A 56,995-nucleotide genomic window follows, 5' to 3' on the forward strand; every position below is an offset into this window, starting at 1 on the left:
CGGCAACCGCATCGGCGGTAACGCGGTGGCGGATATTATTGTCTTTGGTACCCTGGCGGGCCATCAGGCGGCAAGCTGGGCAAAACGCTAAGCCCAACTGCGCTCCGGCCCTCGCCGGGGCGCAACCTTTTCAGCAAAAGGAGCCCGCTATGTCGCAACCCGAAGGTGTTTATGGCTACTCCGCCGTTTTAATGGGCTCGCCCATTCTCCTCAAGCTGTTCGAACCCAACGAAACTCTCGCCTCTCAGGTGTTCCGCCTGATCAAACAATACGAAGATCTGCTCACCGTGAACCGGGCCGAATCCCAGGTGATGAGCATTAATCACGCGGCGGGCAAACATCCGGTTGCCGTCAGCCGTCCGGTGTTCGAGCTTATCAAATGCGCCAAAGCCGCCAGCCTGTTCCCCGACAGTATTTTTAATCTCGCCATTGGCCCGCTGGTGAAGCGGTGGAAGATTGGTTTCAAGGGCGATAGCGTTCCGCCGGCAGAAGACATCGCCGCGCTGCTGCCGCGCACGCAGCCGCATCAGGTGGTGCTGGACGAAGCCGAAGGCAGCGTTTATCTGGCACATAGCGGGATGGAAATAGACCTGGGCGCGATAGCCAAGGGCTATATTGCCGACCGGGTACGCGACTTCCTGCAGCGGCAGGGCGTGGCGCAGGGGCTGATTAACCTCGGCGGTAACGTGCAGACGCTGGGCTCGCCGGAAGGCGGCTGGTCCATCGGGCTGAAAAAGCCGTTTAGCGGCCCGGAAGAGATGCTGGGCGTGATTGAGGTGGCGAACAAATCGGTGGTGACATCCGGCGTTTACGAGCGCTATTTCGAGCTGGACGGCAAACGCTATCACCATATTCTCGACCCGCGCACGGGCTACCCGCTGGATAACGACCTGGATAGCGTGACGATCGTCTCGACTGACTCGCTGGATGGGGACATCTGGACGACGTTGATTTACGGCATGGGATTAGAAAAGGGCGGCGCAGTGCTGGCGAATCGCCCCGATATCGAGGCGATTTTTGTCACCAAACAGCGAGAGATTATTCTCTCTTCCGCCAGCCAGTTCCGCTTTACGTTACTGGATGACAGCTACCGGCTGATTACTGGCAGTACTGCTTGAGCAGGCCAAGCTGTTCGACCTGCAGGCGATAGCGGTACACCGGGCGGCCGGTCATGCCGTAATGAATGCTGGTGAACAGGATATTGATCTGCGCCAGCCAGATCAGATACTTACGGCATGACACGCGAGAGATATTCACCGCCGCTGCCAGTTCGTCGGTGGAGAACTCTTCCGTCGGATGGGTGTCGATCCACTGGCAAATGGTGCGCAGCGTTTGCGGCGTCAGCCCTTTCGGCAGGCGCTTGGCGTCCGCCACCACCGGGGAGCCACCGTGCAGCAGTCGGTCAACGTCCGCCTGCTCGTAATATTTGTGGGTGCCCATCAGGTTTTTCTTTTCGCGCCAGTTGGTTAACGCTTCTTCAAAGCGCGGGAACTGGAACGGTTTGATCAGGTAATCCACCACGCCGTAGTGCATCGACTTCTGGATAGTCGCCGCGTCCGCCGCCGAGGAGATAACGATCACATCGATGGTTTTTCCCGCTTCACGCAGCGTCGGCAGCAGATCCAGGCCGTTATCCTGCTGCATATACACATCCAGCAGGATCAGATCTATTTTTAGCTCCGGGTTGCTGACCATCTCCCGCGCCTGTTTCAGCGTGGAGGCGGAACCGCAGCAGCTAAAGCCCGGGATTTGGCTGACGTAGGCGCGGTTAAGCTCCGCAACCATCGCATCATCATCAACAATTAAGACATTAATCACGCATTGTTCCTTTCACTATCCCAGGGTAACTGCACAAAGAATTGGGTGAAGACGCCGGGTTCTGACTCCACCTGAATACTGCCGCCAAGGCGCTCAAGCTGCTGCCTGGCAAGGAACAGCCCCACGCCACGCTGCTCGCCTTTGGTGGAGTAGCCTTTGTCAAAAATAGACTGAATATGGTCCGGCTCTATACCCGGTCCGTCGTCGCTGACTTCCACGCTTAGCACGCCGTTCTGGTAGTGCAGCAGCACGCCTACTTCGCCATCAGGCTGGTCGCCCATCGCGTCCAGCGCGTTTTCAATCAGGTTGCCCAGCGCGGTAATCAGCGCCATCACCTGAAGTTCGTTCGGGTTCTCCGGCAGCTGGCATTCGTCGGCAAGCGCCAGATGGTGGCCCGCTTCCCGCGCGCGGTTAATCTTGCCAATCAGGAACCCGGCAATCACCGGCGACTTAATTTTGCTCTGCAGCGTGCCAATTTCCGTCTGGTAATTGCTGGCGGTTTGCAGAATGTACTCTTCAAGCTTGTCGTAATGCTTAAGCTGCAGCAGGCCAAGAATGACGTGCAGCTTATTCATAAATTCGTGCGAGCGCTCGCGCAGCGCGTCGACATAATTCACCATGCCGTCTACACGCTGGGTCAACAAATTGATTTCAGTCTTGTCTCGGAAGGTACTGATGGCGCCGATCACCTGATTATTTATACGAATTGGCACCGCATTACACAAGACCAGGCGGCCATAGCTGATGATTTGCCGATCCTGAATCGGCGTGCCGGTGTGCAGCACTTCGCACAGCGTGGCCACCAGCGGCCCCGGCGGCACGGTTTTACCGAGGCGGAAATCGTCCGGGGAGAGCAGCATTTTGCGCGCCGCGTGGTTGATAAGCGTCACGCGGCCTTCGCGGTCAACGGCGATAATGCCCTCTTTAACGGACTGCAGCATAGCCTGGCGCTGCTCGAACAGCGCGGAGATTTCATACGGCTCAAAGCCGAACAGAATGCGTTTCAGCACACGCACCAGCACCCAGGTGCCAAGCGAGCCGAACAGGGCGCTGAACAACACCGTCCAGAGCACGCTCCAGCGGCTCTTGCTGATCTGCTCGTCCACTTTGCTCAGCGAGATGCCGATGGCGACCACGCCTATCTGCTTATGCTGTTCGTTATAGACCGGCGTAAAGACGCGCAGGGCTTCCGCCAGCACGCCGTGGTTGATCGACACATTCTCTTTGCCTTCCAGCGCCGGGAAAATGTCGTCGCCAATAAAATGCGAGCCAATATTGCCGGGTTGGGGGTGCGAATAGCGAATGCCGTTCATGTCGGTCACCACCACGAACAGCAGGTCGTTACGCTCCTGCACGCGGGTGGCTACCGGCGGAATAATGTCTTTGCTGTGGGGCTGCGTCAGGCCGTATTTGATCGTCGGATCGTCGGCCAGGGTTCTCGCCACCGCCAGCGCGGTGTCTTTCAGGCCGCTGCGGGTGGCGTTGCTGATCTGGATAAAGTACAGGGCGTAAACCACAAGCAGCACCGAGCCGATAACGGCGCACAGCATCAGCGTCACCGAGGTGCTGAGTTTCATCGGGCGCTTGGCCGTCGTTTGCGGGGGCTTCGTGTCGCTCATGGTTGTTCCGGTCCGGGGCGCAAACGGTGATTATCGCCGATGGAACCGGATTGTAAAAGCCGTGTCAGAGATAGCGGCCAATATACCTCTGCGGGGAAACGCCCAGCTTTTTCCTGAACATAGCGATAAACGCGCTGCTGCTGGCGTAGCCGAGCGTGCTGGAAAGATTGCTGATGGTGGTACCGCGCGCAAGGTGGCAGACGGCTTCCACCAGGTGCATTTGCTGCCGCCATTCGGTAAAGCTGAGCTGCGTCTCTTCCCGGAACAGCCTCGCCAGGGTTCTTTCGCTTGCGCCGACCCGTTTTCCCCACCAGGCCAGGGTTTCCCGCTGGGAAAGGTCGCTGCACAGCGCATCGCAAAGCTGGCGAATACGCCTGTCGTGGGGGAGGGTGATATGGCACAGGGCAATATCCTGCAGGCGCAGCAGCTCGTTGTGCAGCAGGTCGTGCAATAGCTGGCTTCGCTGCGGGTCGGCGGGTTTTTCCAGGCCAGCGACGGTCAGGGACTGAAACAGCGGCGTGACGGCCAGGCTGCGGCTGTGGCGGCTGAACGCGGCAGAAGCCGCTGGCGTCATGTAGAGATTGTGGGTGACCACGTTGCCGATGGCTTCCAGGCCGTGAGGCAGTCGCCCCGGCAGCCAAAGCGCGTGGCCAGGGGCGACGACCCAGACGTTTTGCTCGCTGCGGATTTTTGCCACGCCGCTAACCGGGTAAATCAGCTGGCCCTGCTCGTGGGCGTGAAACGGCTCCTGGCTTCCTGCGCTATAATGGAGTTCTCGTACTTCCAGAAACGCTTCCTGCGGACTCTGCTGTGTGAATTGCTTTATCATTTGTTGCCTGCCGTTCGTCCGATTCTCGCCATTTCATGATGCAGTAGCGCGTTAAGACAATCTCTGTCTGCTTTGCGATATCCCGTCAACCGATCGCGCTATTCTGCCACGGGTGCTCTTCTCTTTTAAAGGTGAATAATTATCATTTCGATCCTCTTCTTATAACATGATACGGTCGATATGAAACAGGGCGGATGGGTAAACGGGAACATGCCTTTAAAGGCGTTAAGTTGTGCGGTCTTTGCGGCGTGCGCGGGCTTTGCCCATGCAGCGGACAAACCGGCGGCACAGGACAGCACGATGGTTGTTACGGCCACGGCACCTTCTTCTTCCGGGCAGGAAGATGAAACCAATGTGGTGGCACATGAGGCGGTGGCTGGCACCAAATCCAGCTCTCTGATTAGCCGCACGCCGCAGAGTATTTCGGTGGTGACACAGGCGCAAATCGCGGCCATGGCGGCAAAAAACATTCCCCAGACGCTGCGCTACGTCGCGGGCGTCTCCTCGGAAGATGCCGGCCCGGATACCCGCTTTGACACCATCATGGTGCGTGGTTTTGAAGCCGACGAATATCTGGACGGCCTGCGCCTGCCGCGCGAAGCCTGGTGGAGCCGCCCGGCGTGGGATCCGTTCCTGCTCTCCCGCATTGAAGTGGTCAAAGGTCCGGCTTCGGTGCTCTACGGCCAGGCCAACCCCGGCGGCGTAGTGAATCTTGTCAGCAAAACGCCGCAGGCCCAGCCGGGCGGCCAGGTTTACGTCAGCGCCGGGAATAACAGCCAGTTTGGCACCGGCTTTGACGTCACCGGCCCGCTAACCGACAGCCAAGAGTGGCTTGGCCGCGTGGCGGGCACCTTCTTCGACACCAAAACGCAGGTCGATCATACCCGCTACCAGCACTACGACATTGCGCCGTCCGTGACCTGGCAGCCAAACGATCGCACCAGCCTGACGCTGCTGGCCCAGCTGCGCCAGGATCCTGACACCGGTTTCTACAACATGCTGCCGGTCAAAGGCACGCTGGTGAACAACCCGAACGGTAATATTGGCACCCACTTCTACGGCGGCCAGCCGGGCTTTGATACCTACACCCGCAGGCAGGGCAGCATCGGCTATCAGTTCCGTACCGAATTGAACGATAACATTACGCTGCGCCAGAACGTGCGTTACATCAGCAGCAGCGCCGATTACCGCATGGTGTACCCGTTCGGGACGTACCCAACCCAGCCGCTGGTTGACCGCTACTCCATGAACCTTACCGAAACGATGAGTAACTTTGCGGCGGATAACCAGGGCGAGTTCCGTTTTGATACCGGGCCAGTGTCGCACACCGCGCTGCTCGGCGTGGATGTGATGCACTCCTCGGTGCGCAGCCAGGCGGGCTACGGCGACGCTGTGCCGCTGAATTACCTCAACCCGGACTACAGCACGCCGGTCGAGATCCCGGCGTTTACCAGCAACAGCCATTCGACGATGGATCAAACGGGGCTTTACCTGCAGGATCAGCTGACGCTGGACAACTGGGTGATGAGCCTCGCCGGGCGGTATGACAGCGCGCAAACCAAAGCGACCAACCTGCTGGACGGTTCTCACCAGACGCGCAATGACTACGCCACCACCGGCCGCGCGGGGCTGTTGTACCACTTTGATAACGGCATTGCGCCGTACATCAGCTATTCCACCTCGTTTGTGCCAAGCGCGGGTACCGGGTTTAACGGCAATGCGTTTAAGCCAACCAAAGGCAAGCAGACCGAAGTTGGGCTGAAGTACGATCCGGTCGGAATGGACGCGCTGTTTACTCTGGCGCTGTTCGATCTGCGTCAAACCAACGTCGCCACGCCGGATCCCGATCATGTGAATTACAGCGTGCAGACCGGAGAGATCCGCTCCCGTGGGATCGAACTGGAAGGTAAAGTGAACGTCACGCCAGTCTGGCAGATCCTCGCATCCTACTCGCTGACCGACCCGGAAGTGCTGCAGGCGAACGACGGCAGCGAAGGCAAACACCCGATGGGCATTTCCCGCAACCTGGCCAAGCTCTGGAGCCAGTACGCGTTCAGCGGCCCGCTGGATGGTTTCTCCCTCGGCGGCGGCGTGCGCTATGTCGGCCCAAGCTATGCGACAACGGATAACTCACTACAGGTGCCGGGCGCCACGGTGTATGACGCCCGCATCGGCTGGCAGTACCGCCAGTGGCAGGTTGCCCTTAACGCCGCTAACCTGACGAACAAAACCTACCTTGCAGCCTGCCAAAACAACGGCTGTGAGTACGCGGTTAAGCGTCAGTACGTGGCCACGTTAAGCTACCAGTGGTAAGCGAATGCTCTCCCGCAGACGTTTACTGACCTTTGCGCTGGCCGCCCCGTTTATCGGGGCGGCTGGTGCCGTTTCCGGGCCTCCGCAGCGCCTGGCGGTGCTGGACTGGGGGCTGACTGAGCTGATTCTGGCGCTTGGCGTGACGCCGCAGTCGGTATCGGCCCCCGACTGGTATCGCAAGCTGATAGGCACGCCGGAACTGCCCGCCAGCGTGGTGGATATCGGCCTGCTGTTTCAGCCAAACCTCGAAACCCTGTATGCGCTAAAACCCGATCTGATCGTTATCACGCCGGGTCACGCGCTTCTTAAGCCTCAGTTGGATCGTATTGCGCCCACGCTGACGCTGCCAACCGGCAGTCTCGCCGAATGGCAAATTTCCCTCGATAAGCTGGCTGTTGTACTCCAGCGCCAGGCGCAGGCTCGTGCGGTCACGGCGGCTTTTGAGCAGGCTGCGATTCGTGCCAGAGAATCCGCTTCTGCTTATCAACGTCCGCTGTTTATCGCCACGCCGGTAGACGCGCTGCATATGCGGCTTTACGGCACGGGCAGCCTCGCCGGAGATGTGCTGTCGCGCTGCGGTTTCAGCAATGCCTGGCGCGGCGGCGTTAACGCGCAGGGCGAGGCTATGGTCGAGCTGACGCGCATTGGGGCAGACAATGCCGGGCTGATTCTTTTGCCGGAGGACGGGCAATGGCCGCAGATCCAACGCTGGCAGAGTTCACTGCTCTGGCAGCGCCTGCCGCTCACCTCTCAGACTCAGCTGGCGTTCCCGGCGCAAAAATTCAATTCCGGTGGTGCGCTTGTGACGGCCACGCGCATTGCCGAAGCATTGGGGCAAATCGTGGCGGGGTGGCAGCATGGCTGAGACGGGAAAAACGACGGCTTCCTGGCTGCTGATCGCCGGGCTTTGGCTGGCGAGCATCGTCATGGCGCTGCAAAACGTCGCGCAGCACGGCGGGCTTCTTCATGGCCTTAACGTGCTGTTTAGCTCGAAAATGGCCGACGCGCAGGCGGTGATCCTGCACTCCATGTGGTTCCCGCGCCAGGTGATGGCCTTACTCGGCGGCGCCGTACTGGCCCTTTGCGGCTGGCTGATGCAGCGGGCGCTGCGCAATCCGCTGGCGGAACCGATTACCCTCGGCATGACTTCCGGCGCAACGCTGGCTTTGGGTGTGGCGTCGATGTGGTTCCCGGCGACGCTGCTCTCTGCACGAACCGGCATAGTGATTACCGGGGAAGTTGTCGCTTTGCTGCTGGTGTTGCTGCTTTCCTGGCGGCAGCGTCTGTCGCCGCTGGTGATGATTCAGGCGGGGATGTTGGTCAACCTGTGGTGCGGCTCGCTGACGATGATCATGGCGGTGATCAACGACCGTTTTCTGCTGTCGGTGCTGATGTGGGGCGGCGGTTCGCTGGCGCAGCAGGACTGGAGCGGCGTGACGGCGATTCTGCCCTGGCTCGGGCTGTGCGGCCTGGCTTTGCTGTTGTTGCTGCGCCCGCTGGCCCTGCTCAGGCTCCCGGAGGCGATGGTGAGCAGCCTGGGGGCTTCTCCGCTGCTGATCCGTTCGGTAGCGATGGCGCTGGCGCTGGTGATGAGCGCCTTAATCATTAACAGCGTCGGGGTGATTGGTTTTATCGGCCTGGCCGCCCCGCACCTGGCGCGCTTAGGTGGGGCGCGTACCACCCGGCAAATGCTCAGCCACTCGCTGCTTATTGGGGCCGGTTTGCTGTGGTTCACCGACCTGTGCGTCAGCCGTATCACGCTGCTGGACGGGCAGCTGCTGCCGGTGGGGATGTTAACTGCCCTGACCGGCGGCCCGCTGCTGATCCTGCTGGCGGGCAAGGCCCGGCACCAGGTACTGGATACCACGCCTTCAGCTTACGAAGGCGAAGCGGGCGGCGTGCGCTTCCCGGCGGGCATGGCTTCTGCGCTGCTGCTGGTGGCTGTTGTGCTGTCGCTGTTTGTCGGCCAGGGGCTGCACGGCTGGCACTGGACGACCCTTGCGGAGCAACCCGCTTTGCTGCCGATGCGCCTGCCGCGCCTGCTGGCGGCATTGAGCGCCGGGGCTTTGCTGGCGGCGGCGGGCGTGTTGATGCAGCGCGTCAGCGGTAACCCGCTGGCAAGCCCGGAGATCCTCGGCATTGGCGGCGGGGCGGCGATGGGCGTGACGGCATTTCTGCTGCTGTTCCCGACGAGCGGAACGGGGCTGATGATTCTCAGCAGCGCCGCCGGGGCGCTGATCAGCCTGCTGGTAACGCTGTGGAGCAGCCGCCAGAGCGCCTTTAACCCGCAGCGGGTGCTGCTGAACGGTCTGGCGCTGAACGCGCTGTTCCAGGCCATCGCCAGCATTGTGATGCTGAATAACCGCCAGGCCAGTTCGATGCTGCTGCAGCTGATGACCGGCAGCACCTACTACGTCAATAACGGCATCGCCATCGGCGTGTTCTTCGCCATGTTGCTGCTGTTGGCGGTTTCTCCGCTGTGCAAACGCTGGCTACTGCTGCTGCCGCTCGGGCAGGTGAGCGGTTCGCTGGGCGTGAATGTCGCCAGGGCGAGGATTAGCGTGCTGGCGCTGGCCGCATTGATGACCGGGCTGGCCACGCTGATCGTCGGGCCGGTGTCGTTTGTCGGGCTGCTGGGGCCGCATCTGGCGAGAAAAGCCGGCGCGAAACGCCCGATGGCGCAGCTGTTCACCGCCGCGCTGCTGTCCGCGCTGATTATGGTGCTGGCGGACTGGATGGGCCGCAATTTTCTCTATCCGCGTCAGCTGCCCGTGGGGCTGGTGGCGTCGCTGGTCGGCGTACCGCTGCTGGTATGGCCGCTGATCCGTAGCCGGGCGCATACACATCAACAATAGCGCCGGCAGAGTAATGTCGAAAAGGAAGTAACAATGTCTCTGTTAATGATGCTGTTCCGCCTGGTGGGCGGCTGGCTGGTGCTGGCGGCGTTTGCCAGCGTGGTCAGCGGGTTAAGCAACGCCTCGCTGCTGGCGGTGATCAACCATAGCCTGACGCTGCCGCCCGGCGGGCTGGCCGACGTGGCGCTGAAGTTTGTGTTGCTGGCCGCGTTAATGCTGGGCACCCGCGTGCTGGCTGAAACGCTGTTTATGTGGCTCGGGCAAAAAGTGAAGGCCACGCTGCGCAAAGACGTGGTGGATCACGTCAGCGAAACCGCCTGGGCGCAGCTGGAGAAAACCGGCATGGCAAAAGCGGTGTCCATTCTGACTCAGGATCTCGACACGCTGGTGGTCTTTTTCGTCAGCCTGCCGGGGCTGCTTATCTATGGGGCGGCGATTGTCGGCTGCCTGATTTACCTCGGCACGCTGTCGTGGCAGGTCCTGCTGCTGGCGCTGCTGGTGCTTGGCCTGGGGGCGATGGGCTACCGCGCCGCCCACGGTAAAGCGTTGGGGCTGTTGCGTAGCTCGCGGCAGCGGGAAGATACGCTGATTGCCCAGTGTAAAAAACTGTTCGATGGCGGGCGCGAGTTTCGCCTGAACCCGTCGCGCAGGCGACATTTTGTCGACGGACCACTGAGCGAGAATATCGAGGCGGTGCGCATCGAACGCACTCGTGGGTATGTGTTTTACGGCCTGGCGAAGAGCTGGGGTAGCGTGCTGTTCTTCGCGTTTATCGGCGTGGTGCTTTACTGGCTGCGGGAGTCGCTGGCGCTGAGTTCGGCGGTGATGACCGGCTACACGATGATTTTTCTGTACATGATTGTGCCGGTGGAAGGCGTTTTGTCGGCGCTGCCGACGGTGACCAGCGCCCGCATCGCGCTCCAGCGAATCGCCCAGCTTAAAACCGATCTGCCGCAGGAAAAGCTGCTGCCGCTGAAAAGCCCGCCGCGTTTTGACGGCCTTGAGCTGGCCGATATTCGTTACGAATATCAGGGCGAAGAGGGGGAACGTTTTACTCTCGGGCCGCTTAATCTTCGTTTCACTCAGGGCGAGCTGGTCTTTCTGGTGGGCGGCAACGGCAGCGGGAAAACCACGCTGGCCAATCTGCTGGTGGGCCTTTACCCGCCGGACAGCGGCGACCTCCGACTAAACGGCAGGCTGATAACGCCCGAGCAGCGTGAGATCTACCGCCAGCATTTTGCCGTGGTATTCAATGATTTCTTCCTGTTCGATGACGTGGATAACGTCCACGAGCGCACGGCGGACCAGGTGAATAAGCTGCTGCACCTGCTGAAGCTCGACCACAAAGTGGCCTTCCGGGGCGGGCGTTTCTCGACCACCGCGCTTTCTCAGGGGCAGCGTAAACGTCTCGCGCTGCTGCAGGCATGGCTGGAGAACCGGCCTTTTTATCTGTTTGACGAATGGGCGGCAGATCAGGATCCCGGTTTTAAAGAGGTGTTCTACAAAGTGCTGCTGCCGATGCTGAAAGCGGAAGGCAAAACGGTGCTCGCCATTACCCACGACGACCGCTATTTCCCGCTGGCGGACAGGCTGATCAAGCTTGAGTCAGGGCAGGTGGTGGCAGACAGCGTACTCAGGCCGCTGTCTGCCTGAATCACAGAGTTACACCAAATGACACGCGACGCGATGAGCATCGCCCACTTCCCGCAGCGCCGGGACCTCCTGGCGGCAGCGGTCGGTGACCAGCGGGCAGCGCGAGGAGAAGCGGCAGCCGGAAGGCGGGCGAGAAGGATCGGGGATTTCGCCCTGAATGGCGGCCACCGGCTCGCTGTCCGGATCCAGCGTCGGAACCGCGGCTAACAGCGCCTGCGTATACGGGTGCAGTGGTCGGCTGAACAGCGTGTCGCGGCTGGCGGTTTCCACCAGTTGGCCGAGATACATCACCGCGACGTCGTCGCAGAGGTGCTCCACCACGCCGAGATCGTGCGAGATAAACAGAAACGTCACGCCGCGTTCGTCGCGCAGATCGGAAAACAGGTTGATGATCTGCGCCTGAATGGAGACGTCGAGCGCCGAGATCGGTTCGTCCGCAATAATAAAATCGGGGTTAAGGATCAGCGCGCGGGCAATACCGATGCGCTGGCGCTGGCCGCCGGAAAACTCATGCGGGAAACGGGTGTAATGCTGCGGTGCCAGCCCGCAAATCTTCATCACTTCCAGCACCTTGTCCCGCAGTTCGGCGCGGGTGCACAGCTTGTGCTCCAGCATCGCTTCCCCGATGGCATCGCCCACGCGGATGCGCGGGTTTAAAGAGCTGTAAGGATCCTGAAATACCAGCTGGATTTTGGGGCGCAGCGCCCGCGATTCTTTGGCGCTCAACTCACTCAATTCTTTGCCGCGATACTTCACGCTACCGGCGGTTTTGTCATACAGGCCAAGCAGGGTGCGGCCAACGGTGGTTTTTCCGCTGCCGGACTCGCCCACGAGGCCGAAAATCGTGCCCTGGCGAATGTTGAAGCTGACGCCGTCGACCGCGCGCAGCTCACCAGTTTGTTGGCCAAAAAGCCCGTCGCGCAGCGGGAAGTGTTTTTTGAGCCCTTCGACTTCAATCACGTACTGAGTGTTCACGATGCGGACTCCGCTAACTCACTGTAAAAACAGGCGGCCTGGCGCTGCTGGCCGAGCAGCGCCGGAATGCCCTGGCGGCAGCGATCGGTGGCGCGTTCACAGCGATCGGTAAAGGCGCAGTAGGGCGGCAGGGCGGCTAAATCGGGCACCTGGCCGGGGATCGAATAGAGCCTGCGGCGGCGTTCGCCGGGAACAGGCCGGGAAGAAATCAGCCCTTTGGTATAAGGGTGCAGCGGATTGCGGAGCACCTCCGCCGTTGGCCCCTGCTCAACGATGCGCCCGGCATACATCACCACGACGTGTTCGGCCATCTGGGCGATAACGCCGAGATCGTGGGTGATCAGCATCAGCGCCATACGGTGCTGGCGAGCCTGATCCCGCAATAGACGTAGGATCTGCGCCTGAACGGTGACGTCCAGCGCCGTCGTTGGCTCATCGGCGATCAGCAGCTTTGGCCGACAGCTCAGTGCCATGGCGATCATCACGCGCTGTAACATCCCGCCGGAAAGCTGGTGCGGGTAGCTGGCCATCAGGCTTTCCGCTCGCGCCAGCCCGACGTCGGTCAGCATTTGTGTCGCCAGCTGCCAGGCGGCCTTGGGCGTTTCGCCCCGGTGGCGGATCAGCGGCTCGCAAAGCTGGTCGCCGATAGTCAGCACTGGGTTCAGGGCGGTCATCGGCTCCTGGAAAATCATCGCCAGTTCGTTGCCGCGCAAATCTGCCATCTGCGCGGGCTTCAGGCCCAGCAGATTTTTCCCCTGAAACAGGATTTCGCCGCCGTCGATACGTGCCGCCTGCGGAGGCAGCAGCCCCATCAGCGACATGGCGGTCACGCTTTTGCCGCAGCCTGACTCGCCGACGACGCCGACGGTTTGCCCGGCGCGAACGGTAAACGATACGTCCTGCACGGCACGCACGCGCCCATGCTCTCCGGCGAAGGAGAGGGAAAGGTTATTGAACTCAATCAGCGCTTCGTTCATTTCGCGCCTCGCTTCATTTTCGGATCCAGCGCATCGCGCAGGCCGTCGCCCAGCACGTTAATGGCGATCACGGTGATAAAAATGGCGATACCCGGCGGCATCCACAGCCACGGGCGGCGCTGGAAGTCGATCAGGCTGTTGGCGCTGTCCATCATGTTGCCCCACGAAGGCGTGGGCGGCACGACGCCGAGGCCGAGGTAGCTCAGCGCGGACTCCATCAGAATGGCGTTGGCCACCGCCATCGTCGCCATCACCACCAGAATTGGAATGGTGTTCGGCAGCAAGTGCCCGAACAGGCGGCGGCGGGCGGAAAGGCCTAATACGCGGGCCGCCAGCATAAAGTCGCGCTCACGCAGGGAGAGAATTTGCCCGCGCACCAGGCGCGCCAGCTTCGGCCACTCCAGCAGGCTCAGCATGATAACCACCATGTAAATGCGCGAGTCCGGCGAGAAGTCGAGCTCCGACAGCATCGCGCCCGCGACGATCAGCAGCGGCAGGCTGGGAATGGTCATCACAAGGTCTGCCAGGCGCATAATCAGTTTGTCGGTCCAGCCGCCGAGATAGCCGGAAACCGCGCCGAGCAGGTAGCCGAGGGTAACCGAGAGCAGCATGGTCAGCAGGCCGATAATTAATGAGATGCGCCCGGCCAGCAGCAGGCGGGTGTAGACATCGCGCCCGAGGAAGTCGGTGCCCAGCCAGTGGATTTCGCCCGGCGGCTTGTTGATCATCAGGGCGTCGGTGGCGTCGTCCTTCCACGGCGACCAGAGCGGCCCCAGGGCGCACCAGATTGCCATCACTATCAGCAGAATCAGGCAGAACATCGCCAGGTGGTTGCGCCTCAGCGCCTGCCAGGCCTGATGCCACGGGGAAGGCGTCACCTGTGCCAGCGCCGGAATTTCGGCTTTGCGCAGGCGGCGATTGGTAGAAAACAGAGAGCTGAGCATCACGACCTCACCCGAATGCGCGGGTCGGCCCACGCGTAAAGCACGTCGGCAATCAGGTTGCCGAGGATGGTAAGTACCGCCAGAAACAGCGTGAAGCCCATCAGAACCGGGTAGTCACGGGCGGCGAGGGAATCAATATGAATGTGGCCGGCGCCCGGCCAGTTAAAGACCTTTTCGGTAATGATTGCCCCGGAGAACAGCCCCGGCAGCTCAAAGCCCAGCAGGGTGATGATCGGCAGCAGCGCATTGCGCAGGGCGTGTTTAAGAATAACGGTACGCTCGCGCAGCCCCTTGGCGCGGGCGGTGCGGATAAAGTCCATTTTCACCACGTCGAGCATACTGGCGCGGAAGTAGCGCGTCAGGCTGCCCGCCTGCAGCATCACCAGCGCGAGTACGGGCAGCACAAGGTGGGCGGCAACCTGCACGACGTAGGCCCAGCCGGTGGCGTCGCTGCCGGTGTTGGTCATGCCGCCGACGGGCAGCCAGTGCAGGTCTACCGCGAACCACTTGATCAGCAGCAGGCAGAGGAAAAAGGTCGGGAAAGACATGGCGGCGAACACCAGCACGCTGACCAGATGATCAAACAGCGAATTGGGTCTCATGGCCGAAACAATCCCCACCGCCAGACCAATCCCCCAGTAAAACACCAGCGCAATGGCGGCCAGCAGGAAAGAGTTCCAGATGTACTGGTTCAGCAATTGGCTAACGGGGATTTGATATTGCAGAGAGAAGCCCAGGTCTCCCGTCAGCAGTTGCCCAAGCCAGTGAAGGTAGCGGGTGAACAGCGGCTGGTCGAGGCCGTAAATTGCTTTGAGCTCGGCAGCGCGGGCGGCGGTCAGCGTAATATTGCCGTCGATAAAATCCCCGGGCGTTTTTGCAAACAGCATAAAGATAATAAACGAGGCGAGCAGCAGCATCGGCAGGGTTTGCAGCAGGCGGCGCAGAATAAAATTTTTCATCACGTTCTCACTGCCGCCGCCCCGGTGAAAGGGTGGCGGCAAGGGTTACTGCGTTACTTAACGATTTTCACATCCGGCAGGCTGCCGGTCAGGCCGTTGTAGATGTCTGGCTTAAAGCCGGTGACGCGGGCGCTGCTGGCGGACAGGATTTTGCGGTTGCCGAGCAGAATCGCCGGGGGATCTGCCGCCAGTACTTTATACAGCTCGTGGTAGATTGCCTTGCGCTTTTCTTCGTCGAGGGTGGCGTTGCCTTCGTTAATCAGCTTGTCCACCTGCGGATTGTTATAGCCGGATTCTTTGGCTTCGGTGCTGTAGTAATCCCACACGCCGTCGTGCGGATCGTTCAGCGTGCTGGTGCTAAAGGAGGCCAGATCGTAGTTGCCCGCTTTACGCTGCGCCATCAGGGCATTGAAGTCGACAACCTGCGGCTTCAGCAGCACGCCGATCTGCTGCCAGTTCTCTTTGGCGATAGGGATCAGCGCGTCGTTCAGCACTTTTTTGCTGACCAGCAGCGTCAGCTCCAGGCGCTTGCCGTCCTTCACGCGGATGCCGTCCGGGCCAGGCTTCCAGCCTGCTTCATCCAGTAGTTTTTTCGCCTGCGCCTGATCGAATTTATACGGGTTCACGCCCTCCGGGTTATAAGCCCAGGAGATCGGCGAGATCGGCTCGTTGGCGACCGTGCCGTAGCCCTGGTAGACCACGTCGATCAGTTTTTGGCGATCCAGACCGTAGATCAGCGCCTGGCGAACTTTTACGTCCTGCAGCGCCGGGCGGCGAACGTTGAATTCGACCTTGCTGTAGTCGCTGGAGCCGTAAAGGTTGATATTGGCGAAGCCCAGTAGTTTTAGCTGCTCAATATCATCCGGGCGGGAAGTAAAGGCGTCGTAATCCGTCTCGCCGGTCTGGAACAGCTGGAAGTTGGTGGACGGGTTAGTCACGCGGTAAATAAAGCGCGGCGTTGGCGGGGTGCCGCGATAGAAATAGGTGTTGGCGTGGAAGCGAATTTCCTGCCCTGGGATGTATTTCTCATACACATACGGGCCGTTGCCCAGCGGTTTGCCGTGCAGGGTACGCAGGTAATCCAGGTTGCCGCGCTGGTAGCCTTTGCCGTAGTACGCCTTCGATAGCACGGGGCCGCCGATTTTGCCTGGCGTGGTCGCACCCGGCTGGGTGGTGGTGACCTGCAGCGTGAGCGGGTCAATCACCTTCAGGCCGCTGACGCTGTCGGCTTTCCCGGCTTTGTATTCGGCACCGCCCGCGATGTTGGCGAGCGTGATGTCGGTATCGCCATCATATTTCGGGTCATACAGCACGGTGAGCGTGAACGCGACGTCTTCGGCGGTCAGCGGGGAACCGTCGCTAAAGGTCAGGCCAGGGCGCAGTTTGATGGTATAGACTTTGCCATCCGGGCTGACCGTCCAGCTTTCGGCGAGGCCAGGGACCAGATTGCCATGGCTGTCCCAGTCGATCAGGCGTGAGAAAATGACGTTGGTGACGTTTTCATCCCAGCCGTTAACGAAGAAGTAAGGGTTGAAGATCCCCTGAGGTTCGGAAATCCCGGCGACCACGGTGTCTTTGCGCAGCTTGGCCGTGGCCGGGATTTGACTGGCGTCGGTGGCGGGCGTGATGCCCTCTTTTAAGAGGTCATCGGCCGCCGCCGCGCCGGAGAAAGCCACCACGCTGCTAATCAGGGCTGCCTGTAAGGCCAGGCGAAAGCGCGTGGGTTTTGTTTGTAATGCATCAAGTAACCTGGCCAATAGCATTCCCTCAAGATTTTTTGCTGTAAAATTTACAAATCATGACGAAAGATAAAAGCCCAGATCTTGCCTGTCTAATAACGAAACGCTATGCCTTATACTCGTCATTCTTCAAGCTATACCTGCGTTGACCGCACCTGTTATTCGGCTTATCCATGAGCCTCACCCTAAAGGGCCGCTGCGAGCAGCGTTCAAATCCGTTCCCGACGGATTTGTCACCCCAGTCACATAGTTTAGCTATGCTCCTGGCGATGACTGGCCTTGCCGCCTTGTTGTAGCTTGAATTATTTAGAGTATTTAACTTTTTACTTCCGTAGCCCGTACAAAGCGTATTAGTTGTGCTGGAGCAAGTCCCAGCGGTTGCCGTAGAGATCTTCAAAGACGGCAACCGTGCCGTATTCTTCCTCTCGTGGAACTTCGCAGAAATGCACGCCGTTGGCCGTCATCATGGCGTGATCGCGCCAAAAATCATCGGTGTGAAGGAAAAGGAAAACCCTGCCGCCGCACTGATCGCCAATAGAAGCCTGCTGGCGTTCGTTGGTGGCTTTGGCTAACAGCAGGTGGCAATCACTTTCCGGGTTTGGCGTGACCACGACCCAGCGTTTTCCCTCTTGAGGCGTGTCCTCCACGAGCGTGAAGCCCAGTTTTTGGGTGTAGTATTCAATCGCCTTGTCGTAATCATCCACGACGATAGCCACGCAGCCCAGCGCCCGTTTTTGCGTTTTCAATGCCTGCTCCTTTCCTCCGGTGATAAACGGGCGTGAGCATAACATTCACCAAGGATTATTTCCGAAGTGTAACCATTCCTTGCCACTCTTAGCTTCAGGTGTTAAAAGGTGCCCCTTTGACAAATCACAAAGGAGCAGGGCGTGAAAAACACGTCAGTCGCCTCTGAGCCACAGGGCCAGGGTGCGGGGCCGGAGGATGGCCATCAATTACAGCGCGGCTTGCAGAATCGCCATATTCAGCTGATTGCGCTGGGCGGCGCGATCGGTACCGGACTCTTTCTCGGCATTGGCCCGGCGATCCAAATGGCGGGGCCTGCGGTCCTGCTGGGCTACGGCGTGGCGGGGATCATTGCATTTCTGATCATGCGCCAGCTCGGTGAGATGGTGGTTGAAGAGCCGGTTTCTGGTTCATTTTCGCATTTTGCCTATAAATATTGGGGGCCGTTTGCTGGCTTCCTGTCCGGCTGGAACTACTGGGTGATGTTCGTGCTGGTCGGCATGGCAGAGCTGACCGCCGGCGGCATTTATATGCAGTACTGGTTCCCGGACGTGCCGACCTGGACCTGGGTGGCGCTGTTCTTCGTGGTGATTAACGCCGCGAACCTCGTGAACGTGCGCCTTTATGGCGAGATGGAGTTCTGGTTTGCGCTGATTAAGGTGCTGGCGATTGTCGGCATGATTGGCTTCGGCATCTGGCTGCTGGCTTCCGGCCACGGCGGCGAGCGCGCGGGCGTGAGCAACCTCTGGCAGCACGGCGGCTTCCTCGCCACGGGCTGGCACGGGCTGATTTTGTCCCTCGCGGTGATTATGTTCTCGTTCGGCGGGCTGGAGCTTATCGGTATTACGGCGGCCGAGGCGCGTTCGCCACAAACCACCATCCCGAAAGCGGTGAACCAGGTGGTGTATCGCATTCTGCTGTTTTATATCGGCTCGCTGGTGGTGCTGCTTTCGCTCTACCCGTGGCTGGAGATCAAGTCCAACAGCAGCCCGTTTGTGATGATTTTCCACGAGCTGAACAGCAATGTGGTCGCCTCGGCGCTCAACTTCGTGATTCTGGTGGCTTCGCTGTCGGTTTATAACAGCGGCGTGTATTCCAACAGCCGCATGCTGTTCGGCCTCTCCGTGCAGCGCAATGCGCCAAAATTCCTGGCGAAAGTCAGCCGCGGTGGCGTGCCGGTGAATTCACTGCTGCTGTCTGGCGCGATCACTTCGCTGGTTGTCGTCCTCAACTATGTGCTGCCGCATGACGCCTTTGGCCTGCTGATGGCGCTGGTGGTGGCAACGCTGCTGCTGAACTGGATCATGATTTCGCTGGCGCACATCAAGTTCCGCCGCGCGATGCGCCGTCAGGGGCATGAAACCCGCTTCAAGGCGCTGCTTTACCCGTTCGGTAACTACCTGTGCATCGCCTTTATGATGATGGTGCTGGGGCTGATGTGTACCATTGACGGGATGCGCGTGTCTGCCATGCTGCTGCCGGCCTGGATAGTGTTCCTCTTTATTGCCTTTAAGCTGCTGCGCCGTAAAACCCACTAAAGTCCCCCCCAATAACGCCAGCTGCTTTTAATCGGGTTGGCGTTATTTATAATTAAATATTAATTAAGTTTTTATTTTATATTCTCCAGTGGCAATTTATCCCCTGGTTTGAGAGATTATATATAATCGAGAGGGGTTTGTTTTATGAGTTATTGTATTTAATGATGTGATGTCTGGGTAATATAATTATGATGAATGAAACAGGTGACTGCATAAATTAAATCTCATCTATTGAACAAGGAGTGTAAAGCGATGAGCAAGCGGAGTGATATAATTGGTGGAGAGGTTGCTGTTGATATCTCCCATGGTCTTATTTATACAGAAGTACTGGGATGGGTCGATTTGGGCCACGCTCAGGGGACCGATATACGAAATTTGTTGCGGGACATTGACTCGGGGGAAAGGCAGGAAAAGGAGTATTACGATGTAGCTTATTCACAGGCTATGACCAGCCCGGGCCGACTGATTAAAATGGGTAAATTTATTAAATGGCGGATTAAACGTGGCCGCACCCCACTTGAGCGCAGAAGTATTGCGCTGGCAATGATGATGTCGTTGGCGCGCAAGTTCGAAGGGCTGCAGGCGTCATTCCCCGTTAGCCTGGTGACGGACAGCGGATTCAGCGGCGAGGATCTGGTGTCAAATTTGCTGGGGTTCTATCGGGTTGTTTCTATCCCAAAGCCATTTGGCATGTTACGTGTAGTCAGCCGAGAAAAAGCGCTTAAACGCTGGGATCATTACGGCAAAATTGGCGGCTGGAAAAACGAATCGTTCCGGCCTCTGTTGTTTCCCGACCCCGATATCTTCCCCAACGCCAGACCTTACAAGGGCAACTTGCCTAACTTTATGCAAACCGTCAGGCCGTGGAGCGACTTCCGCTCAGGTATTGTCAGGGTCGTCAGCGCCGATGGCTCATATATCGATAATGGAAGAAACGGGGTACTACCTTATGCGTAACTCTTTAAAAATTTTTACCGCGGTCGTTGTGGTGATTGCCGCCGGGCTGGTGTGGGCGTGGCCTTATATAACAATGGAGTTCGCGGGTAGCGCCCATTACACCGAGCAGGACAAACGGGAATATAAATTTTATACCCCCGATATTCTGCGAGAAATGCCGCGGATTTCCCCCCGGTACGACTTTGACTATGTGAACGTTACCGGGCCTGGGGCATTTATTCATGCGATCCGATTCTATGATGTTGCTGACTCCAGCAGAATAGATACCTATCTGGATGTAAAAGGGTATGTAAAACAAAATGATTGCTTTATAGAAGCTGCTTGCTGGCAGGGGAGCGATCCCGAGGAGACGATCACAGTAAGCCATTTGGCAGAAAAAAATATTATCCAGATCGCCGTCATTTATGACTACTGATTGCCGCTACTTTTGCTGTACCGGAAGTTGCCGATAGCAACGTTCGTCTCCTTCCCGGATTTAGGATAACTTTATGCAAACCGTCAGGCCGTGGAGCGATTTCCGCTCAGGTATTGTCAGGATTGCCAGCGCCGATGGCTCATATATCGATAAAGCAAAGGGAGGGACGTTGCCTTATGCGTAACTCTTTAAAAATTTTTACCGCGGTCGTTGTGGTTACTGCCGCCGGGCTGGTGTGGGCGTGGCCTTATATAACAATGGAGTTCGCGGGTAGCGCCCATTACACCGAGCAGGACAAGCGGGAATATAAATTTTATACCCCCGATATCCTGCGAGAAATGCCGCGTATTTCCCCCCGGTACGACTTTGACTATGCGAATATTACTGGTCCTGCTGCACTTATTCATGCGATCCGATTCTATGATGTTGCTGACTCCAGCAGAATTGATACCTATCTGAATGCGAAAGGGTATATAAAACAAAATGATTGTTTTTTCGAAGCTGTTTGCTGGCAGGGGAACGACCCAGAGGAGACGATCACAGTAAGCCATTTGGCAGAAAAAAACATTATTCAGGTCACCGTTATTTATAATCTACGATAGCCGCTGATTATGCTGTGCCGGACGTTGCCGGTAGCAACGTTCGGCTCCTTTCGGTATTTAGGATAACTTTATGCAAACCGTCAGGCCGTGGAGCGATTTCCGCTCAGGCATTGTCAGGGTTGTCAGCGCCGAGGGCTCATATATCGATAATGGAAGAAACGGGGTACTACCTTATGCGTAACTCTTTAAAAATTTTTACCGCGGTCGTTGTGGTTATTGCCGCCGGGCTGGTGTGGGCGTGGCCTTATATAACAATGGAGTTCGCGGGTAGCGCCCATTACACCGAGCAGGACAAGCGGGAATATAAATTTTATACCCCCGATATCCTGCGAGAAATGCCGCGTATTTCCCCCCGCTACGACTTTAATTATGTGAATATTACCGGACCTGCCGCATTTATCCATGCAGTCAGCTTTTATGATATTGATGACTCCAGCAAAGTTGATCTTTATCTGGAGGAAAAAGGATATACAAAACAGGATGATTGTTTTATCGATGGAACGTGCTGGAAAGGAAGCGATCCCGAGGAGACGATTACGGTTGCACACCACGAGAAAAAAAAATTCATTCAGGTAAGTGTCATTTACAATCTACGATAGCCGCTGATTATGCCAGGCCGGAGGTGGACAACAGCAACGTTCGGCAACTAATCCTCCCTGATTTACGCTATCATGCTGCGCTAAAGAAACGGGTGTTAAAAGGGCAGGGGAATGAGCGTTAGTCGGAAAGGGATGCTGTATGTGTTGTTTGCGGCGGTGCTGTGGGGAAGCTCCGGGGTTTGTGCGCAGTACATCATGGAGCAAAGCCATATTTCCTCGGCGTCACTGACCATGCTCCGACTGCTGTTCTCCGGCCTGATTCTGCTGATGCTGTCGTTTATGCACGGGGACAAAATCTTCGCCGTGTTTAAGCAACGAAACGACCTGATTTCCCTGCTGATTTTTACCCTCTGCGGCGCGTTGACGGTGCAGCTGACCTTCCTTTTGACCATCGAACAGTCAAACGCCGCGACAGCGACGGTGCTGCAATTCCTTTCGCCGACCATTATCGTGGCCTGGTTTGCCTTTGTGCGGAAAAAGCGTTCCGGCAAACTGGTTTATGCCGCGATTGGCACCTCGTTAATCGGGACGTTTGTGCTGGTGACTCATGGCAACCCAGCGTCGATTACCATTTCCGGCAGCGCGTTGTTCTGGGGTATCGCCTCCGCGTTTGCCGCAGCGTTTTACACGACCTATCCCTCGAAGCTGATTGCTCGCTACGGCACACTGCCCGTTGTGGGCTGGAGTATGCTGCTGGGCGGCGCGGCGCTGCTGCCGTTTTACGCCAGCCAGATCGGCAGTTTCACCGCCACCGGCGGCACGCTGCTGGCCTTCTTCTACCTGGTGATAGTCGGCACGGCGATCACTTTCAGCCTCTACCTGACAGGGGCGCAAATGATTGGCGGGCCAAAGGCCAGCATTCTTAGCTGCGCGGAGCCGCTGAGCAGCGCATTGCTCTCGGTGCTGCTGCTGGGCATTAGCTTTACGCTGCCGGACTGGCTGGGGTCGCTGCTGATTATCTCTTCGGTGGTGCTTATCTCTCTGGATTCCCGGGGCAAGCTGCATTCACACTAAGTCGCTACATTTTGCAAGGTTTAATTACCGGCAGAAATATCATATTTTGAGGGGTAGAAGTTGCCGTTGTGATACGGTAAAAAGTGCGCTTCCCGGCGCAAGTCTGCACCTCCGATAAAGGTATTTCAGTGTGATGATTGATAATCTGATTGAGCGAATCTCTTCCGCTTTAGACGCCGAATACACCCTGGAAGGTTTGGTCAGACAGCTGCTGGAAATGCTGGAGCTGGTGACTAACATGGAATCCACCTACCTGACCCGCATTGATGCGGAGGGTAGCCAGCAGCAAATTGTTTTCTCCCGCAATACCAAGGCGATGAACATTCCCGAAGGGCTTTCCGTGCCCTGGGAAGACACGCTATGTAAACGCGCTTTAGACGAAGGCCGCCGCTATACCTGCGATGTCGCAAGCATATGGGGTGACTCTGAAGCGGCAAAGGCGCTGGGGATTGTGACCTACGTCAGCACGCCCGTGACCCTTGCCGATGGTTCGCTCTACGGCACGCTCTGCGCCGCCAGTTCTGAACAGCGCGAGCTGACCGATCATAGCGAACAGGTCTTGCAGCTGTTTTCTCAGCTGATTGCACAGCAGATTCAGAATGAGCAGCTATTGAAAAAGCTTCAGCAGGCCAACGTCGCGCTGACGACCGCCAGCTACACCGATGAATTAACCGGGTTGCCTAACCGCCGCGCGGTCTTCGATCAGCTGCCTCGTTTGTTCTCGCGCGCCAAAGATGACGCCCGCTACGTGCTGGTGGCCTTTGCCGATCTGGATGGATTTAAACAGATAAACGATTTGCACGGGCATGAAACCGGGGACGATTTCCTTTGCGCCATCGGCCAGCGGCTGAAAGAGGGCGTGAGGGGGGACGAAATATTAGGTCGCCTGGGCGGCGATGAGTTTATCGTTGCCGGTGCGGGGCCTACGGAATACAGCGAAGCTCTGCGAGCGACCATGGCTTTTCGTGCCAGACTGGCAGAGCTGCTGAGCGGCGAGTACCAGCTAAAATCCTGCGTGATTGATTATGCGGGGCCCAGCATCGGGGCTATCGCCGTGAATCCGGCTACTATCACGCCGGACGATGCGATACGCGAGGCGGACACGCTTATGTATGTGGATAAGAAGCGCCGTAAAAATGGCGCGGCGGTAAGCTAAACGCCGCGCGCAATCCTCAGGATGCCGGTGTTACTACAGCCTTATTACCGCTAAGTTCAGTCACCAGATCGTTCACGCCGTCGCTCATGTTAACGAAGCGAGTCAGCGGCGAGCGCGTGACCACCACAAATACGCCCACGTTATTCTGCGGCACCATCGCCATATAGGTAATGAAGCCGCCGCCGCCGCCGGTTTTCTGAATAATGCCCGGGCGGCCCTCTTTCGGTGACATCCAGACCCAGCCCATGCCCAGCGCGTCAGCTTTCCCCGGCACATCCATGCCAATGACCTTATGCAATTGGCTGCGCTGATAAATCAGGGTTTGCATTCTGTCTGCCTGGCTGCCGCGATGATGGAAGTCGGAAGAGAGGAATTGCTGCATCCAGCGCATCATATCGCCGGGGGTTGAATAGACGCCGCCGCTGCCCACCGCCGCCAGCGTGTTATCGCAAGGGCTGGCGCCTTTCTCGGCAATCATCAGGCGCTTGCACTGGTCTGGTGACGGGGTAAAGGTGGTGTCTTTCATCCCCAGTGGGCGAGCGATTTGCTCATCGAACAGGTCGGCATATGGCCTGCCGGTTGCGCGGGACAGGGCATCAGCCAGCAGGTCAAACGCCAGGTTTGAATAGGCGGCCACGGTACCCGGGGCGGCTTTCAGCGTGGCCTGCGAGAGCCAGTTCCAGCGCTGATCCCGCGTCGGCCAGGTGAACACCGTGCGGTGCGCTGCGCCGCCGGGCTGTTCGCGCGGCAGGGAACTGGTATGCGTGGCCAGGTTAATCAGCGTAATCGGCTGGCCGTTAAAGGTCGGTACCCTGGCGCCGGGAGGCGCATATTTGCTGAGCGGATCGTTGAGCTGAACCTTCCCCTGATCGAGCATTTTTACCAGCATTTCGCTGGTCATCAGCTTTGTCAGTGAGGCGATGCGGATCACCGAATCCAGCTGCGGGCGAACGTTATTGCCTGGCCGGGTATCGCCGAAGCTGCGAAACACCCGCTGGTTACCGTCAATCACCACGATAGCCATGCCGGTGGCTCCGCTGCCGTAATAAATATGGTTGGCATAGCGATCCACAACGTCGGCGGCAAATTCAGGTGCCGGAGACGGTTGCGCAAAACTGAGCGCTGGCAGCAGCGCAGCGGCCAGCAAAAGAAGACGAGGAAGACGAGTTTTCAACGCAAAAATCCAGTTTAAAAAATAAGGCGGTATAGCAGGTATTTATACTACTCCGCGCCCTTATGCAAAGCGTCAATTCAGCCTTTACGGCCTGCAAAGCGTAACCGTGCGTTACATCACCAGATGACGCACAAAAGTTTGTCAGTTACGGTTTAATAAAGCATTTTTTGCCTGTTTTTACACTCAGGCTGGCGCTGTTGCCCGGCGACCATAAAGAAAGATCTTAAATAAGATTAAAGACCGATGATTTCGCTACGCTGCTTTAGCAAAAAGTGCGTATTATCCTGCTCGTTATTAACGGTCTGAGTGCAACTATTTCTGAACCCCGGAATCTTAGTAACGGCTTAAGGCGTACCGCGATTGATTCAATTCTTTATGCGATACATTATCCCCTCGCATTAAAGAAGTGAATATGTCTACTAAACCGCTGTTTTATAAGTGCCTCCTGCATCCTCGCTATTGGCTGACCTGGTTTGGGCTGGGTGTGCTTTGGCTGTGGGTTCAGCTTCCGTACCCGGCATTGATGAAAATGGGCGACCTGATTGGCCGTTTCTCGATGCATTTTCTCAAGCGCCGGGTCACCATTGCCCGCCAGAATCTTCACCTTTGCTTCCCGCACTACAGCGAAGCGCAGGTTGAGGCCACCGTGCTGCAAAACTTTGCCTCCCTCGGCATGGGACTGATTGAAACCGGTATGGCCTGGTTCTGGCCGGATGAGAGAGTGCAAAAATGGTTTGATGTTCGTGGCCTGGAGCACATCAATGCCGCCTGCGACAAAGGCAAAGGCGTGATGGTGATCGGCGTGCATTTTATGTCGCTGGAACTGGGCGGGCGCGTCATGGGGTTGTGTCGCCCGATGATGGCGATGTACCGGCCGCACAACAACAAAGTCATGGAATATGTGCAAACCCGTGGGCGCTCGCGCTCCAACAAAGCGATGCTCGACAGGCGTAACCTGAAGGGAATGGTGAAAGCGCTGAAATCCGGCGAGGCGGTGTGGTTCGCCCCGGATCAGGACTATGGTCCGAAAGGCAGTTCTTTTGCGCCTTTCTTCGCGGTTCAACAGGCCGCGACAACCAACGGTACCTTTACTATTGCCCGTCTGGCAAAACCCGCCATTCTGACCACGGTTTTGATCCGCAAGCCCTGTGGGACGGGCTACCAGCTGGTCATCGAGCCGGAGTTCTGTGATTATCCCGGCGAAGATGAGCAGGCCGCCGCAGCCTATATGAACCGTAAAATTGAGCACGAAATTATGCGCGCGCCGGAGCAGTATCTGTGGCTGCACCGCCGTTTTAAAACCCGGCCTTTTGGCCACGCCAGGCTTTACACGATTTAATCTTCAGGCAGGCGTGCCACGTTTTTGAAGTGCGTTGGCAGGCCTGAACCCGGCCTTGTGGTGGCGGGGAAGGGGCACAACGGTCTCCTGGCCCCCGCATAAGAACGGCCGAGGCCATTCTCAAAGGCTGGCGCCAGCTTATGTAAGCCTCTCTCACTCCTTGATACAACATTCTGCAAGCATTATCGTAGAACGTTCGCTATAACCGGCAGATATAACAACAAAAAGTCGTCCCAGGAGTGTTGTCATGTTCAAATCTTTCTTCCCGTCGCCGAAGCTGTTTTTTCTTTCGGCGGCAATATGGGGACTACTCGCAGTCATATTTTGGCAGGCCGGCGGCGGCCTGTGGTTGGAAAACCTTGCGGGTGCCAGCCAGCAAATACCGATCAGTGCGGCACGTTTTTGGACGTTAAAAGCATTTGTTTTTTATGCTTTTTATGCTGTCAGTGTGGGCCTTTTTGCCGGTGTATGGGCACTGGTGAGTCCGCATCCGTGGCAGCGCTGGTCGATTCTCGGCTCTTCGCTTATCGTCTTTGTGACCTGGTTTATGGTCGAACTGGGCGTGGCGATCAACGCCTGGTATGCGCCGTTCTTTGACCTTATCCAAACCGCGTTAGCGTCCCCGAATAAAGTCCCGCTGCAGCGATTCTATAGCGAAACCGGCGTGTTTCTTGGTATCGCGCTGATTTATGTCACTGTCGGCGTGCTGAACAGCTTCTTTATCAGCCATTATGTGTTTCGCTGGCGCACGGCGATGAACGACTACTATATGGAGCACTGGCAGAAGCTGCGTCATATCGAAGGGGCTGCCCAGCGTGTGCAGGAAGACACCATGCGCTTTGCCTCAACGCTTGAGGATATGGGCGTGAGCCTGCTGCAGTCGGTGATGACGCTGATTGCTTTCCTGCCGATTCTTGTCGCGCTGTCTCCACACGTGAAAGAATTGCCGATTGTCGGGGCGGTGCCTTATGGCCTGGTGATTGCGGCGATTATCTGGTCGCTAATGGGAACCGGCCTGCTGGCCGCGGTCGGGATAAAGCTGCCGGGGCTGCAGTTTAATAACCAAAAAGTTGAGGCCGCCTACCGTAAAGAGCTGGTTTACGGGGAAGACGACGGCAGCCGTGCTACGCCGCCAACGGTTAAAGCGCTGTTTGGCGACGTGCGGCATAACTATTTCCGTCTCTACTTCCACTACACCTACTTTAATATTGTGCGGATTCTTTATCTGCAGATAGACAACGTGTTTGGTCTTTTCCTGCTGTTCCCTTCTATTGCCGCAGGCGCGATTACCCTGGGGCTGATGCAGCAGATCACCAACGCTTTTGGCCAGGTGCGCGGCTCGTTCCAGTACTTGATCAGTTCCTGGACCACGCTGGTTGAATTGATGTCTATCTACAAACGTCTGCGCAGCTTCGAGCGAACGCTGCAGGATGTGCCGGTGCCGGGCACCGAAGAAGCCGTCTGAGGAGAAAAGAAAAGGGATGGCGCAATGCCATCCCTTTCAGACTGGTGGTAAGCACTGTGGGCAGAAGAAATACCAGGCAGCTTTTTAAAAAATCAGGAAAATCAATTCATTGATTTTCGGCTGATAACCACGAAGAGGGAAAAACCACGCTTTTTCCCTCTTCGTCAGCAACCGTAAAGGGATGGCGTAATGCCATCCCTTTTTACTGGTTCTTTCTGATCAATGCCCTGCGGAAGGGGCACCCGGCGCTCCAGCCCGTATAAACGGCGGACGGGCAAACCAAATCACGACAATCAGCGCCATAAAGCCCCAGCCCAGCAGCCAGAAGTAGTCGATGGTCGACATCATATAGGCCTGCTGCTCAATGGTTTTATCCACCACGGCCAGGTGCTGCTGCGTGGCGCCGCCCATTTTGTGCAGGTAATCCACCGCCGACGGATTGTAGGCTGAGACGCTCTCCGTCAGGTTGGCATGATGATAAACCTCGCGGCGCGACCAAATCCAGGTGGTCAGGGACGAAGCAAACGACCCGCCAAGCACGCGGAAGAAGGTTGCCAGCCCGGAGCCTTCCGCGACCTCAACGCCGTGCAGGTTCGACAGCACAATGGTGGTGATCGGCATGAAGAAGAACGCCACGCCAATCCCCTAAACAGCTGCACTTCGGCGATGGTGCGGAAATCCACGTTGGTATTAAACTGCGCGCGCAGCAGGCACGAAGCGCCCATGGTCAGGAACGACAGCGTGGCCAGCAGGCGCATATCAACCTTATTGGCGTAGCGCCCGACAATCGGCGTCAGCAACAGCGGTAACACACCCATCGGCGCGGCGGCCAGCCCGGCCCAGATGGCGGTGTAGCCCATCTGGGTTTGCAGCCACTGCGGCAGAATAATGTTGATGGCGAAGAACGCGGCGTAGCCCAGCGTCAGCGACAGCGTGCCGATGGCGAAGTTGCGGTCGGCGAACAGCCGCAGGTTGACTATTGGGTGACGCTCGCCAAGCTCCCAAATGACAAACGACACCAGTGAAACCGCGGAGATAACCGACATGGTGATGATCTCCGGCGAGGCGAACCAGTCGAGATCGTTCCCCTTATCCAGCACCACCTGAAGCAGCCCCACGCCCAGCACCAGCAGCGCAATCCCGATGTAGTCGATAGGGGCGATGGTGGTCGTTTCTTCACGCTCGCGCAGCTGCGTCCAGACCACGATGGCGGCAAAGATCCCGATCGGCACGTTGATGTAGAAGATCCACGGCCAGGAATAGTTATCGGTGATCCAGCCGCCGGTGATCGGCCCGACAATCGGCGCGACAACCGTCACCATCGACAGCAGCGCCAGCGCCATACTCCGCTTGCTGGACGGGAAGATAATCAGCAACAGCGTCTGGCACATCGGGAACATCGGCCCGGCGAAAAAGCCCTGCAGCGCGCGGAAGATAATCAGCTCGGTCATGCTGTGGGCAAAGCCGCACAGGAACGAGGTGAGGGTGAACAGCGCCACAGAACCCACAAACAGCTTGAGCTGCCCGAACCGGCGGGTAAACCAGCCGGTCAGCGGCAGGGCAATGGCGTTACACACCGCGAACGAGGTGATAACCCAGGTACCCTGGTCGGCGCTGACGCCGAGGTTACCGGCGATCGTCGGCAGCGCCACGTTAGCGATGGTGGAGTCCAGCACCTGCATAAACGTCGCCAGCGACAGCGCGATCGTCGCCAGCAGCAGGCTGGGAGGCGTAAACGCCGCCTTATCTTGCATAACGTCTCTCTTAGCGGTTGGCTGACGCTACCGGCTGGCTGTTGTCATGAAGGATTTTGGTGACCAGTTGGTCAGCTTCGTCCAGCGCGTTCTGGTAAACGTCGGTGGTGAAGCGCGGCGCGGCGACGGTTTTTTGCGGCAGCAGGTGGCCGTCTGCATTGCGAATATCAACGCGAGCGAACATCGACAGGCCTACCCGCAGCGGGTGTTTCTGCATGTCGTGCGGATCAAGCGTGATGCGCACCGGCAGACGCTGAACGATTTTGATCCAGTTCCCGCTGGCGTTCTGGGCCGGTAGCAGCGAGAAGGCGCTGCCGGTGCCGATGCCGAGGCTTTCAATGGTACCGTGATACTCCACGTCGTCCCCATAGAGATCGGCGGTGAGCGTTACCTTCTGCCCCAGGCGCATGTCCTGCATCTGGCTCTCTTTGAAGTTGGCGTCAACCCAGACCTGGTCCAGCGGCACAATCGCCAGCAGGGTGGTGCCGGAATCAACGCGCATTCCCAGCTGAACGGCGCGTTTAGCGACAAAGCCGCTCACCGGCGCAACGATGGTGCTGCGGGCGTTATCGAGGAAGCGCTGGCGCAGCGTGGCTACGGCGCTTTTAATTTCCGGATGGCTGTCGATAACCGTGTCATCCACCATCGCTAAATTAGTACGCAATGCCTGCTGGGCGGCGGTGAGATCGCTTTGCGCGCTGGTCACGGCATCGCGGTAATGGGACAGGTCTTCAGCGGCGATAGCCCCGGTGGCAAAAATCTTCTGGCGGCGAGCGTAGTCGCTCTGTGCCGTTTGCAGTGCCACCTGCTTCGCGGCGACCTGAGCCCGGTAGTTATCCGCGGTGCTGTAAAGTCCACGTACCTGACGCACGGTATTCGCAAGGTTGGCTTCTGCCTGCTGGAGCGCGATTTCGGTGTCGCTTGGGTCGAGCTGTACCAGCGGCTGCCCTTTTTCGACGTAGTCTCCTTCATCGACGCTGACCTGCGTTACCGTGCCGCCGATTTGCGGCGTCAGCGTGACCTGGTTGCCGTTGACGTAGGCGTCGTCGGTGGTTTCGTAGTAGCGCGCGTAAAGCATGTACCACGCCACGCAGCCGGCGCCTATCAGCAGCAGGATAATGAGAAAAATGGCGAAGTTACGCTTGCGCTTGCTCGGCGCGCGTTCAACCTGCTCGGTAGAGGTTTGCATTTTTATGTGGCCTTAATCAGAAAGCTTAGAGGTGGCGCTCGGTGATCTCATCCGGCAGCATTTTGATCAGCAGTTCATTGAGCTGCTTTGCTTCTTCAGGCGTCAGGCGCTCGGTAAGGGTGCCGATGATCGACGCCAGCGCATCGTTCTGGAAAGCTTCGCACAGCTCTTGCCCTTTCTCAGTCAGCGCCAGAATGACCTGGCGTTTATCTTCGGGATTCACGTTTCGCACGATCAGATCTCGCTTCACCATTCGTTCAAGCATGCGGCTCATGGCGCCGGTATCCATCACCAGGTTTTTGCTGACTTCTACCGGGCTGTTAAAGCCCTTAAAGATGCTTATCAAGACTTTAAATTGCGCACCGGTGATGCCCATCGGCGAAAAGTACTGGGTGATGAGCTGGTCTTTGAACTGGTTCGACAGGTGAATCAGCAGGCCAAGGTGCAGTTTGGAATAGGGATTACCCGTAGTATTACTCATGGTATTTGCCTGGTCAGTAGTTGCAAATGAAATTACTGACCAGGCATCTAGTTGTCAATCGGTGATTTCCAGTAGCGCACAAACTGAAAAACAGGCAGGGTGGTGCGGTTGATGATGAAAGGGAAAGGATATTAACATGGTGGGTTCTCTCTCCCCGGCCCGGCGGCTTGCCGTGCCGGGGCTGCTGGCGCTGCTTGTGCTGGCCGGCTGTACAACTAAAACCACAACGCCGGGTACCACGACAACGGCGGCAAAACCGATAGATATCGAAACCCTGGCCCAGCGCAAAATCCCTGACGGGGTGAAGGACCGCGCGGGGCTGGCAAAAGATCTGCTGACGACCCTGAAAAGCCAGAACCTCGAGCAGAGCGAAGAGAATATCTGTTCGGTGCTGGCGGTGGCGCTGCAGGAGTCTAATTTGCAGGCCGATCCGGCGGTGCCGGGGTTGAATAAAATTGCCTGGAAAGAGATCGACCGCCGCGCGGAAAAAATGCACATCCCGCTGCTGCTGGTGCACACCGCGCTGCGCATTAACTCCCCCAACGGCAAAAGCTATAGCGAGCGGCTGGATAACGTCAAAACCGAAGGGCAGCTCAGCGCTATTTTCGATGATTTCCTGACGATGGTGCCGATGGGGCAAAAGCTGTTCGGCAGCTTTAACCCGGTACGCACCGGCGGCACGATGCAGGTCAGCGTGGCGTTTGCCGAGAAACATACCGATGGCTACCCGTGGAAAATAGAGGGGACGGTGAGGCAGGAAGTTTTCACCCGCCGCGGTGGGCTTTGGTTCGGGACTTACCACTTGCTGAATTACCCGGCTAACTATACGAAACCGCTTTATCGCTTCGCCGACTACAACGCGGGCTGGTACGCCAGCCGCAATGCGGCTTTCCAGAGCGCAGTGAGTAAGGCGACGGGCATGAAGCTGGCGCTGGACGGGGATCTGATTCTGTACACCAGCGATAAACCGAGCAGCACCGAAATGGCGGTACGTAAGCTGTCGAAACAGCTGGATATGAGCGACAGCGAAATCCGCCGGGCGCTACAAAAAGGCGACAGCATTGGGTTTGAAAAAACCAGTCTTTACAAGCAGGTCTTCGCGATAGCGGAGAAAAAAGCGGGGCAGCCGCTGGCCAGAGAAGTGCTGCCGGGGATCGTGCTTGAAAGCCCTAAAATCACCCGTAATTTGACCACGGCCTGGTTTGCAAAACGCGTGGACGACAGGCGGGCAAGCTGTATGCAGAGGTGACGATGGCGGGCGGAAGCGGCAAAGCTTCCGCCTTTTTGATCAGTAATACCAGGCGGAGTGGCGGCGGTTTCTCAGGCGTATCGTCAGGGCGACAATGCCGATGGCGACAGCGCCAAGCAGGAAGGGAATCAGCCCGAACACGGTGCTGACCGCCAGGCCCATCTCAATGCGCGGGCGGCTGGCATCGTTGCCTTGCGCCAGGTATTCCAGCAGGCCGGGCGCCTGCACAATAAGATTCAGCATTTGGGTGGCCACCCAGAAGCAAAAGAGAACGAACAGCGCATAGGCGATATTGCCCGGCACCGATCTTTCTGATTTTGCTGTCATTATGACCCGAGTAGCCGGAATAACGGCTTTCGACAATGAAATATCAGGCATCACGACCTCCCGTAAAAACGCAATCTGAACCGAATGTGTGGCATCTCATGGCGTGAATTTTGGCAGGTGATAAGCGTTGTCAATATCAGATTGCTGGTAATTTGGAGGCCAGAATCCTCCTGGATTTGCATTTTTTGCTCAAGTTAACATTTTCGTAACCTAAGGTAAATCTCGTTAACATTATGCTAGCGGAGTGCGTGGCAACCGCGCGTTTCTCTGCCGCCGATGTGCGACAATGCCAGCAGGCTTATTTTTGAATGCGTGAGGCGGCTATGTTAACCCTGAAAATGCGTCGGGACTGGCACTACTATGCGGTGGCGATTGGGCTGATTTTTATTCTGAATGGCGTGGTCGGCCTGCTGGGCCTGGAAACGAAGGGCTGGCAGAGCTATGCGGTGGGGCTGGTGAGCTGGGCGATCGGTTTTTGGCTTGCGGGCTTTATTATCCGCCGTCCCCGGGAAGAGTCGGACACGGCGGAGCCTTAAGAATTACGAAGTGATCGAGCTTTTCAGCGCGCAATCCTGCTGGTGGCGCTCAAGGGCAAGCTCAATCAGGCGGGTTATCAACTCCTGGTAGCTGATACCGCTGGCCTGCCACAGCTTGGGATACATGCTGATGTTGGTAAAGCCCGGCAGCGTGTTGATCTCATTGATGATCACGTCGTTAGTTTCCGTCAGGAACACGTCGACGCGGGCCATGCCGCTACATTCCAGCGCCTGATAGGCACGAACCGCAATTTTACGGATTTTGTCGTTAACGTCGGCGTCGAGCGCCGCCGGAACGACAACCTGTGCCGCCTGCTCATCAATGTACTTGGTGTCGTACGAATAGAACTCGCTGTTCACCACGATCTCGCCGCAGGTGCTGGCCTGCGGGTAATCATTCCCCAGCACGGCGCACTCGATTTCACGGCCTTTAATGCCGGTTTCAACCACCACTTTATGGTCAAACTCAAAGGCTAACGCCACCGCCGCGTGATATTGCTCTTCGGTGCTGGCTTTGCTGACGCCGACGGAGGAACCCTGGTTGGCTGGCTTGACAAACAGCGGCAGACCCAGCTGTTTTTCAACCTCGGCGAAGCTGATTTTGGCGCGGTTAGCGCGGGTTAGCGTGATGAACGGAGCCACGTTTAGGCCCGCATCGCGCAGCAGGCGTTTGGCGACGTCTTTATCCATGCTGACCGCTGAGCCCAGCACGCCGGAGCCGACGAACGGCAGATTGGCGACGCGGAGCATGCCCTGCAGGGAACCGTCTTCGCCCAGCGTGCCGTGCACAATCGGGAAAATCACGTCAATTTGGGAAAGCTGTTCTGCGGTGCTGGTTTCAATCAGCTGGTGTTCGGTCTGGCCGGGGACCAGCGCCACGTTTTTCTCTGACCGGTTCAGGGCGATAAGCGCCGGATTGTTGGCGTTCAGCAGGTAGCTGGACGCATCGTTGATATGCCACTGGCCCTGTTTATCAATCCCCAGCAGCACAACATCAAACTTCGACTTATCAATGGCGTCGACGATATTTTTTGCCGACTGCAGCGACACCTCGTGTTCTGCCGATTTTCCACCAAACACGATACCAACCCGCAGTTTTGCCATGCCTTTAATCCACCCATAAACTTTACGAAAGAGGACAACATAGCACGCTCATTCCGGGGATTCATGTGGTTCCTGCAACAACCTGTCCGGTCGGGCAGGATATGTGCTTTAGTAAGCAATCATGTCTGGATCGTAATGACAGCGCCGGGGCGCTGACGGCAATATTCATTAGTGTGATAAGCTTTCCTGAAATCGTTCTATTCTGGTTGCATCCCCTTTGAAAAAGCGCGCTATGGAGTCCTGGAAGGTCAATCTCATTTCGGTCTGGTTCGGCTGTTTTTTTACCGGCCTTGCGATCAGCCAAATTTTGCCTTTTCTTCCGCTCTACGTTGAGCAGCTTGGCGTCACTTCCCACGAAGCCCTTTCCCTTTGGTCCGGCCTGACGTTCAGCGTCACGTTTTTGGTTTCGGCTATCGTTTCGCCGATGTGGGGCAGCCTGGCCGACCGCAAAGGGCGCAAGCTGATGTTGCTTCGCGCCTCGTTTGGTATGGCGGTGGCGATTCTTCTCCAGGCCTTTGCCACCAACGTCTGGCAGCTGTTCCTGTTGCGCGCGGTAATGGGGTTAACGTCGGGTTATATTCCTAATGCAATGGCGCTGATTGCCTCTCAGGTGCCACGCGAGCGCAGCGGCTGGGCTATCAGTACGCTCTCAACCGGGCAAATCAGCGGCGTGATTGTGGGCCCGCTGCTCGGCGGTTTTATGGCGGATCATCTTGGGCTAAGGCCGGTATTCTTTGCCACCGCGGGGCTGCTGATGGTCAGTTTCCTGGTGACGCTGCTGCTGATAAAAGAGGGCGCTCGCCCGAAAATCAGCAAAGATGAGCGCTTGACCGGGAAGGAAGTTTTCGCCACGCTGCCTTACCCCTGGCTGATCCTCAGTCTGTTTATCACCACGCTGGTGATCCAGCTCTGTAACGGCTCGATTGGCCCGATTCTGGCGCTGTTTATTAAACAGCTGGCCCCGGACAGCAACAATATTGCGTTTATGAGCGGGTTTATCGCCGCCTTGCCGGGCATATCCGCGCTCTTTGCCGCACCTAAATTGGGCAAACTGGGCGACCGGATTGGCACTGAACGTATTTTGATGGCGACGCTGTGCTGCGCCGTGGTGTTATTCCTTGCCATGTCCTTTGTCACCTCGCCGATGCAGCTTGGCATCTTGCGCTTTTTGCTGGGTTTTGCCGACGGGGCAATGTTACCGGCGGTGCAAACGCTGTTGCTCAAATACTGCAGCGACCAGGTCACCGGGCGTATCTTCGGTTATAACCAGTCGTTTATGTATTTGGGGAATGTCGCCGGGCCTTTAATGGGGGCAGGGGTTTCCGCAATGGCCGGTTTTCGTTACGTTTTTGCGGCAACCGCCGTGGTTGTGCTGTTCAATGTCTGGCAGCTGGCGGTGGCTTTTAAGCGCAAGAATGCCCGCCAGGCGCTGGCCAGTAAAAGCACTTAGCCGCCAGCCAGTTTCTCTGTGTGGGATATTATTGAGCAAAATATGAAGATTGATTTCGACTTATTATTCATTTAGTCGCTACCACAGATTTAGAGAATAATATTCCATTATTCTTTTTTTGTGGTGCAAAAAATTCGTTGTCGGGATTATTATCAGACGGAATCATTTTAATATTGCTGCTATTTGCTGTGACGCACATATTTAACCTGAGATATTGCTCTCAGGTGGATCTGAGTGTTAACGTCATGCCTTAACCCCGCAGGGACTGAGAAAATGAAAAATCTTATTGCTGAGTTATTGGTTAAGCTCGCCGAAAAGGAAGAAGAATCGAAAGAGTTGGTTGCTCAGGTTGAAGCGCTGGAAATAGTGGTCACAGCCTTATTGAGACGCCTTGAACAGGGAGAACGTTCGGCGCTGGTTGCCAGCATTGAAGGGGCGTTAGATGATGCCTCCCCAAAGACGGCAGTGCCGGTCCAGGATACCGAATTACTCCGACAATATTTAAAAAAGCTCCTTATCCATCCCCGTAGTTGAATCAAAATTTACTGTCATATTAGTGTCATAAGTCATTTTTATACTCGCTCTGTTTTTATTTATATTCAGTAGTTACTACATGGAGAAAATAAAGTGAAACAGAGCGTAATTATCGCCAGCCTGCTGCCTTTGCTGCTTGCCAGCGCCCCATCAAAATCACAAGAAACATCCTCTTCCCCTCTGGAAAATCGCGCCGCTCAGGGAGATTTAACTCAGCCGGGTGGTGCTCGCCGTATTACAGGCGATCAAACTGAAGCGATCCGTGCCTCGCTCAACAATAAAACAGCGAAGAACATTATTCTGCTGATTGGCGACGGAATGGGCGATTCGGAAATTACCGCCGCCAGAAACTATGCCGAAGGGGCTGGTGGTTTCTTTAAAGGAATTGATGCCTTACCGCTGACCGGGCAATACACCCATTATTCTTTAGACAAGAAAACGAAAAAGCCGGATTACGTCACCGATTCTGCTGCTTCCGCCACGGCGTGGAGCACCGGCGTGAAAACCTATAACGGTGCGCTGGGCGTGGACGTTGACGGGAAAGATCACGTCACCATCCTCGAACTGGCGAAGGCGGCCGGTAAGGCGACGGGCAACGTATCCACGGCGGAAATTCAGGATGCCACGCCAGCGGCGCTGGTTTCCCACGTGACGGGGCGTAAATGCTATGGCCCAAGCTCCACCAGCGAAAAATGTGCCACTAACGCGCTGGAAAACGGGGGCAAAGGCTCCATTACCGAGCAACTGCTGAATACCCGCGCCGACGTGACGCTTGGTGGTGGGGCAAAAACCTTTAGTGAAACGGCAAAAGCCGGTGAATGGAACGGGAAAACGCTGCGCGAGCAGGCCGATGCCCGTGGCTATCAGTGGGTGGATAACGCCGCCGGCCTTGCGTCGGTGACAGAAGCTAACCAGCAAAAACCGCTGATCGGTATGTTCGCCGACGGCAATATGCCTGTGCGTTGGGAAGGCCCGAAGGCCACTTACCACGGGAATATCGATCAGCCAGCCGTGACCTGTACGCCTAATCCGAAGCGCGACAGCAGCGTGCCGACCCTGGCGCAGATGACCGAAAAAGCTATCGACCTGCTGAAAGGAAACGAGAAAGGCTTCTTCCTGCAGGTCGAAGGCGCTTCTATTGATAAACAGGATCACGCCGCTAACCCATGCGGGCAGATTGGCGAGACGGTCGATCTCGATGAAGCCGTGCAAAAAGCGCTGGAGTTTGCCCGTAAAGACGGCAATACCCTGGTTGTCGTCACCGCAGACCACGCCCATTCCAGCCAGATTGTGGCGCCGGACACCAAAGCGCCTGGCCTGACTCAGGCGCTGAACACCAAAGATGGCGCGGTGATGGTCATCAGCTACGGCAACTCCGAGGGTGAATCTCAGGAGCACACCGGCACCCAGCTACGCGTGGCGGCCTATGGCCCACATGCAGCCAATGTGGTGGGGCTGACCGATCAGACCGACCTGTTCTACACCATGAAATCAGCGATGGCGCTGGAGTAAAGGTGAGCTTGCGTAACAGGTAAGAAAAAAATGCGGCGGAAACGTCGCATTTTTTTTGCCTTAGGCCAGACTTTAAACGTCACAATAAAAAAGGAATAAGGTATGAAATTTTCATTATTAGCGGTGTTACTGGTAGGGCTGGTTGGGTCAGCAACGGCGGCGGATAAAACGATGACGCCGCAGCAGCAGCGTATGACGACCTGTAATCAGCAGGCGGCTTCGCAGTCTCTGAAAGGGGACCAGCGTAAGAGCTACATGAGCAGCTGTCTCAAAGGGGAAGCGCCTGCCGCGGCGGGGAAAACCCTGACGCCTCAGCAACAAAAAATGAAGGACTGTAATGCGGACGCGGCGAAGCAATCGCTGAAGGGCGACGCCAGAAAAACCTTTATGAGTAATTGCCTGAAGAAAAAATAAGTTGTTTTGAATGACCCTCACCCCGGCCCTCTTCCTGAGAGGGAGAGGGGGGGACGGTCGATTTATGCTCGATTCAGAGCCCTCTCCCCTCGGCAGAGGGCTTTTATTTTGGGTTTTAATGAGGGGATTTATGCTCGATCTAATCCCCTCTCCCCCGCGGGGAAAGGGTTAGGGTGAGGGGCTATATCAAAATCAGGACTTCCCGAGCAGCTCTGACTTCGCCATACACTTCACCATCGCTTCCATCACGGCAGCGCGGAAACCTTTCTCTTCCAGCACTTTGACCGCTTCAATGGTGGTGCCGCCAGGGGAACAAACCATGTCTTTCAGCTCACCCGGATGGGTACCGGTTTCCAGCACCATCTTCGCCGAGCCCATCACCGCCTGAGCGGCAAACTGATAGGCCTGTTTGCGCGGCATACCGCCCAGCACGGCGGCATCGGCCATGGCTTCGATAAACATAAATACATAAGCCGGGGCAGATCCGCTGACGCCCACGACCGGGTGGATCATCGCTTCGCTTACGACTTCGGCCTGGCCAAAGCTGCGGAAAATGCTCACCGCATCGGCAATGTCTTCCGGCGTGACTAGCGCGTTTGGCGTGACCGACGTCATGCCCGCGTTCACCAGTGCAGGGGTATTCGGCATTGCACGGATAATTTTCCGGTCATGGCCCAGCACTTTGGCCAGGGTTTCCAGAGTGATACCCGCGGCAATGGAGATAATCACGGTGTCTTTGTTCAGGTCGGAGTTAACTTCACTCAGCACCTTAAGCATGATGTTTGGCTTCACGGCACCAAAGACGATGTCGGCTATCTGCGCAACTTCCTGCGCGCTCTGCGCCGGGTTAATGCCGTATTCTTCGCACAGGGCCTGAACTTTGTCCGGCGACGGGGTGTAGATCCAGATATTGCCGGCAGGCACAAGGCCGCTGGAAATCAGGCCGCCGAGGATGGCTTTGCCCATGTTACCGCAGCCAATAAACCCTATTTTCTTGTCCATAGCATGACTCCATGGTGATGTGTTTTGTTATTTGATGGTAATAGCTTAACCAGACTTCTGACAAATCTAATGGGGATAAAATTCTGCAATGTGTCGCCATAAAAATAAACTGGAAAATCAATTCATTGATTTTCGGATGATAACCACAAAGAGGGAAAAACCACGCTTTTTCCCTCTTTGTCAGCAATCTCTTAACGCGCTTTTTACCGCTTAGGCTATGTTTGCACGCAACGGCGAACGGCCGGGGTGGAAACAGATAAATTTTGTCATTCGGCAAAAGCACGGCAAAATCGCCCCCATTCCCACCGAAAGTCAGGAGCCATAATGCAAATTTGGGTGGATGCCGATGCGTGTCCAAAAGTCATCAAAGAGGTGCTGTTTCGCGCGGCAGATCGCGCTCAGGTTATGGTCACGCTGGTGGCTAATCAGGGGATGAAAACGCCGCCGTCGCGGTTTATTCGCAGCCTGCAGGTTGCCTCTGGATTTGACGTGGCGGATAACGAAATAGTGCGTCGCTGCGAGAAAGACGATTTGGTTATCACCGCCGATATTCCGCTGGCGGCAGACGTGCTGGAGAAAGGGGCGGTGGCGCTGAATCCCCGGGGCGAGCTTTATACCCCTGCAACCATTCGTGAACGCCTGACGATGCGTGACTTTATGGATACTCTGCGCGCCAGCGGCGTGCAAACCGGCGGGCCGGACAGCCTGAGCCAGCGCGACCGCCAGCAGTTTGCCAATGAGCTGGAAAAGTGGCTGCTGAAGGTCGCGCGGGCGCAAAAGTCTTAGATAAAGCTGTCGTCGTCGTCGCCGTAATCGTCGCCGTAATCGTCGCCGCCAAAATCATCGTTACCGTAATCGGTATTGTCCTGCGACTGCCAGCCGCCCTGGTTCTGGAACTGACGGTCATCGACCTGGCTGTAGTCGTTGACCGAGTCGAATGAGCTGTTGTCGAAGGTCGGCGCCGGTTCATTGATAATATTGACGATCTCTTCCGGCTGGCTGCGGTGGAACATGCTGGTCAGCATTTCTGCCACCACGACACCACCGGCTACGCCCGCTGCGGTTTGCAGCGCGCCAGATAAGAACCCGCCTCCGGCACGTGGGGCGCTGGCCGGGGCAGCCTGTTGCTGTGGTGCACCATATCCGCCCTGTTGTGGCGCGCCGTAGCCTGGCGCAGAAGAGGTGCCATAGTTCTGGCTACCCGGAATCGGATCGGAGCCACGAGCAGTATTATTACTGCTGCTGCCGCCGCCGAACAACCCGGCAAGGAAACCGCCGCTGCTTTGCTGCTGGCGAGATTTCTGCTCCAGCTCGCTCACCTGCGCTTCCAGGGCCTGAATTTTGCCATTCAGCTGCTTCATGGCCGCTTCCTGGATAAGGATCGTCTGCGTCATGTAGTAGGCGGCACCCGGCTGCTGGCTGAGGTGTTGCGCAATCCGCTGTTCGGCGGCCGCATCGCGGGTGGCACTTTGGCTTTCGGCCTGTTTCAGACGGTCAAAAAGCCCGTCAATAAGACGCTGCTCTTCAGCTTGCATGGTTCATACCTCTGTCATGATGAAATCTTAAAACGAGTCTGGATCACATTCAGCGTAGGTGAAACGCCTTAATCGTAAAGCTAACCATAAATGTGTTACCGAATCTCAGATTAAGGGTTGTCATTGGCCTGGCGTTTAAAGTATTGTGGCGCAGTTAGCAGGTGGTGGATTTAGTTTACACTTGTTACGTATCAGTTAATGCCGTTATAGCTGGGTTTTGAGCGATAGATTTTATTTTTGTAATTATAAGTTTACACTTGTCGCGTACTAGTTTAATGGTATTATCGCACTCTGTTTTCCTGCTTTTGCCCCTTGTGGCCTCAGGCCCGCATTTCCGAGGATTATCTTTGATGACTCAACCCCTATTCTTAGTCGGCGCGCGCGGCTGTGGTAAGACGACCGTTGGTCACGCATTGGCGAGAAAGCTGGGTTACGCCTTTGTCGATACCGACAGTTTCCTGCTGAACCACACCGGCAAGAGCGTGGCGGAGATTGTGGCCGAAGAGGGCTGGGAAGGGTTTCGTGCTCGTGAATCCGATGCGCTGCAGCGCGTAACGGCTCCGGCGACGGTTGTGGCGACCGGTGGCGGGATGGTGCTGGCTGAGGGCAACCGTCAGTTTATGCAGGAAAATGGTATCCCGGTTTGGTTACATGCCCCGGCTCAGATTCTGGCTTCGCGCCTGAGCGCTTCTCCAGAAGAAGGGCAGCGCCCAACGCTGACCGGTAAAGGCATTACCGACGAAATTGTCGATGTTCTAGCCGCTCGCGAAGGGCTCTACCGGCAGGTTGCCCGTCATATTGTGGACGCTACCCGCTCTCCTGATGCGGTAGTGGAATCTATCCTCAGCGCATTACAAATGGCCCGCGCCAGTTAGCCTATACTTAACGCTCATCCATAAGAAATTAAGGACGAGCGATGGCCATTCAGCCACTTTTCGTCGAGAGCCTGACCGGCAGGATCAGGCGTACGCCGCGCGTGCGACCTTCTTCCTAAGAGAAACGTTTATCTCATTCATTTAGCTAAAATATATTCCTTAGAGATGTTGCTCAGTAGTTGATGTTTCGTTAAGGATTTCGATGTCGCTCTGGTTGTATGCTGCGGATTGTGGCGATCAAAAAATGATCGACCCGGCGGAGTTATTTCATAGCGGACGTGGAGCAATGCAGCGAAGAGGGCGGTAACTGAGTAATAGCGGAGCGAAGCATGAAACCAACTGTAGCCATTCTCACCGTCGGCAAAGTGTCAGTCAGTGAGGTTTTACCTTTTTTAACTGAACATATCTCTGAACAACAAATCTCTCAGGTCAGCCTGTTGGGCAATCTCTCCCCCGATGAGGTTCGCCGTCAGTTTTCCCCGTCCCCCGGTGAAGAAACGCTGCTCACGCTATTGGCGGATAACACCATTACGTCAGTCGGGCGGGACAAAATCTCCATTGCGATGCAGGGCATCATCGAACAGCTGGATAATCAGGGCTACGAAGTTATCCTGCTGATGAGCACGATGCCGCTGACGGGGTTAAGCGCCCGCAATGCCATTCTGCTGGAGCCTGAGCGTATCATTCCTCCGCTAGTGGCGTCGATTGTGGATGGTCATCAGGTAGGGATCATTCTGCCGGTTGCAGAAATGATTAAGTTTCAGGAGCTGAAGTGGCGCAAGCTGACCCATCCGCCGCTTTATTCGCTTGCGAACCCGATCCACGGTAGTGAAGCCGAGCTGCTGGAGGCCGGAAAAAAACTGATGGCTGAAGGGGCGGATGTTCTGGTCCTCGACTGCCTTGGCTACCATCAAAAACACCGGGATTTACTGCAAAAGCAGCTGGATGTGCCGGTGCTCTTATCCAACGTACTGGTGGCCAGATTAGCCGCAGAATTGCTTATCTGAACGGAATTAACAATTTGCGTGACAGGCCGGAGAGTTCGCCTCTATAGTGGTTTTTTCACTAATGTCGATAAAGGGCCTGTCCATGCTTCAGAGTAACGAGTACTTCTCCGGGAAAGTAAAATCCATCGGTTTTACCAGCAGCAGCACTGGCCGTGCGAGCGTTGGGGTGATGGCGGAGGGGGAATACACCTTCGGGACCGCCCAGCCGGAAGAGATGACCGTAGTGAGCGGCGCTTTGCACGTTTTGCTGCCGGGGGAAACAGAGTGGAAAACCTATGCTGCGGGCGAAGTCTTTAACGTTCCGGGCCACAGCGAGTTTCATCTGCAGGTTGCTGAGCCAACGTCCTACCTTTGCCGCTACCTGGCCGATAAATAACTGACTTTCAGGCCCCTCGTTTCACCGCGAGGGGCTTTTTTTATGCGTCAGCCACGGCAATTAACGCTGTGCTTCTCCGCCGAGGGCTTCCACCAGGTTGGTAATCAGCGCCGACAGCTCGCCGGTCATCAGAATAAAATCGGCGTCGAAACGTCCGCCAAAATCTTCCCGGTCGATATCGTCGTTCTGTTCGCGCAGGATATCGGCAAACTTCAGGCGTTTGACTGAGCCATCGTCCGCCAGCACGAACTGAATACGCTCCTGCCAGTCCAACGCCAGCTTGGTGACCACTTTGCCGGTTTCAATGTGCGCGGCGATTTCATCGCATACCAGCTCTTGCTGCTTGCAGCGGATCACGCCGCCGCCTTCAAGGATTGCCTTGAGCTCAGCTTCGTCCATCAGCGCAAAGCCTGCCGGAACATCCCCTGAACGTACCCACTCGGTCAGCGTCAGTTCGATAGGGTTTTCCAGCGCCAGCGGGACCACCGGCAGAGAACCCAGGCTTTTACGCAGCAGAGCCAGCGTATCTTCCGCTTTTTTGGCGCTGGCGCAGTCAACCATGATCAGGCCGTTGACGGTGTCTATCCACATCATAGTCTGGCTAAAGCGGCTGAAAGCGCGCGGCAGCAGGGAGTGCAGCACTTCGTCTTTGAGGGAATCTTTCTCGGTCTTCTTCAGCTTGCGGGCCTGTTCCGCTTCGAGCTTATTGATTTTGGCTTCAAGAGCCTGTTTGATGACCGGAGCGGGCAGAATTTTTTCTTCTTTACGGGCGCAAATCACAATCTGGCCGTTGGCAACATGGGTTAATGCATCGCTGTGCGAGCCCATCGGCGACACCCAGCCGGTTTTGGCCATGTCCTGGCTGCCGCAAGGGGTGAAGGTGAAGGCGGCTAACTGTTTTTCCATTGCATCCGCCGTCAGCGTGATGTCACGGCTTAAACGGTAAACCATTAAATTTTTAAACCACAGCATGATTCTGTCCCAGGTTGTCAGTTAAACGCAGCGGGCATGATAACGAATTGACGGCCTCGTTTCATTGTCTTTGCTTGGCCTGCATTTTAGGTAGTTGATAATTATCACCAAATGAGGAAGTTCTTGTGCGCATAGGTATCGATCTCGGTGGGACTAAAACAGAAGTGATCGCGCTGGCAGACGACGGTAAACAACTTTATCGCCACCGTTTGCCCACGCCAAAAAACGACTACCAGGCCACCATCAAAAACATTGTTGAGCTGGTGCGGCTGGCGGAAGAAGCCACGGGCGAGACCGGTACGGTAGGGCTTGGGATCCCGGGATCGATCTCCCCTTATACCCGAGTGGTGAAAAATGCGAACTCAACCTGGCTGAACGGGCAGCCGTTTGACAAGGATCTTAGCGTGGCGCTCAAGCGCGAAGTCAGGCTGGCGAACGATGCTAACTGCCTGGCGGTGTCGGAAGCGATTGACGGCGCTGCCGCAGGGGCGCCGATCGTCTTCGCGGTGATCATCGGCACCGGCTGCGGCGCGGGCGTGGCGATCAATGGCCGAAGTCTGATCGGTGGCAACGGCACCGCGGGCGAGTGGGGGCATAACCCGCTGCCGTGGATGGATGAAGACGAACTGCGTTTTCGGAAAGAGGTGCCGTGCTACTGCGGCAAACAGGGCTGTATTGAGACTTTTATTTCCGGCACCGGATTCGGCACGGACTACCAGCGCCTGAGCGGGAAAACGCTGAAAGGGCACGAAATCATCAGTCTGGCAGAGCAGCAGGATCCATTGGCAGAGCTGGCTATCAGCCGCTATGAGACGCGTCTGGCGAAGTCGCTGGCGCATATCGTCAACATTCTCGATCCGGACGTGATCGTGCTGGGCGGCGGGATGAGCAACGTGGAGCGTTTATACCGGACGGTGCCGCAGCTGATCAAACCGTGGGTGTTTGGCGGCGAGTGTGAAACGCCCGTTCGCAAAGCGGTGCACGGGGATTCCAGCGGCGTTCGCGGTGCGGCGTGGCTGTGGCCGATAGAGAAGTAAATCGCCCCTCACCCCAGCCCTCTCCCCAAAGGGGAGAGGCGGAAAACAGATGCCGGAAACGTGGTTTTTTCCCTATGCCTCTGGGAGAGGAGTAGGGGGGAAGGGAAAAACCAGAAGCGACAGCGTAGTTGAAGCTAGTACCGGGTTTAAAGCGAAACACGGTTCAGGCTTAAATCGCCTTCGTTTTCTCTCCGACTGGCCAGGGTCCGGACGTCGGGAACGGCCGGAGGCTGAGAGCGTCGGGAACGCATCTCAGCCGGCCCAGGACTGGGAGATAAAACGGAGGTCTGCCGCTTCAGCGGTCGATTTATTTCGCCGGGAGTCCGGGTTCTCAGGGGAATGACGGTGATTCCCCTGAGACGTTCACCGATGCGGTGGTGACATATGAAACCGAACTGGAAGTGAACGGAACCTTAACCGTTCCTTCATAAGCGTACTTGTGACTTAAAGAGCGTTCCCTCTGGTGAGAGCCTGGCAAGGATCACTCCACCGCGAAAGCCTTATCCAGCCGGCTGACACCTAACCCGTTAATCTTCTTCACCTTAATCTGCACCGGGATCCGCTCCTTCATCGCCTCAACGTGACTGATCACGCCGATGGTTTTGCCGCTGGCGTTCAGCGTATCCAGCGCGTCGAGTGCGGTATCCAGCGTCTGCGCGTCCAGGGTGCCAAAACCTTCATCCAGGAACAGGGAATCAATCCGGGTTTTATGGCTGACCAGGTCGGATAACGCCAGCGCCAGCGCCAGGCTTACCAGGAAGCTTTCGCCGCCGGAAAGCGTGCGGGTGTCACGTACCGCATCGGCCTGCCAGGTATCGACCACCTGTAATTCAAGCGCTTCGCTGTCTTTACGCTGTAACAAGTAGCGCCCGTGCAGGCGATTGAGCTGATTGTTTGCCAGCCAGACGAGGTTATCCAGCGTCAGGCCTTGCGCAAATTTGCGGAATTTATCCCCTTCTTTGGAACCGATAAGCGCGTTGAGGTAGCCCCAGTCTTCCGCCTGCGCTTCACAGGCTTTTATTTCCTGCATCAGCGTTTGCTGGCGAACGCGGTTTTCCTCGTCGTGCCGCAGCTGCTGGGTAATTTGACCCTGTTGTGAAGCATTCTCACGCAGTTGGAGGGCCAGCGCCGTGATTTTCGCCTCCAGTGCGCCAGGATCTGTTTCTTCATGCAGATTTTCTGGCCGCGCCGATAAGTGTTGGGTCAACGCACTTTCCGCCTGTTCCAGCAGAGTGACCTGCTGTTGATGCTGGCGTTCCAGAAGCTGTTTACGCTGTTCCAGCTCAAGGCGCTCGGCTTCTTCCAGCAGAGCGCGGCGGAAATCGGCTTCGTCGCTGAACTGGCTGGCCAAAAGCGCATTCCTGAACTGCGTTTGAGCCGCCGTGCTTTCTTCTTCGCTTTGCTTCAGTTGCTCCTGCAGAGACTGGCGCTGACCTTCCAGCAGGTTGCAATCGTTATGCAGCGCTTGCCAGTTTTGCAGCGCCGCCTGATGCTCGTGTTCATCCAGCGGCTGCGGGGCGGAGCCATCGTCCGCAAGGGTTGAGAGCAACATGCCGAGAGCGGAGAGCTGCTGGTGAAGCTGCGGCAGTTTGTCCTGCTGGTGCTGCCATTGCTGAGATTCCCTTTGGCGAGCTTCCAGCCAGGTTTGCTCTTCGCCAGGCTCAGGATGCTGGAGACCGGCCTGCTTCAGCCCCGCTTGCAGCGACGCGCGCTGTGCCAGGTAGTCTGCTTTCAGTTTTTCATGCTGCTGGCTGTCGCGTTGATATTGCGCCTCCAGCGCCTGCCGCTCGCCAAGCTGCCGCAGCTGCAGCTCGCGCTGTTCCTGCTCGTCAAGCCAGGCGCTGAGATCGTCCTGAGGCGTTAAAGCGATGGCAAGTTCCGCACACTGCTGCTGCCAGCGGGCCGAGAGCGACGTTTCCTCTGCCTCAATGGTGCTGCTGGCCTGCGCCAGTTTTTCGCGCTGCTGGCGCTGGGTATCAAGCTGACCTTTAAGGGCAAAGCCAAGCTCTGCGAGTTTAGCCACTTCTTGCTTAAGGGCGGCCAGGCGCTGTTGGTTCTCCCCAGGTTCGAGAGCCTTATACGCCTCTACAGCCGGGTGTTGGGTTGAGCCGCAAAGCGGACACGGCGAGTCAGGCTGCAGGCGTGCGCGCTCGGCTTCAAGGCTTTGGATGCGCTTTTCCTGTTCGACGACTTTTTCCAGATCCGCTTCGTGCTGGCGTTTGTCTTTGTACTGCTGGCGCTTTTGCCCCAGGTCAACGTCTCGCTCGGCAATCTGTTTCTCCAGCTCGACAAGCTCGCGCTGTTGCTCGGTTTTGCGTTTCTCCAGCGTGGCAAACTGCGGCTGCAAAGTAGCCAACAGTTGGCGAGCAGGCCGGGTTGCCAGCATCCGCTGTAAATGAGCGCTCACTTCATCAGGAGAAAGGCTAAGCTTTGGCTCCGGCAGCGCATGCAGCTTTTGCCGACTGGCCTCGAGCGCCTGCTTTAGCTCAGTAAGCTGTTTTTCGTCGCGCTGCTGCTGCGTGAATGCCATGCGCCAGCCCGTCAGTTCGGCAGACCAAAGTCGATAACGGTCATTCGCCGCTAGCCAGTCTTCGACCTGCTGAGCTTCTCTCTTCAGCCGCTGAGCCTGTTCGGCGGCCAGCATTCGGGTTTGCTGCCGGCGGACGGAAAGCTGCTGTAAGCGGGTATTCACTTTCTCCGCCGCCTCGCTGTTTTGCTTCAGCGACTGCTGCTTTTCCTGCAGCCGCTGCCAGTCAGGGCGAAGTTTTTCGGCGGGCAAAGCTCGGGTCAGTTTCGCCAGCATGGGCTCTGCGTCTTTGACCGCCTGACTGGCTGTGCCCAGCGCCTGCTGCTTTTGGGCTTTGTCGGCAGAAAGCCGGGTTAGCTGAGCGAGCCATTGCTGGTGCTGCTGCTGCTGTTGGTGCTCCACGGAAAGCTTTTTCTCTTCCAGAGTGAGCGCCTGCAAACTCTCGGTAAGCTGCTGTTGCTGCTCAGCGGTTAGTAGCGCGACGCCGGAAGCCTGAGCCAGCAGGTTTTCAAGGCGGCTTTTGATTTGCTTATGATTTTCAAACACCGCGGCGGAAACGGTGCCGTAAATCTCCGTGCCGGTCAGCTCTTCAAGCAGCGAGGCGCGGTCGTTGGCATCGGCGTTTAAAAAGGCGGCGAACTGCCCCTGGGAGAGCATCATTGAGCGGGTGAAACGGTCGTAGTCCAGCCCGGTGAGCGCGGCGATAATCTCCAGCTTGTCTTTGATTTTATCCGCCAGGATTTTGCCGTCGCTGATTTGAGCCAGCTCCACGCGCGGCGCCTGAAGGTTGCCGTTTGCCGCGTTGCGGGCGCGGTTCTGGCTCCAGAAGGCGCGATAGCCCGTACCTTTTACCTCAAACTCGACTTCGGCCAGGCATTCTGCGGTGTCGCGGGTCATCAAGTCATTTTGCGACTGCGACACGGTGCTGAGGCGCGGTGTCTTGTGGTACAGCGCGAGGCAAATGGCATCCAGCAGGGTGGTTTTGCCCGCGCCCGTGGGGCCGGTGATGGCAAACAGCCCGTTGCTGGCGAAAGGCTCCTGGGTGAAATCAATTTTCCACTCGCCTTTCAGGGCGTTAATGTTTTTTAAACGCAGGCTGAGGATCTTCATGCCTGTTCCTCCCGCTGGTGCAAATCTGAAAGGGTTTGGGCAAACAGCGTTCTTAGCCTGGCGGCGCGCTCCTCGCTGGTTTCTTCCTGACTCAGCCGCCGCTCAAAAACTTCTTCAACGCTTAACTCGCTCAGCGTCTCTTTATGCTGGCTGGCAATCACCCGCTCGCGCTGTTCGCGGCTGCGGCGCAGCAGAACAACTTCAACCGGCAAATCGTCTGTGAGCGCCTGCACCTGGCGCTGCATGTCGTGCAGATATTCGTCGGTGGCGATTTCGATATCCAGCCAGACTTTGGGTTCAGCAGGCGCGTTTCGCCACTGCTCTAGCTGCCGCTCGATTTCACTCAGCGACCCTTTCACGATGGCCAGCGGCTGGCTGATGGGGACTTCCAGAGGCTCGACGCTGGTTAGCGCTCCGCCGCTGAATGTCACCAGAAAAACGGTTTTTGCTTTGCCGGTTTCGTCGAAGCTCAGCGGAATCGGCGAGCCGCTGTAGCGAATATGCTCCGTGCCGCCAATTTTTTGCGCGCGATGAATGTGCCCGAGCGCAATGTAGTCGGCGGGCGGGAAGTGCTGCGCCGGGAAGGCATCCAGCGTGCCAATATAAATGTCACGCACCGCATCGGATTTCGTGACGCCTACCGTGGTCAGGTGCCCGGTGGCAATTATCGGCAGCGGCTGGTCACCGCGAAGCGCCACGGCGGCGGCATAACATTGCTGATAATGTTCGCTGATGGCTTCCATTAAAGAGCGCTGTTTTTCATGGCTGGACAGCCCCGCCTGGCTGCTTTGAATGTCGCGAGGACGCAGGAAAGGAATAGGGCAGAGTATCGCCCCCGGCGTGCCGTCTTTTTGATTGAGCAGCAGCGCCTGTTCGTCTTTGTTATGGCGGGCGCTGGCAATGACTCGGGTGTTCAGGCAGGCCAGCAGCTCCCGGGATTCATTCAGGGTAGCTACGGAATCGTGATTCCCCGCCAGCACCACGAGCTGGCAGCCGGTGCTCTGCAGCTGCACGACAAAACGGTTATACATTTCACGGGCGTAGCTCGGCGGCGAGCCGGTGTCAAAGATATCTCCCGCGACGAGGATCGCATCCACCTGATGCTCGACCGCGGCGTTTAATAGCCAGTCGAGAAAGGCCTGATGTTCAGAGGCCCGGCTTTTGGTATAGAAGTTTTGGCCGAGGTGCCAGTCTGATGTGTGGAGAATGCGCATAACCTGTCCCATGGCAAAGAGGCGAATTACCGATTATAAGCTATTGAGCTGGCAGCGTAACCGCCAGTAAAAATCCATGGCTGTCATAATTCAAAAAGGTGAAATATCTTGCCGTCATCTTTTTCATAAATCTGTCACAAATCTGACGCATACTGGCGCACAATTAATAAGAGATGGTCTCTTTTCAACAGGGTAAATCATGGCGAGACGCATTTTAGTCGTAGAAGATGAAGCTCCGATTCGTGAAATGGTGAGCTTTGTGCTCGAGCAAAATGGCTTCCAGTCGGTAGAGGCGGAAGATTATGACAGCGCGGTTAACCTGCTGATTGAACCTTTCCCCGACCTGATCCTGCTGGACTGGATGCTGCCAGGCGGTTCCGGGATCCAGTTTATCAAGCACCTGAAACGTGAAGCGCTGACCCGCGAAATTCCGGTGATGATGCTGACCGCGCGTGGCGAAGAAGAAGATCGCGTGCGTGGCCTTGAAGTCGGTGCCGATGATTACATCACTAAGCCGTTCTCGCCTAAAGAGCTGGTGGCGCGTATTAAAGCGGTGATGCGCCGTATTTCCCCGATGGCGGTGGAAGAAGTGATTGAGATGCAGGGGCTGAGCCTGGACCCGTCCTCACACCGCGTGATGACCGGCGAAGATCCGCTCGACATGGGGCCAACTGAATTTAAGCTGTTACACTTCTTTATGACCCACCCGGAGCGCGTTTACAGCCGTGAACAGCTGCTCAATAACGTGTGGGGAACGAACGTTTACGTTGAAGACCGTACCGTAGACGTGCATATTCGTCGCCTGCGTAAAGCGTTGGAAACAAGTGGTCATGACAAAATGGTGCAAACAGTTCGCGGCACGGGTTATCGTTTTTCAACCCGTTTTTAATATGCTGACAGGAGCGTGACGCGTGCTGGAACGGCTGTCATGGAAAAGGCTGGTACTGGAGCTGGTGCTCTGTTGTATGCCAGCGGCAATTCTCGGATTGATTTTTGGCCACCTGCCGTGGTTTTTACTGGCGGCGGTGACCGCCCTGTTAAGCTGGCATTTCTGGAATTTACTTCGTCTTTCCTGGTGGCTGTGGGTTGACCGCAGCATGACCCCGCCGCCCGGGCGGGGAAGCTGGGAACCTCTGCTGTACGGGCTGCACCAGATGCAGCTGCGTAATAAAAAGCGCCGCAAAGAGTTGGGCAACCTGATCAAACGCTTCCGAAGCGGAGCCGAATCGCTGCCCGATGCGGTGGTGCTGACCACCGAAGAAGGCACCATTTTTTGGTGTAACGGCCTGGCGCAACAGCTGCTTGGCCTGCGCTGGCCTGACGACAGCGGCCAAAATATCCTCAACCTGCTGCGTTACCCTGAATTCTCACAATACGTGGCGAAGCAGCAGTTTGGTCGCCCGCTGACGCTGATACTCAACAATGGCCGTCATCTTGAGTTCCGCGTGATGCCCTACGCCGACGGGCAGTGGCTGATGGTGGCGCGAGACGTCACGCAGATGCACCAGCTTGAAGGCGCTCGCCGCAATTTCTTTGCCAACGTTAGCCATGAGCTGCGCACGCCGCTGACCGTGTTACAGGGTTACCTGGAGATGATGCAGGATCAGGCTCTGGAAGGGCCGTTGCGGGATAAAGCCCTGCATACCATGCGCGAGCAAACTTCACGCATGGAAGGGCTGGTGAGGCAATTGTTAACGCTGTCGCGCATCGAAGCCGCGCCCACGCTGTCGATGAATGAGAAAATCGACGTGCCGCTGATGCTGCGCGTGGTGGAACGAGAGGCGCAGACGTTGAGCCAGCAGAAGCAAACGCTCACTTTTAACGTTGAGCCAGGGCTGCAGGTTTACGGTAACGAAGAGCAGCTGCGCAGCGCGATCTCTAACCTGGTGTATAACGCGGTGAATCACACGCCTGCCGGGACGCACATCACCGTCACCTGGCGCAGGCTGCCTCACGGCGTAGCGTTCAGCGTTAAGGATACCGGGCCGGGGATCTCCGCCGAGCACATTCCGCGCCTGACGGAGCGTTTCTACCGAGTAGACAAAGCGCGTTCCCGGCAGACCGGAGGCAGCGGGCTTGGGCTGGCCATCGTGAAGCATGCCCTTAGCCATCATGATGCGCGGCTGGATATCGAAAGCGTACCGGGGCAGGGCTCGACGTTTTCGTTCATCCTGCCCGAGCGCTTAATCGCTCCTGAGTCAGCGGTGGCTGCACATTAATTCACCGCAACCGTCAAGTACACTTTCCACAGGCCAGTTTTCTGGCCTTTTTGTTTGTATTTTCACCACTCGTTAAGAGATGAATATCGAATTGATGCTTTTTTGTCCGCATGATAAGCCATAACAAAAGCGTATAATCAACTTTATTCACTGGTTATGCGTATTTTTAAAGGATATATTTCTGGTTTCCCGATCCCTTCTTGTCTTCAAACGCTATAAGCGTTTTAATTGCCCCCCTGTTATTACCAGACCGACTGAAATTGCGTGGTAATTCGACTAACTATTCTTCGCCACCGATCCGGAGAAGCATATTCCGCTGTCGTTACCGGTAATAACCGCGTTTTTACCGAACGTTATTTGGACTGAACGTCGGTTTAAAAATTTGAGCATTTTCAACACCACACATCCACAGGCTGCTTTATTTTATGACCTATCATTTGAAATCTCGTGACATCATCGCTCTGGGCTTTATGACCTTTGCGCTGTTTGTCGGCGCGGGCAACATTATTTTCCCTCCTATGGTTGGCTTACAGGCTGGCGAGCACGTCTGGACGGCGGCGCTTGGCTTCCTGGTCACGGCGGTAGGTTTACCCGTTCTGACTATCGTGGCGATTGCCCGCGTCGGCGGCGGTATTGACAGCCTTAGCTCGCCGATTGGCCGCCGCGCCGGTATTTTGCTGGCGACCGTCTGCTACCTGGCCGTAGGGCCGCTGTTTGCCACGCCGCGTACCACCACCGTTTCCTTTGAAGTGGGAATTGCTCCGCTGACCGGTATGGGCGATATGCCGCTGTTTATTTACAGCCTGGTGTACTTTGCGCTGGTGATCGGGATTTCTCTTTATCCGGGTAAGCTGCTGGACACCGTGGGCCACGTGCTGGCGCCGGTGAAAATCATCGCGCTGCTGATCCTGGCGGCCGGGGCGGTGCTGTGGCCAGCCGGTGGCCTGAGCACGGCGACTGAAGCCTACCAGAACGCGGCGTTTTCTAACGGCTTCGTGAACGGCTACCTGACGATGGACACGCTGGCTTCGCTGGTGTTCGGGATTGTTATCGTGAATGCCGCGCGCTCTCGCGGTGTGACCGAATCTCGCCTGCTGACCCGCTACACGATTTGGGCTGGCCTGATTGCCGGTATCGGCCTGACGGTTATCTACCTGGCACTGTTCCACCTCGGTTCCGATAGCGCGAACCTGGTCGATCAGAAAGCCAACGGCGCGGCTATTCTGCACGCTTATGTGGCGCATACCTTTGGCGGGGCCGGTAGCTTCTTCCTGGCGGCGCTGATCTTCCTGGCTTGTCTGGTTACCGCCGTGGGCCTGACCTGTGCCTGCGCGGAGTTCTTTAGCCAGTATCTGCCGCTCTCTTACCGCTCGCTGGTGTTTATCCTCGGCCTGTTCTCGATGGTGGTATCTAACCTGGGCCTGAGCCACCTGATTCAGATTTCGATCCCGGTACTGACGGCAATCTATCCACCTTGTATTGCCCTGGTGGTGCTGAGCTTCACCCGTCCGTGGTGGAACAACTCCACCCGCGTTATTGCCCCGGCGATGCTGATAAGCCTGCTGTTTGGTATGATTGACGGCATTAAGGCATCGGCCATCAGCGACATGCTGCCTGGCTGGGCGGCGAAACTGCCGCTGGCGGATCAGGGACTTGCCTGGCTGCTGCCGACCGTTGCGATGGTGGTGATCACCGCTATCTGGGACAAAGCAGCGGGGCGTCAGGTCACCTCCGCCGCCCACTAATTTTTTGATTGCTAAGTAACCACGGAGTCGTCCTCCGTGGTTTTTTTATTGTAAAGCGTGGAACCTGGATTCATGGAAAACACCAACAAGCTCAAGCGCGGTTTGAGCACCCGGCACATTCGATTTATGGCGCTGGGGTCGGCGATTGGCACAGGGCTGTTTTACGGTTCGGCGGACGCCATCAAAATGGCGGGGCCGAGCGTTCTGCTGGCGTATATCATCGGCGGCGTGGCGGCCTATATTATTATGCGCGCGCTGGGCGAAATGTCGGTGCACAATCCCGCTGCCAGCTCGTTTTCTCGCTATGCTCAGGACAACCTTGGGCCGCTGGCTGGCTATATTACCGGCTGGACCTACTGCTTTGAGATTTTGATTGTTGCCATCGCCGACGTGACCGCGTTCGGGATCTACATGGGTATCTGGTTCCCGGCGGTGCCGCACTGGGTCTGGGTGCTGAGTGTGGTGCTGATTATCTGCGCCATCAACCTGATGAGCGTGAAGGTGTTCGGCGAGCTGGAGTTCTGGTTCTCATTCTTTAAAGTCGCCACCATCATCATCATGATTATTGCCGGGATCGGCATTATCGTGTGGGGGATTGGCAACGGCGGCCAGGCGACCGGTATCCACAACCTGTGGAGCAACGGTGGCTTCTTCAGCAACGGCTGGCTGGGCATGATCATGTCTCTGCAGATGGTGATGTTTGCCTACGGCGGGATTGAGATTATCGGCATCACCGCAGGCGAAGCGAAAGATCCGCAGAAATCCATTCCGCGCGCAATAAACTCCGTGCCGCTGCGTATTCTGGTGTTCTACGTGGGGACGCTGTTTGTCATCATGTCCATTTATCCCTGGAACCAGGTGGGCACCGAAGGCAGTCCGTTTGTGATGACCTTCCAGCATATGGGCATTACCGCTGCAGCCGGTATTCTGAACTTTGTGGTTATCACAGCTTCGCTCTCGGCGATTAACAGCGATGTGTTTGGCGTGGGCCGCATGCTGCACGGCATGGCCGAGCAGGGTAGCGCGCCTAAAATCTTCGCCAGGACTTCCCGCAACGGTATTCCGTGGGTCACCGTTGTGGTGATGGCCTGCGCGCTGCTGCTGGCGGTTTACCTGAACTACATCATGCCGGAAAACGTCTTCCTGGTGATTGCGTCGCTGGCAACGTTCGCCACCGTTTGGGTCTGGATAATGATCCTGCTGTCGCAGATTGCCTTCCGCCGCCGCCTGTCGCCGGAAGAGGCGAAAGCGCTGAAATTCCCGATCCCCGGTGGCGTAGCGACGACCGTCGTGGGCCTGGTGTTCCTGGTGTTTATTATCGGGCTGATTGGTTACCACCCGGATACCCGTATTTCGCTGTACGTGGGCTGCGGCTGGATTGCGCTGCTGCTTATTGGCTGGGTTGTTAAGCGCCGGGTTAAGGCGCAGTCGTTGCCAGTGTAGTGGCTGATTCGGTTAGAACGCGGTATCTGGTTTTACCCTCACCCTGACCCTCTCCCTGGAAGGGCGAGGGAATTAATAGCGTTCTCTGGTACTGCTTTTCCTTTTGCCTGTGAGGGCGAGGGAATTAATAGCGTTCTCTGCTGCCTCATTTCCTTTTGCCTGGCAGGGATAGGGAATAAATAGTGTTCTCCTCATTCGTTTTCCCCCCCTCGCCCCTTTGGGGAGAGGGCCGGGGTGAGGGGAATAATTTCTCCCGTCTCCACCCCTCCTGTCCTCCCCCAAATTAACCCGGAATGATGAGTGATAAAGCCTTATGCTGTGGCAAGGTGGCGTCATTTTTAAGCGATGGGAAAGTTACTATGTTGAATGCCTGGCACCTGCCGGTGGCGCCGTTTATCCAGACGCGGGAACGCAGCCTTGTCATTACCCTGTGGCTGGCGGGGGACGACCTGCCGGAAAAAGTGATTCTGCGTGGCGAAAAAGATAACGAAGAGATTTCTCTGGTCATGGTGCGCCAGAAACAGGCTCCCCTTGAGGGCGTTGTTGCCTGGAAAGTCACCCTCGATACCGCCGAAGGGCAGCCGCGCCGTCGCTACAGCTTTAAGCTACTCTGGCAGGACAGGCAGCGCTGGTACACACCTCAGGGCTTCCAAAAAACGCCGCCGGCCCGGCTGGAACAGTTCGCTTTTGATACGCCGGATGACGGCCCGGATTGGGTGCAGGACCAGGTGTTCTATCAGATCTTCCCGGATCGTTTTGCGCGCGGGGCTAATCGCCAGCCGGTGCAGGATAACGTTTATTTTCATCATGCGGCCGGGCGGGATATCGTCCGCCGGGAGTGGCATGAGCCTTTAACCGGGGAAGCCGGAGGATCGACGTTTTACGGCGGCGATCTGGACGGGATCAGTGAAAAGCTGCCGTACCTGAAAAAGCTCGGCGTGACGGCACTTTATCTGAACCCTATTTTTACCGCGCCCAGCGTGCATAAGTACGACACTCAGGATTACCGGCAGGTAGACGAGCAGTTTGGCGGTAATGCCGCTTTCCTGCGGCTGAGGGAAAATACGCGCCGGCAGGGGATGAAGCTGATGCTGGACGGCGTTTTTAACCACAGCGGCGATACGCACGGCTGGTTTGACAGGCATCAGAACGGTGAGAATGGCGCCTGCCATCACCCACAGTCTCCGTGGCGCGACTGGTACAGCTTTTCTGACGAAGGGTTGGCGCTGGACTGGTTGGGCTATTCCAGCCTGCCTAAGCTGGATTATCGCTCGGCCACGCTGGTGGATGAGATCTATCGCGGCGAGCAAAGCATTGTGCGGCACTGGCTGCGGGAGCCCTGGGGCATTGACGGCTGGCGGCTGGACGTAGTGCATATGCTGGGAGAGGAAGGCGGGGCGAAAAATAATCTTCTGCACGTCAGCGGCATTACCCAGGCGGCAAAAGAAACCAAACAGAATGCTTACGTCCTCGGCGAGCACTTTGGCGATGCCCGGCAGTGGCTGCAGGCCGATGCCGAAGATGCCGCCATGAACTATCGCGGTTTTACTTTCCCGCTGTGGGGATTTTTGGCAAACACCGATATCTCTTACGAGCCGCAGGATATTGACGCCCAAACCTGTATAGCATGGATGGAAGAGTACCGCTCGGCACTTTCCCATCAGCAGCAGCTGCGCATGTTTAACCAGCTCGACAGCCA

50 protein-coding genes and 1 pseudogene (2 of these 51 cut by a window edge) are annotated in these 56,995 nt (G+C 56.8%); 31 read left to right on the plus strand and 20 right to left on the minus strand.

Annotated features, from left to right (window positions below; translation table 11 throughout):
- On the plus strand, nucleotides 1-91 hold the end of the coding sequence (locus AAIE02_RS00770; RefSeq protein ID WP_498531809.1) for a flavocytochrome c. It extends 2,690 nt beyond the left edge of the window; 91 of the gene's 2,781 nt are visible here — the last part of the coding sequence; its start codon lies beyond the left edge, outside the window; its stop codon occupies nucleotides 89-91.
- Nucleotides 92-149: 58 nt separating this feature from the next.
- Nucleotides 150-1,118: an FAD:protein FMN transferase gene (locus AAIE02_RS00775; protein ID WP_008454415.1), complete on the plus strand. Its 969-nt coding sequence runs from the start codon at nucleotides 150-152 to the stop codon at nucleotides 1,116-1,118.
- Here the strand turns inward: AAIE02_RS00775 and dcuR are convergent.
- The 3 genes from dcuR to AAIE02_RS00790 form a co-directional block, all read right to left on the minus strand.
- Complete coding sequence (gene dcuR / locus AAIE02_RS00780; protein WP_331636619.1) at nucleotides 1,099-1,818, minus strand: two-component system response regulator DcuR; 720 nt, start codon at nucleotides 1,816-1,818, stop codon at nucleotides 1,099-1,101. The two genes, AAIE02_RS00775 and dcuR, sit on opposite strands and share 20 nt — an antisense overlap.
- Nucleotides 1,815-3,437 carry a sensor histidine kinase gene (locus AAIE02_RS00785; RefSeq protein ID WP_498531810.1) on the minus strand — a complete coding sequence of 541 codons (1,623 nt, stop codon included), beginning with the start codon at nucleotides 3,435-3,437 and terminating at the stop codon, nucleotides 1,815-1,817. The genes dcuR and AAIE02_RS00785 overlap by 4 nt, the downstream gene beginning before the upstream one ends.
- A 64-nt stretch (nucleotides 3,438-3,501) precedes the next feature.
- Nucleotides 3,502-4,266, minus strand: a complete 765-nt coding sequence (locus tag AAIE02_RS00790; RefSeq protein WP_166876253.1) for an AraC family transcriptional regulator — start codon at nucleotides 4,264-4,266, stop codon at nucleotides 3,502-3,504.
- A gap of 180 nt (nucleotides 4,267-4,446) precedes the next feature.
- On the opposite strand from AAIE02_RS00790, the gene AAIE02_RS00795 reads away from it, so the two are divergent.
- The 4 genes from AAIE02_RS00795 to AAIE02_RS00810 are packed head-to-tail and all read left to right on the plus strand — an operon-like array spanning nucleotide 4,447 to nucleotide 11,087.
- On the plus strand, nucleotides 4,447-6,579 hold the full coding sequence (locus AAIE02_RS00795; RefSeq protein ID WP_498531811.1) for a TonB-dependent siderophore receptor: 2,133 nt from the start codon (nucleotides 4,447-4,449) through the stop codon (nucleotides 6,577-6,579).
- 4 nt (nucleotides 6,580-6,583) lie between these two features.
- On the plus strand, nucleotides 6,584-7,444 hold the full coding sequence (locus AAIE02_RS00800) for an iron-siderophore ABC transporter substrate-binding protein (protein ID WP_498531812.1): 861 nt from the start codon (nucleotides 6,584-6,586) through the stop codon (nucleotides 7,442-7,444).
- Complete coding sequence (gene fhuB / locus AAIE02_RS00805) at nucleotides 7,437-9,434, plus strand: Fe(3+)-hydroxamate ABC transporter permease FhuB (RefSeq protein ID WP_498531813.1); 1,998 nt, start codon at nucleotides 7,437-7,439, stop codon at nucleotides 9,432-9,434. Before AAIE02_RS00800 ends, fhuB begins: the two co-directional genes overlap by 8 nt.
- A 33-nt stretch (nucleotides 9,435-9,467) precedes the next feature.
- Nucleotides 9,468-11,087, plus strand: a complete 1,620-nt coding sequence (locus AAIE02_RS00810; RefSeq protein WP_498531814.1) for a cyclic peptide export ABC transporter — start codon at nucleotides 9,468-9,470, stop codon at nucleotides 11,085-11,087.
- Nucleotides 11,088-11,096: 9 nt separating this feature from the next.
- Here AAIE02_RS00810 and AAIE02_RS00815 read toward each other — a convergent pair whose 3' ends face one another.
- From AAIE02_RS00815 to AAIE02_RS00840, 6 genes are all read right to left on the minus strand, one after another.
- A complete protein-coding gene (locus AAIE02_RS00815; protein ID WP_336708923.1) occupies nucleotides 11,097-12,062 on the minus strand; it encodes an ABC transporter ATP-binding protein in 966 nt (321 codons plus the stop codon).
- A complete protein-coding gene (locus AAIE02_RS00820) occupies nucleotides 12,059-13,039 on the minus strand; it encodes an ABC transporter ATP-binding protein (protein ID WP_336983021.1) in 981 nt (326 codons plus the stop codon). Before AAIE02_RS00820 ends, AAIE02_RS00815 begins: the two co-directional genes overlap by 4 nt.
- A complete protein-coding gene (gene opp4C / locus AAIE02_RS00825; RefSeq protein WP_498532640.1) occupies nucleotides 13,036-13,983 on the minus strand; it encodes an oligopeptide ABC transporter permease in 948 nt (315 codons plus the stop codon). The genes AAIE02_RS00820 and opp4C overlap by 4 nt, the downstream gene beginning before the upstream one ends.
- On the minus strand, nucleotides 13,983-14,942 hold the full coding sequence (locus AAIE02_RS00830) for an ABC transporter permease (protein WP_336708925.1): 960 nt from the start codon (nucleotides 14,940-14,942) through the stop codon (nucleotides 13,983-13,985). Before AAIE02_RS00830 ends, opp4C begins: the two co-directional genes overlap by 1 nt.
- Before the next feature lie 53 nt (nucleotides 14,943-14,995).
- A complete protein-coding gene (locus tag AAIE02_RS00835; protein ID WP_498531815.1) occupies nucleotides 14,996-16,705 on the minus strand; it encodes an ABC transporter substrate-binding protein in 1,710 nt (569 codons plus the stop codon).
- A 326-nt stretch (nucleotides 16,706-17,031) separates the two neighbouring features.
- Nucleotides 17,032-17,427 (minus strand): VOC family protein, encoded by a 396-nt coding sequence (locus tag AAIE02_RS00840; RefSeq protein WP_008454438.1) that lies wholly within the window; start codon nucleotides 17,425-17,427, stop codon nucleotides 17,032-17,034.
- Nucleotides 17,428-17,568: 141 nt separating this feature from the next.
- On the opposite strand from AAIE02_RS00840, the gene pheP reads away from it, so the two are divergent.
- The 7 genes from pheP to AAIE02_RS00875 all read left to right on the plus strand — a co-directional run bounded on the left by pheP (nucleotide 17,569) and on the right by AAIE02_RS00875 (nucleotide 23,706).
- Nucleotides 17,569-18,963, plus strand: coding sequence for a phenylalanine transporter (gene pheP, locus AAIE02_RS00845; protein WP_166876228.1), 1,395 nt, complete (start codon nucleotides 17,569-17,571; stop codon nucleotides 18,961-18,963).
- A 252-nt stretch (nucleotides 18,964-19,215) separates the two neighbouring features.
- Nucleotides 19,216-19,920, plus strand: a complete 705-nt coding sequence (locus AAIE02_RS00850; protein ID WP_008454442.1) for a hypothetical protein — start codon at nucleotides 19,216-19,218, stop codon at nucleotides 19,918-19,920.
- The gene (locus tag AAIE02_RS00855; protein WP_166994360.1) at nucleotides 19,913-20,335 is read left to right on the plus strand and encodes a hypothetical protein; all 423 of its coding nucleotides are present in this window, start codon (nucleotides 19,913-19,915) and stop codon (nucleotides 20,333-20,335) included. Before AAIE02_RS00850 ends, AAIE02_RS00855 begins: the two co-directional genes overlap by 8 nt.
- A 176-nt stretch (nucleotides 20,336-20,511) precedes the next feature.
- Nucleotides 20,512-20,937 carry a hypothetical protein gene (locus AAIE02_RS00860; RefSeq protein ID WP_498531816.1) on the plus strand — a complete coding sequence of 142 codons (426 nt, stop codon included), beginning with the start codon at nucleotides 20,512-20,514 and terminating at the stop codon, nucleotides 20,935-20,937.
- A 173-nt stretch (nucleotides 20,938-21,110) separates the two neighbouring features.
- Nucleotides 21,111-21,536 carry a hypothetical protein gene (locus AAIE02_RS00865; protein ID WP_498531817.1) on the plus strand — a complete coding sequence of 142 codons (426 nt, stop codon included), beginning with the start codon at nucleotides 21,111-21,113 and terminating at the stop codon, nucleotides 21,534-21,536.
- Nucleotides 21,537-21,647: 111 nt separating this feature from the next.
- A complete protein-coding gene (locus AAIE02_RS00870; RefSeq protein WP_166876213.1) occupies nucleotides 21,648-22,550 on the plus strand; it encodes an EamA family transporter in 903 nt (300 codons plus the stop codon).
- A gap of 133 nt (nucleotides 22,551-22,683) precedes the next feature.
- Complete coding sequence (locus AAIE02_RS00875) at nucleotides 22,684-23,706, plus strand: sensor domain-containing diguanylate cyclase (protein ID WP_498532641.1); 1,023 nt, start codon at nucleotides 22,684-22,686, stop codon at nucleotides 23,704-23,706.
- Nucleotides 23,707-23,722: 16 nt separating this feature from the next.
- Here the strand turns inward: AAIE02_RS00875 and ampH are convergent, their stop codons facing one another.
- Nucleotides 23,723-24,880 carry a D-alanyl-D-alanine-carboxypeptidase/endopeptidase AmpH gene (gene ampH, locus AAIE02_RS00880; RefSeq protein ID WP_166994367.1) on the minus strand — a complete coding sequence of 386 codons (1,158 nt, stop codon included), beginning with the start codon at nucleotides 24,878-24,880 and terminating at the stop codon, nucleotides 23,723-23,725.
- A 412-nt stretch (nucleotides 24,881-25,292) separates the two neighbouring features.
- Between ampH and lpxP the strand changes: the two genes are divergently transcribed.
- Together lpxP and sbmA are read left to right on the plus strand one after the other, a co-directional pair.
- Nucleotides 25,293-26,219 carry a kdo(2)-lipid IV(A) palmitoleoyltransferase gene (gene lpxP / locus AAIE02_RS00885; RefSeq protein ID WP_498531818.1) on the plus strand — a complete coding sequence of 309 codons (927 nt, stop codon included), beginning with the start codon at nucleotides 25,293-25,295 and terminating at the stop codon, nucleotides 26,217-26,219.
- Between the two features lie 247 nt (nucleotides 26,220-26,466).
- Entirely contained in the window at nucleotides 26,467-27,684 is a 1,218-nt protein-coding gene (sbmA, locus tag AAIE02_RS00890; RefSeq protein WP_008454456.1) for a peptide antibiotic transporter SbmA, read from the plus strand.
- Between the two features lie 219 nt (nucleotides 27,685-27,903).
- Here the strand turns inward: sbmA and AAIE02_RS00895 are convergent.
- The 3 genes and pseudogenes from AAIE02_RS00895 to AAIE02_RS00905 form a co-directional block, all read right to left on the minus strand.
- Nucleotides 27,904-29,438, minus strand: a pseudogene (locus AAIE02_RS00895) (DHA2 family efflux MFS transporter permease subunit).
- Between the two features lie 10 nt (nucleotides 29,439-29,448).
- Entirely contained in the window at nucleotides 29,449-30,627 is a 1,179-nt protein-coding gene (locus tag AAIE02_RS00900; protein WP_008454462.1) for an HlyD family secretion protein, read from the minus strand.
- 25 nt (nucleotides 30,628-30,652) lie between these two features.
- Nucleotides 30,653-31,108: a transcriptional regulator, SarA/Rot family gene (locus AAIE02_RS00905; protein WP_008454465.1), complete on the minus strand. Its 456-nt coding sequence runs from the start codon at nucleotides 31,106-31,108 to the stop codon at nucleotides 30,653-30,655.
- A 136-nt stretch (nucleotides 31,109-31,244) separates the two neighbouring features.
- On the opposite strand from AAIE02_RS00905, the gene AAIE02_RS00910 reads away from it, so the two are divergent.
- The gene (locus AAIE02_RS00910) at nucleotides 31,245-32,357 is read left to right on the plus strand and encodes a DUF1615 domain-containing protein (protein ID WP_498531819.1); all 1,113 of its coding nucleotides are present in this window, start codon (nucleotides 31,245-31,247) and stop codon (nucleotides 32,355-32,357) included.
- A gap of 39 nt (nucleotides 32,358-32,396) precedes the next feature.
- Here the strand turns inward: AAIE02_RS00910 and AAIE02_RS00915 are convergent, their stop codons facing one another.
- Nucleotides 32,397-32,735, minus strand: coding sequence for a DUF2755 family protein (locus AAIE02_RS00915; protein WP_039296508.1), 339 nt, complete (start codon nucleotides 32,733-32,735; stop codon nucleotides 32,397-32,399).
- A gap of 272 nt (nucleotides 32,736-33,007) precedes the next feature.
- Here AAIE02_RS00915 and AAIE02_RS00920 point away from each other — a divergent pair, with 272 nt between their 5' ends.
- Nucleotides 33,008-33,220: a DUF2754 family protein gene (locus tag AAIE02_RS00920; RefSeq protein ID WP_336708929.1), complete on the plus strand. Its 213-nt coding sequence runs from the start codon at nucleotides 33,008-33,010 to the stop codon at nucleotides 33,218-33,220.
- A 3-nt stretch (nucleotides 33,221-33,223) separates the two neighbouring features.
- Here AAIE02_RS00920 and ddlA read toward each other — a convergent pair whose 3' ends face one another.
- On the minus strand, nucleotides 33,224-34,324 hold the full coding sequence (gene ddlA, locus AAIE02_RS00925) for a D-alanine--D-alanine ligase (RefSeq protein ID WP_008454473.1): 1,101 nt from the start codon (nucleotides 34,322-34,324) through the stop codon (nucleotides 33,224-33,226).
- Nucleotides 34,325-34,556: 232 nt separating this feature from the next.
- On the opposite strand from ddlA, the gene AAIE02_RS00930 reads away from it, so the two are divergent.
- The 4 genes from AAIE02_RS00930 to AAIE02_RS00945 all read left to right on the plus strand — a co-directional run bounded on the left by AAIE02_RS00930 (nucleotide 34,557) and on the right by AAIE02_RS00945 (nucleotide 38,234).
- Complete coding sequence (locus tag AAIE02_RS00930; RefSeq protein WP_166994373.1) at nucleotides 34,557-35,774, plus strand: MFS transporter; 1,218 nt, start codon at nucleotides 34,557-34,559, stop codon at nucleotides 35,772-35,774.
- 273 nt (nucleotides 35,775-36,047) lie between these two features.
- Nucleotides 36,048-36,308 (plus strand): anti-adapter protein IraP, encoded by a 261-nt coding sequence (gene iraP, locus AAIE02_RS00935; protein ID WP_038475168.1) that lies wholly within the window; start codon nucleotides 36,048-36,050, stop codon nucleotides 36,306-36,308.
- Nucleotides 36,309-36,401: 93 nt separating this feature from the next.
- Entirely contained in the window at nucleotides 36,402-37,820 is a 1,419-nt protein-coding gene (phoA, locus tag AAIE02_RS00940) for an alkaline phosphatase (protein WP_498531820.1), read from the plus strand.
- 102 nt (nucleotides 37,821-37,922) lie between these two features.
- Entirely contained in the window at nucleotides 37,923-38,234 is a 312-nt protein-coding gene (locus tag AAIE02_RS00945) for a PsiF family protein (RefSeq protein WP_008454479.1), read from the plus strand.
- A gap of 192 nt (nucleotides 38,235-38,426) precedes the next feature.
- Here the strand turns inward: AAIE02_RS00945 and proC are convergent, their stop codons facing one another.
- Nucleotides 38,427-39,236, minus strand: a complete 810-nt coding sequence (proC, locus tag AAIE02_RS00950) for a pyrroline-5-carboxylate reductase (RefSeq protein WP_008454480.1) — start codon at nucleotides 39,234-39,236, stop codon at nucleotides 38,427-38,429.
- A 324-nt stretch (nucleotides 39,237-39,560) separates the two neighbouring features.
- Between proC and AAIE02_RS00955 the strand changes: the two genes are divergently transcribed.
- Nucleotides 39,561-40,022, plus strand: coding sequence for a YaiI/YqxD family protein (locus AAIE02_RS00955; protein WP_008454481.1), 462 nt, complete (start codon nucleotides 39,561-39,563; stop codon nucleotides 40,020-40,022).
- On the opposite strand, the gene AAIE02_RS00960 is transcribed toward AAIE02_RS00955, so the two are convergent.
- Nucleotides 40,019-40,771, minus strand: a complete 753-nt coding sequence (locus tag AAIE02_RS00960; protein WP_166994377.1) for a DUF2076 family protein — start codon at nucleotides 40,769-40,771, stop codon at nucleotides 40,019-40,021. The two genes, AAIE02_RS00955 and AAIE02_RS00960, sit on opposite strands and share 4 nt — an antisense overlap.
- A gap of 350 nt (nucleotides 40,772-41,121) precedes the next feature.
- On the opposite strand from AAIE02_RS00960, the gene aroL reads away from it, so the two are divergent.
- The 3 genes from aroL (at nucleotide 41,122) to ppnP (ending at nucleotide 43,029) form a co-directional block, all read left to right on the plus strand.
- The gene (gene aroL / locus AAIE02_RS00965; RefSeq protein WP_039290701.1) at nucleotides 41,122-41,646 is read left to right on the plus strand and encodes a shikimate kinase AroL; all 525 of its coding nucleotides are present in this window, start codon (nucleotides 41,122-41,124) and stop codon (nucleotides 41,644-41,646) included.
- A gap of 329 nt (nucleotides 41,647-41,975) precedes the next feature.
- Entirely contained in the window at nucleotides 41,976-42,653 is a 678-nt protein-coding gene (locus tag AAIE02_RS00970) for an AroM family protein (protein ID WP_008454484.1), read from the plus strand.
- A gap of 82 nt (nucleotides 42,654-42,735) precedes the next feature.
- Complete coding sequence (gene ppnP / locus AAIE02_RS00975) at nucleotides 42,736-43,029, plus strand: pyrimidine/purine nucleoside phosphorylase (RefSeq protein ID WP_008454495.1); 294 nt, start codon at nucleotides 42,736-42,738, stop codon at nucleotides 43,027-43,029.
- Between the two features lie 60 nt (nucleotides 43,030-43,089).
- On the opposite strand, the gene rdgC is transcribed toward ppnP, so the two are convergent.
- Nucleotides 43,090-44,001 (minus strand): recombination-associated protein RdgC, encoded by a 912-nt coding sequence (rdgC, locus tag AAIE02_RS00980; RefSeq protein WP_008454497.1) that lies wholly within the window; start codon nucleotides 43,999-44,001, stop codon nucleotides 43,090-43,092.
- Between the two features lie 125 nt (nucleotides 44,002-44,126).
- Here rdgC and mak point away from each other — a divergent pair, with 125 nt between their 5' ends.
- Nucleotides 44,127-45,038, plus strand: coding sequence for a fructokinase (gene mak / locus AAIE02_RS00985; protein ID WP_166994379.1), 912 nt, complete (start codon nucleotides 44,127-44,129; stop codon nucleotides 45,036-45,038).
- A gap of 481 nt (nucleotides 45,039-45,519) precedes the next feature.
- Here the strand turns inward: mak and sbcC are convergent, their stop codons facing one another.
- The gene (gene sbcC, locus AAIE02_RS00990; RefSeq protein WP_498531821.1) at nucleotides 45,520-48,675 is read right to left on the minus strand and encodes an exonuclease subunit SbcC; all 3,156 of its coding nucleotides are present in this window, start codon (nucleotides 48,673-48,675) and stop codon (nucleotides 45,520-45,522) included.
- Nucleotides 48,672-49,889 carry an exonuclease subunit SbcD gene (sbcD, locus tag AAIE02_RS00995; RefSeq protein WP_498531822.1) on the minus strand — a complete coding sequence of 406 codons (1,218 nt, stop codon included), beginning with the start codon at nucleotides 49,887-49,889 and terminating at the stop codon, nucleotides 48,672-48,674. Before sbcD ends, sbcC begins: the two co-directional genes overlap by 4 nt.
- A 199-nt stretch (nucleotides 49,890-50,088) precedes the next feature.
- On the opposite strand from sbcD, the gene phoB reads away from it, so the two are divergent.
- The 5 genes from phoB to malZ all read left to right on the plus strand — a co-directional run.
- Entirely contained in the window at nucleotides 50,089-50,778 is a 690-nt protein-coding gene (phoB, locus tag AAIE02_RS01000) for a phosphate response regulator transcription factor PhoB (protein WP_008454506.1), read from the plus strand.
- Between the two features lie 22 nt (nucleotides 50,779-50,800).
- Nucleotides 50,801-52,108: a phosphate regulon sensor histidine kinase PhoR gene (gene phoR / locus AAIE02_RS01005; RefSeq protein ID WP_008454508.1), complete on the plus strand. Its 1,308-nt coding sequence runs from the start codon at nucleotides 50,801-50,803 to the stop codon at nucleotides 52,106-52,108.
- A gap of 425 nt (nucleotides 52,109-52,533) precedes the next feature.
- Nucleotides 52,534-53,853, plus strand: a complete 1,320-nt coding sequence (gene brnQ, locus AAIE02_RS01010) for a branched-chain amino acid transporter carrier protein BrnQ (RefSeq protein WP_008454510.1) — start codon at nucleotides 52,534-52,536, stop codon at nucleotides 53,851-53,853.
- Between the two features lie 72 nt (nucleotides 53,854-53,925).
- A complete protein-coding gene (gene proY / locus AAIE02_RS01015; protein ID WP_166994385.1) occupies nucleotides 53,926-55,296 on the plus strand; it encodes a proline-specific permease ProY in 1,371 nt (456 codons plus the stop codon).
- Nucleotides 55,297-55,655: 359 nt separating this feature from the next.
- Nucleotides 55,656-56,995, plus strand: partial view of a maltodextrin glucosidase gene (malZ, locus tag AAIE02_RS01020; protein ID WP_336983006.1) — the 5' portion only. The gene runs 478 nt beyond the window's last position; 1,340 of the gene's 1,818 nt are visible here — the first part of the coding sequence; the start codon lies at nucleotides 55,656-55,658; its stop codon lies beyond the right edge, outside the window.

It is taken from the genome of Cedecea sp. Ae19-4, from assembly GCF_059801165.1.

What these genes read in the sequence shown, in the direction of transcription:
- AAIE02_RS00775 (WP_008454415.1), top strand. Translation starts at nt 150, where the DNA reads ATGTCGCAACCCGAAGGTGTTTATGGCTACTCCGCCGTTTTAATGGGC.
- AAIE02_RS00785 (WP_498531810.1), bottom strand. Translation starts at nt 3,437, where the DNA reads ATGAGCGACACGAAGCCCCCGCAAACGACGGCCAAGCGCCCGATGAAA.
- AAIE02_RS00790 (WP_166876253.1), bottom strand. Translation starts at nt 4,266, where the DNA reads ATGATAAAGCAATTCACACAGCAGAGTCCGCAGGAAGCGTTTCTGGAA.
- AAIE02_RS00795 (WP_498531811.1), top strand. Translation starts at nt 4,447, where the DNA reads ATGAAACAGGGCGGATGGGTAAACGGGAACATGCCTTTAAAGGCGTTA.
- AAIE02_RS00800 (WP_498531812.1), top strand. Translation starts at nt 6,584, where the DNA reads ATGCTCTCCCGCAGACGTTTACTGACCTTTGCGCTGGCCGCCCCGTTT.
- fhuB (WP_498531813.1), top strand. Translation starts at nt 7,437, where the DNA reads ATGGCTGAGACGGGAAAAACGACGGCTTCCTGGCTGCTGATCGCCGGG.
- AAIE02_RS00810 (WP_498531814.1), top strand. Translation starts at nt 9,468, where the DNA reads ATGTCTCTGTTAATGATGCTGTTCCGCCTGGTGGGCGGCTGGCTGGTG.
- AAIE02_RS00820 (WP_336983021.1), bottom strand. Translation starts at nt 13,039, where the DNA reads ATGAACGAAGCGCTGATTGAGTTCAATAACCTTTCCCTCTCCTTCGCC.
- opp4C (WP_498532640.1), bottom strand. Translation starts at nt 13,983, where the DNA reads ATGCTCAGCTCTCTGTTTTCTACCAATCGCCGCCTGCGCAAAGCCGAA.
- AAIE02_RS00830 (WP_336708925.1), bottom strand. Translation starts at nt 14,942, where the DNA reads ATGAAAAATTTTATTCTGCGCCGCCTGCTGCAAACCCTGCCGATGCTG.
- AAIE02_RS00835 (WP_498531815.1), bottom strand. Translation starts at nt 16,705, where the DNA reads ATGCTATTGGCCAGGTTACTTGATGCATTACAAACAAAACCCACGCGC.
- AAIE02_RS00850 (WP_008454442.1), top strand. Translation starts at nt 19,216, where the DNA reads ATGAGCAAGCGGAGTGATATAATTGGTGGAGAGGTTGCTGTTGATATC.
- AAIE02_RS00855 (WP_166994360.1), top strand. Translation starts at nt 19,913, where the DNA reads ATGCGTAACTCTTTAAAAATTTTTACCGCGGTCGTTGTGGTGATTGCC.
- AAIE02_RS00860 (WP_498531816.1), top strand. Translation starts at nt 20,512, where the DNA reads ATGCGTAACTCTTTAAAAATTTTTACCGCGGTCGTTGTGGTTACTGCC.
- AAIE02_RS00865 (WP_498531817.1), top strand. Translation starts at nt 21,111, where the DNA reads ATGCGTAACTCTTTAAAAATTTTTACCGCGGTCGTTGTGGTTATTGCC.
- AAIE02_RS00870 (WP_166876213.1), top strand. Translation starts at nt 21,648, where the DNA reads ATGAGCGTTAGTCGGAAAGGGATGCTGTATGTGTTGTTTGCGGCGGTG.
- AAIE02_RS00875 (WP_498532641.1), top strand. Translation starts at nt 22,684, where the DNA reads ATGATTGATAATCTGATTGAGCGAATCTCTTCCGCTTTAGACGCCGAA.
- lpxP (WP_498531818.1), top strand. Translation starts at nt 25,293, where the DNA reads ATGTCTACTAAACCGCTGTTTTATAAGTGCCTCCTGCATCCTCGCTAT.
- sbmA (WP_008454456.1), top strand. Translation starts at nt 26,467, where the DNA reads ATGTTCAAATCTTTCTTCCCGTCGCCGAAGCTGTTTTTTCTTTCGGCG.
- AAIE02_RS00900 (WP_008454462.1), bottom strand. Translation starts at nt 30,627, where the DNA reads ATGCAAACCTCTACCGAGCAGGTTGAACGCGCGCCGAGCAAGCGCAAG.
- AAIE02_RS00905 (WP_008454465.1), bottom strand. Translation starts at nt 31,108, where the DNA reads ATGAGTAATACTACGGGTAATCCCTATTCCAAACTGCACCTTGGCCTG.
- AAIE02_RS00910 (WP_498531819.1), top strand. Translation starts at nt 31,245, where the DNA reads ATGGTGGGTTCTCTCTCCCCGGCCCGGCGGCTTGCCGTGCCGGGGCTG.
- AAIE02_RS00915 (WP_039296508.1), bottom strand. Translation starts at nt 32,735, where the DNA reads ATGCCTGATATTTCATTGTCGAAAGCCGTTATTCCGGCTACTCGGGTC.
- AAIE02_RS00920 (WP_336708929.1), top strand. Translation starts at nt 33,008, where the DNA reads ATGTTAACCCTGAAAATGCGTCGGGACTGGCACTACTATGCGGTGGCG.
- ddlA (WP_008454473.1), bottom strand. Translation starts at nt 34,324, where the DNA reads ATGGCAAAACTGCGGGTTGGTATCGTGTTTGGTGGAAAATCGGCAGAA.
- AAIE02_RS00930 (WP_166994373.1), top strand. Translation starts at nt 34,557, where the DNA reads ATGGAGTCCTGGAAGGTCAATCTCATTTCGGTCTGGTTCGGCTGTTTT.
- iraP (WP_038475168.1), top strand. Translation starts at nt 36,048, where the DNA reads ATGAAAAATCTTATTGCTGAGTTATTGGTTAAGCTCGCCGAAAAGGAA.
- AAIE02_RS00945 (WP_008454479.1), top strand. Translation starts at nt 37,923, where the DNA reads ATGAAATTTTCATTATTAGCGGTGTTACTGGTAGGGCTGGTTGGGTCA.
- proC (WP_008454480.1), bottom strand. Translation starts at nt 39,236, where the DNA reads ATGGACAAGAAAATAGGGTTTATTGGCTGCGGTAACATGGGCAAAGCC.
- AAIE02_RS00955 (WP_008454481.1), top strand. Translation starts at nt 39,561, where the DNA reads ATGCAAATTTGGGTGGATGCCGATGCGTGTCCAAAAGTCATCAAAGAG.
- AAIE02_RS00960 (WP_166994377.1), bottom strand. Translation starts at nt 40,771, where the DNA reads ATGCAAGCTGAAGAGCAGCGTCTTATTGACGGGCTTTTTGACCGTCTG.
- aroL (WP_039290701.1), top strand. Translation starts at nt 41,122, where the DNA reads ATGACTCAACCCCTATTCTTAGTCGGCGCGCGCGGCTGTGGTAAGACG.
- AAIE02_RS00970 (WP_008454484.1), top strand. Translation starts at nt 41,976, where the DNA reads ATGAAACCAACTGTAGCCATTCTCACCGTCGGCAAAGTGTCAGTCAGT.
- ppnP (WP_008454495.1), top strand. Translation starts at nt 42,736, where the DNA reads ATGCTTCAGAGTAACGAGTACTTCTCCGGGAAAGTAAAATCCATCGGT.
- rdgC (WP_008454497.1), bottom strand. Translation starts at nt 44,001, where the DNA reads ATGCTGTGGTTTAAAAATTTAATGGTTTACCGTTTAAGCCGTGACATC.
- sbcC (WP_498531821.1), bottom strand. Translation starts at nt 48,675, where the DNA reads ATGAAGATCCTCAGCCTGCGTTTAAAAAACATTAACGCCCTGAAAGGC.
- sbcD (WP_498531822.1), bottom strand. Translation starts at nt 49,889, where the DNA reads ATGCGCATTCTCCACACATCAGACTGGCACCTCGGCCAAAACTTCTAT.
- phoB (WP_008454506.1), top strand. Translation starts at nt 50,089, where the DNA reads ATGGCGAGACGCATTTTAGTCGTAGAAGATGAAGCTCCGATTCGTGAA.
- brnQ (WP_008454510.1), top strand. Translation starts at nt 52,534, where the DNA reads ATGACCTATCATTTGAAATCTCGTGACATCATCGCTCTGGGCTTTATG.
- proY (WP_166994385.1), top strand. Translation starts at nt 53,926, where the DNA reads ATGGAAAACACCAACAAGCTCAAGCGCGGTTTGAGCACCCGGCACATT.